Source organism: Prauserella isguenensis (assembly GCF_014191605.1).
In the GTDB taxonomy this organism is placed as follows: domain Bacteria; phylum Actinomycetota; class Actinomycetes; order Mycobacteriales; family Pseudonocardiaceae; genus Prauserella; species Prauserella isguenensis.
Genome location: NZ_JACHWU010000001.1, coordinates 1,032,193 through 1,088,343 on the forward strand (window position 1 = coordinate 1,032,193; position 56,151 = coordinate 1,088,343).

Annotated in this window: 58 protein-coding genes, 3 tRNA genes and 1 riboswitch (2 of these 62 cut by a window edge); of the genes, 38 read left to right on the plus strand and 23 right to left on the minus strand. The window is 69.5% G+C overall.

The genetic code is table 11. The features are described 5' to 3' along the window. From FHS23_RS04815 to FHS23_RS04830, 4 genes are all read right to left on the minus strand, one after another. Positions 1-26, minus strand: the beginning of a protein-coding gene (locus tag FHS23_RS04815) for a FecCD family ABC transporter permease (RefSeq protein ID WP_343053747.1). The gene continues 988 nt to the left of window position 1, outside the view; only the first 26 of its 1,014 coding nucleotides appear in the window; its start codon is at positions 24-26; its stop codon lies beyond the left edge, outside the window. 56 nt (positions 27-82) lie between these two features. After that, positions 83-1,126, minus strand: a complete 1,044-nt coding sequence (locus FHS23_RS04820) for an ABC transporter substrate-binding protein (protein ID WP_343053644.1) — start codon at positions 1,124-1,126, stop codon at positions 83-85. 59 nt (positions 1,127-1,185) lie between these two features. Further along, positions 1,186-1,395, minus strand: a riboswitch (cobalamin riboswitch). 39 nt (positions 1,396-1,434) lie between these two features. Next, positions 1,435-2,349 carry a mycothiol synthase gene (gene mshD / locus FHS23_RS04825; RefSeq protein ID WP_183648354.1) on the minus strand — a complete coding sequence of 305 codons (915 nt, stop codon included), beginning with the start codon at positions 2,347-2,349 and terminating at the stop codon, positions 1,435-1,437. 118 nt (positions 2,350-2,467) lie between these two features. Beyond that, positions 2,468-3,256: a winged helix-turn-helix transcriptional regulator gene (locus FHS23_RS04830; RefSeq protein WP_246381328.1), complete on the minus strand. Its 789-nt coding sequence runs from the start codon at positions 3,254-3,256 to the stop codon at positions 2,468-2,470. 292 nt (positions 3,257-3,548) lie between these two features. Between FHS23_RS04830 and FHS23_RS04835 the strand changes: the two genes are divergently transcribed. The 5 genes from FHS23_RS04835 (at position 3,549) to FHS23_RS04855 (ending at position 7,033) form a co-directional block, all read left to right on the plus strand. Beyond that, entirely contained in the window at positions 3,549-4,454 is a 906-nt protein-coding gene (locus tag FHS23_RS04835; protein WP_183650888.1) for an LmeA family phospholipid-binding protein, read from the plus strand. Positions 4,455-4,503: 49 nt separating this feature from the next. Further along, complete coding sequence (locus FHS23_RS04840; RefSeq protein WP_183648358.1) at positions 4,504-5,013, plus strand: thioredoxin family protein; 510 nt, start codon at positions 4,504-4,506, stop codon at positions 5,011-5,013. 327 nt (positions 5,014-5,340) lie between these two features. Further along, a complete protein-coding gene (locus tag FHS23_RS04845) occupies positions 5,341-5,778 on the plus strand; it encodes a DUF4395 domain-containing protein (RefSeq protein ID WP_183648361.1) in 438 nt (145 codons plus the stop codon). A 102-nt stretch (positions 5,779-5,880) separates the two neighbouring features. Further along, positions 5,881-6,726 (plus strand): sulfurtransferase, encoded by an 846-nt coding sequence (locus FHS23_RS04850; RefSeq protein WP_183648364.1) that lies wholly within the window; start codon positions 5,881-5,883, stop codon positions 6,724-6,726. A gap of 1 nt (position 6,727) precedes the next feature. Beyond that, positions 6,728-7,033 carry a DUF1416 domain-containing protein gene (locus FHS23_RS04855; protein ID WP_183648367.1) on the plus strand — a complete coding sequence of 102 codons (306 nt, stop codon included), beginning with the start codon at positions 6,728-6,730 and terminating at the stop codon, positions 7,031-7,033. A gap of 236 nt (positions 7,034-7,269) precedes the next feature. Here the strand turns inward: FHS23_RS04855 and FHS23_RS04860 are convergent, their stop codons facing one another. Then, positions 7,270-7,890 carry a pyridoxamine 5'-phosphate oxidase family protein gene (locus FHS23_RS04860; protein ID WP_183648370.1) on the minus strand — a complete coding sequence of 207 codons (621 nt, stop codon included), beginning with the start codon at positions 7,888-7,890 and terminating at the stop codon, positions 7,270-7,272. A 310-nt stretch (positions 7,891-8,200) separates the two neighbouring features. On the opposite strand from FHS23_RS04860, the gene FHS23_RS04865 reads away from it, so the two are divergent. After that, a complete protein-coding gene (locus tag FHS23_RS04865) occupies positions 8,201-9,181 on the plus strand; it encodes a hypothetical protein (protein WP_183648373.1) in 981 nt (326 codons plus the stop codon). Positions 9,182-9,194: 13 nt separating this feature from the next. Here FHS23_RS04865 and FHS23_RS04870 read toward each other — a convergent pair whose 3' ends face one another. Next, on the minus strand, positions 9,195-10,169 hold the full coding sequence (locus FHS23_RS04870; protein WP_183648376.1) for a sugar-binding transcriptional regulator: 975 nt from the start codon (positions 10,167-10,169) through the stop codon (positions 9,195-9,197). Positions 10,170-10,428: 259 nt separating this feature from the next. On the opposite strand from FHS23_RS04870, the gene FHS23_RS04875 reads away from it, so the two are divergent. The 6 genes from FHS23_RS04875 (at position 10,429) to xylB (ending at position 17,164) form a co-directional block, all read left to right on the plus strand. Continuing rightward, entirely contained in the window at positions 10,429-11,433 is a 1,005-nt protein-coding gene (locus FHS23_RS04875) for a zinc-dependent alcohol dehydrogenase family protein (protein ID WP_183648379.1), read from the plus strand. After that, on the plus strand, positions 11,426-12,796 hold the full coding sequence (locus FHS23_RS04880) for an ABC transporter substrate-binding protein (RefSeq protein WP_183648381.1): 1,371 nt from the start codon (positions 11,426-11,428) through the stop codon (positions 12,794-12,796). The genes FHS23_RS04875 and FHS23_RS04880 overlap by 8 nt, the downstream gene beginning before the upstream one ends. 34 nt (positions 12,797-12,830) lie before the next feature. Further along, positions 12,831-13,763 carry a carbohydrate ABC transporter permease gene (locus tag FHS23_RS04885; protein WP_183648384.1) on the plus strand — a complete coding sequence of 311 codons (933 nt, stop codon included), beginning with the start codon at positions 12,831-12,833 and terminating at the stop codon, positions 13,761-13,763. A 1-nt stretch (position 13,764) separates the two neighbouring features. Continuing rightward, complete coding sequence (locus FHS23_RS04890; protein ID WP_183648387.1) at positions 13,765-14,589, plus strand: carbohydrate ABC transporter permease; 825 nt, start codon at positions 13,765-13,767, stop codon at positions 14,587-14,589. Between the two features lie 11 nt (positions 14,590-14,600). After that, positions 14,601-15,677 (plus strand): ABC transporter ATP-binding protein, encoded by a 1,077-nt coding sequence (locus FHS23_RS04895; protein ID WP_183648390.1) that lies wholly within the window; start codon positions 14,601-14,603, stop codon positions 15,675-15,677. An 86-nt stretch (positions 15,678-15,763) separates the two neighbouring features. Beyond that, positions 15,764-17,164: a xylulokinase gene (gene xylB / locus FHS23_RS04900; RefSeq protein ID WP_183648393.1), complete on the plus strand. Its 1,401-nt coding sequence runs from the start codon at positions 15,764-15,766 to the stop codon at positions 17,162-17,164. A gap of 89 nt (positions 17,165-17,253) precedes the next feature. On the opposite strand, the gene FHS23_RS04905 is transcribed toward xylB, so the two are convergent. Then, a complete protein-coding gene (locus tag FHS23_RS04905; RefSeq protein WP_246381330.1) occupies positions 17,254-18,336 on the minus strand; it encodes a thermonuclease family protein in 1,083 nt (360 codons plus the stop codon). Between the two features lie 204 nt (positions 18,337-18,540). Here FHS23_RS04905 and FHS23_RS04910 point away from each other — a divergent pair, with 204 nt between their 5' ends. Beyond that, a complete protein-coding gene (locus tag FHS23_RS04910) occupies positions 18,541-19,710 on the plus strand; it encodes a low temperature requirement protein A (RefSeq protein ID WP_343053645.1) in 1,170 nt (389 codons plus the stop codon). 743 nt (positions 19,711-20,453) lie between these two features. Here the strand turns inward: FHS23_RS04910 and FHS23_RS04915 are convergent. Further along, positions 20,454-21,122, minus strand: coding sequence for an Abi family protein (locus FHS23_RS04915; RefSeq protein WP_221218953.1), 669 nt, complete (start codon positions 21,120-21,122; stop codon positions 20,454-20,456). Between the two features lie 223 nt (positions 21,123-21,345). Between FHS23_RS04915 and FHS23_RS04920 the strand changes: the two genes are divergently transcribed. Further along, positions 21,346-21,945, plus strand: coding sequence for a hypothetical protein (locus tag FHS23_RS04920; protein ID WP_183648400.1), 600 nt, complete (start codon positions 21,346-21,348; stop codon positions 21,943-21,945). Positions 21,946-22,150: 205 nt separating this feature from the next. On the opposite strand, the gene FHS23_RS04925 is transcribed toward FHS23_RS04920, so the two are convergent. Continuing rightward, a complete protein-coding gene (locus FHS23_RS04925) occupies positions 22,151-23,344 on the minus strand; it encodes a DUF6596 domain-containing protein (RefSeq protein ID WP_183650893.1) in 1,194 nt (397 codons plus the stop codon). 35 nt (positions 23,345-23,379) lie between these two features. Then, positions 23,380-23,799, minus strand: coding sequence for a YciI family protein (locus FHS23_RS04930; protein ID WP_183648402.1), 420 nt, complete (start codon positions 23,797-23,799; stop codon positions 23,380-23,382). Positions 23,800-24,012: 213 nt separating this feature from the next. Between FHS23_RS04930 and FHS23_RS04935 the strand changes: the two genes are divergently transcribed. The 5 genes from FHS23_RS04935 to FHS23_RS04955 are packed head-to-tail and all read left to right on the plus strand — an operon-like array spanning position 24,013 to position 28,340. Further along, positions 24,013-24,525, plus strand: a complete 513-nt coding sequence (locus FHS23_RS04935) for a cytidine deaminase (protein ID WP_183648405.1) — start codon at positions 24,013-24,015, stop codon at positions 24,523-24,525. A gap of 59 nt (positions 24,526-24,584) precedes the next feature. Beyond that, positions 24,585-25,037: a helix-turn-helix transcriptional regulator gene (locus tag FHS23_RS04940; protein WP_425501078.1), complete on the plus strand. Its 453-nt coding sequence runs from the start codon at positions 24,585-24,587 to the stop codon at positions 25,035-25,037. Positions 25,038-25,046: 9 nt separating this feature from the next. Then, on the plus strand, positions 25,047-25,466 hold the full coding sequence (locus FHS23_RS04945) for a VOC family protein (RefSeq protein ID WP_183648412.1): 420 nt from the start codon (positions 25,047-25,049) through the stop codon (positions 25,464-25,466). A 9-nt stretch (positions 25,467-25,475) separates the two neighbouring features. After that, positions 25,476-25,913: a nitroreductase family deazaflavin-dependent oxidoreductase gene (locus FHS23_RS04950; protein ID WP_343053748.1), complete on the plus strand. Its 438-nt coding sequence runs from the start codon at positions 25,476-25,478 to the stop codon at positions 25,911-25,913. Between the two features lie 42 nt (positions 25,914-25,955). Then, complete coding sequence (locus FHS23_RS04955; protein ID WP_183648415.1) at positions 25,956-28,340, plus strand: ATP-binding cassette domain-containing protein; 2,385 nt, start codon at positions 25,956-25,958, stop codon at positions 28,338-28,340. A 378-nt stretch (positions 28,341-28,718) separates the two neighbouring features. Here the strand turns inward: FHS23_RS04955 and FHS23_RS04960 are convergent, their stop codons facing one another. The 3 genes from FHS23_RS04960 to FHS23_RS04970 form a co-directional block, all read right to left on the minus strand. Continuing rightward, the gene (locus FHS23_RS04960; RefSeq protein ID WP_183648420.1) at positions 28,719-29,561 is read right to left on the minus strand and encodes a peptidoglycan-binding domain-containing protein; all 843 of its coding nucleotides are present in this window, start codon (positions 29,559-29,561) and stop codon (positions 28,719-28,721) included. 29 nt (positions 29,562-29,590) lie between these two features. After that, positions 29,591-30,451: a M23 family metallopeptidase gene (locus FHS23_RS04965; protein WP_183648422.1), complete on the minus strand. Its 861-nt coding sequence runs from the start codon at positions 30,449-30,451 to the stop codon at positions 29,591-29,593. A gap of 176 nt (positions 30,452-30,627) precedes the next feature. Continuing rightward, the gene (locus tag FHS23_RS04970; protein ID WP_246381334.1) at positions 30,628-31,503 is read right to left on the minus strand and encodes a peptidoglycan-binding protein; all 876 of its coding nucleotides are present in this window, start codon (positions 31,501-31,503) and stop codon (positions 30,628-30,630) included. Between the two features lie 310 nt (positions 31,504-31,813). On the opposite strand from FHS23_RS04970, the gene FHS23_RS04975 reads away from it, so the two are divergent. Then, positions 31,814-32,851: an NBR1-Ig-like domain-containing protein gene (locus tag FHS23_RS04975; protein WP_343053646.1), complete on the plus strand. Its 1,038-nt coding sequence runs from the start codon at positions 31,814-31,816 to the stop codon at positions 32,849-32,851. A 57-nt stretch (positions 32,852-32,908) separates the two neighbouring features. On the opposite strand, the gene FHS23_RS04980 is transcribed toward FHS23_RS04975, so the two are convergent. After that, entirely contained in the window at positions 32,909-33,796 is an 888-nt protein-coding gene (locus FHS23_RS04980; protein ID WP_183648426.1) for an SAM-dependent methyltransferase, read from the minus strand. A 323-nt stretch (positions 33,797-34,119) separates the two neighbouring features. Here FHS23_RS04980 and FHS23_RS04985 point away from each other — a divergent pair, with 323 nt between their 5' ends. The 6 genes from FHS23_RS04985 (at position 34,120) to FHS23_RS05010 (ending at position 37,883) form a co-directional block, all read left to right on the plus strand. Continuing rightward, a complete protein-coding gene (locus FHS23_RS04985) occupies positions 34,120-34,371 on the plus strand; it encodes a Prokaryotic metallothionein (protein ID WP_183648429.1) in 252 nt (83 codons plus the stop codon). Between the two features lie 207 nt (positions 34,372-34,578). Beyond that, positions 34,579-35,052 carry an HtaA domain-containing protein gene (locus tag FHS23_RS04990; protein ID WP_183648432.1) on the plus strand — a complete coding sequence of 158 codons (474 nt, stop codon included), beginning with the start codon at positions 34,579-34,581 and terminating at the stop codon, positions 35,050-35,052. Positions 35,053-35,173: 121 nt separating this feature from the next. Next, positions 35,174-35,536 (plus strand): BlaI/MecI/CopY family transcriptional regulator, encoded by a 363-nt coding sequence (locus FHS23_RS04995; RefSeq protein ID WP_343053647.1) that lies wholly within the window; start codon positions 35,174-35,176, stop codon positions 35,534-35,536. Then, positions 35,533-36,438 carry a M48 family metalloprotease gene (locus FHS23_RS05000; RefSeq protein ID WP_183648438.1) on the plus strand — a complete coding sequence of 302 codons (906 nt, stop codon included), beginning with the start codon at positions 35,533-35,535 and terminating at the stop codon, positions 36,436-36,438. The genes FHS23_RS04995 and FHS23_RS05000 overlap by 4 nt, the downstream gene beginning before the upstream one ends. Before the next feature lie 204 nt (positions 36,439-36,642). Then, a complete protein-coding gene (locus FHS23_RS05005) occupies positions 36,643-36,993 on the plus strand; it encodes a hypothetical protein (protein ID WP_183648441.1) in 351 nt (116 codons plus the stop codon). Between the two features lie 110 nt (positions 36,994-37,103). Beyond that, entirely contained in the window at positions 37,104-37,883 is a 780-nt protein-coding gene (locus FHS23_RS05010; protein ID WP_183648444.1) for a hypothetical protein, read from the plus strand. Positions 37,884-37,943: 60 nt separating this feature from the next. Here FHS23_RS05010 and FHS23_RS05015 read toward each other — a convergent pair whose 3' ends face one another. Together FHS23_RS05015 and FHS23_RS05020 are read right to left on the minus strand one after the other, a co-directional pair. Further along, the gene (locus FHS23_RS05015; protein WP_183648447.1) at positions 37,944-38,375 is read right to left on the minus strand and encodes a hypothetical protein; all 432 of its coding nucleotides are present in this window, start codon (positions 38,373-38,375) and stop codon (positions 37,944-37,946) included. Then, positions 38,368-38,733 (minus strand): hypothetical protein, encoded by a 366-nt coding sequence (locus FHS23_RS05020; protein ID WP_183648450.1) that lies wholly within the window; start codon positions 38,731-38,733, stop codon positions 38,368-38,370. Before FHS23_RS05020 ends, FHS23_RS05015 begins: the two co-directional genes overlap by 8 nt. A 403-nt stretch (positions 38,734-39,136) precedes the next feature. On the opposite strand from FHS23_RS05020, the gene FHS23_RS05025 reads away from it, so the two are divergent. The 4 genes from FHS23_RS05025 to FHS23_RS05040 all read left to right on the plus strand — a co-directional run bounded on the left by FHS23_RS05025 (position 39,137) and on the right by FHS23_RS05040 (position 45,480). Further along, entirely contained in the window at positions 39,137-40,138 is a 1,002-nt protein-coding gene (locus tag FHS23_RS05025; protein ID WP_183648453.1) for an acyl-CoA desaturase, read from the plus strand. 191 nt (positions 40,139-40,329) lie between these two features. Beyond that, the gene (locus FHS23_RS05030) at positions 40,330-41,742 is read left to right on the plus strand and encodes a hypothetical protein (protein WP_183648456.1); all 1,413 of its coding nucleotides are present in this window, start codon (positions 40,330-40,332) and stop codon (positions 41,740-41,742) included. Then, positions 41,742-42,704, plus strand: coding sequence for a glutamate ABC transporter substrate-binding protein (locus FHS23_RS05035; RefSeq protein WP_183648459.1), 963 nt, complete (start codon positions 41,742-41,744; stop codon positions 42,702-42,704). Before FHS23_RS05030 ends, FHS23_RS05035 begins: the two co-directional genes overlap by 1 nt. 22 nt (positions 42,705-42,726) lie before the next feature. Next, positions 42,727-45,480: a tetratricopeptide repeat protein gene (locus FHS23_RS05040; RefSeq protein ID WP_183648462.1), complete on the plus strand. Its 2,754-nt coding sequence runs from the start codon at positions 42,727-42,729 to the stop codon at positions 45,478-45,480. A gap of 36 nt (positions 45,481-45,516) precedes the next feature. Here FHS23_RS05040 and FHS23_RS05045 read toward each other — a convergent pair whose 3' ends face one another. From FHS23_RS05045 to FHS23_RS05060, 4 genes are all read right to left on the minus strand, one after another. After that, positions 45,517-46,668, minus strand: a complete 1,152-nt coding sequence (locus tag FHS23_RS05045) for a metallophosphoesterase (protein ID WP_183648465.1) — start codon at positions 46,666-46,668, stop codon at positions 45,517-45,519. Beyond that, complete coding sequence (locus tag FHS23_RS05050; protein ID WP_183648468.1) at positions 46,668-47,261, minus strand: hotdog domain-containing protein; 594 nt, start codon at positions 47,259-47,261, stop codon at positions 46,668-46,670. The genes FHS23_RS05045 and FHS23_RS05050 overlap by 1 nt, the downstream gene beginning before the upstream one ends. Before the next feature lie 132 nt (positions 47,262-47,393). Then, positions 47,394-47,858, minus strand: a complete 465-nt coding sequence (locus FHS23_RS05055) for a hypothetical protein (RefSeq protein WP_183648470.1) — start codon at positions 47,856-47,858, stop codon at positions 47,394-47,396. Further along, a complete protein-coding gene (locus FHS23_RS05060; RefSeq protein ID WP_183648473.1) occupies positions 47,851-49,002 on the minus strand; it encodes a hypothetical protein in 1,152 nt (383 codons plus the stop codon). The genes FHS23_RS05055 and FHS23_RS05060 overlap by 8 nt, the downstream gene beginning before the upstream one ends. A gap of 136 nt (positions 49,003-49,138) precedes the next feature. On the opposite strand from FHS23_RS05060, the gene FHS23_RS05065 reads away from it, so the two are divergent. Further along, positions 49,139-49,645, plus strand: a complete 507-nt coding sequence (locus FHS23_RS05065) for a DUF3558 family protein (protein WP_183648476.1) — start codon at positions 49,139-49,141, stop codon at positions 49,643-49,645. Positions 49,646-49,691: 46 nt separating this feature from the next. On the opposite strand, the gene FHS23_RS22910 is transcribed toward FHS23_RS05065, so the two are convergent. Continuing rightward, positions 49,692-49,862, minus strand: a complete 171-nt coding sequence (locus tag FHS23_RS22910; protein WP_343053648.1) for a L,D-transpeptidase family protein — start codon at positions 49,860-49,862, stop codon at positions 49,692-49,694. Between the two features lie 87 nt (positions 49,863-49,949). Here FHS23_RS22910 and FHS23_RS05075 point away from each other — a divergent pair, with 87 nt between their 5' ends. After that, the gene (locus FHS23_RS05075; RefSeq protein WP_183648482.1) at positions 49,950-50,441 is read left to right on the plus strand and encodes a DUF3558 family protein; all 492 of its coding nucleotides are present in this window, start codon (positions 49,950-49,952) and stop codon (positions 50,439-50,441) included. Between the two features lie 46 nt (positions 50,442-50,487). Here FHS23_RS05075 and FHS23_RS05080 read toward each other — a convergent pair whose 3' ends face one another. Beyond that, entirely contained in the window at positions 50,488-51,633 is a 1,146-nt protein-coding gene (locus FHS23_RS05080) for a L,D-transpeptidase (protein WP_343053649.1), read from the minus strand. 474 nt (positions 51,634-52,107) lie between these two features. Between FHS23_RS05080 and FHS23_RS05085 the strand changes: the two genes are divergently transcribed. Continuing rightward, positions 52,108-52,311 (plus strand): cold-shock protein, encoded by a 204-nt coding sequence (locus tag FHS23_RS05085; RefSeq protein WP_009156738.1) that lies wholly within the window; start codon positions 52,108-52,110, stop codon positions 52,309-52,311. Positions 52,312-52,431: 120 nt separating this feature from the next. Here the strand turns inward: FHS23_RS05085 and FHS23_RS23880 are convergent, their stop codons facing one another. Next, positions 52,432-53,073, minus strand: coding sequence for a hypothetical protein (locus tag FHS23_RS23880; protein ID WP_425501080.1), 642 nt, complete (start codon positions 53,071-53,073; stop codon positions 52,432-52,434). A 781-nt stretch (positions 53,074-53,854) separates the two neighbouring features. On the opposite strand from FHS23_RS23880, the gene FHS23_RS05095 reads away from it, so the two are divergent. The 5 genes from FHS23_RS05095 to FHS23_RS05115 form a co-directional block, all read left to right on the plus strand. Beyond that, positions 53,855-54,103, plus strand: a complete 249-nt coding sequence (locus FHS23_RS05095) for a hypothetical protein (RefSeq protein WP_183648488.1) — start codon at positions 53,855-53,857, stop codon at positions 54,101-54,103. A 581-nt stretch (positions 54,104-54,684) separates the two neighbouring features. Then, a tRNA-Glu gene (locus FHS23_RS05100) sits at positions 54,685-54,757 on the plus strand. Between the two features lie 77 nt (positions 54,758-54,834). After that, a tRNA-Asp gene (locus tag FHS23_RS05105) sits at positions 54,835-54,908 on the plus strand. 221 nt (positions 54,909-55,129) lie between these two features. Further along, positions 55,130-55,203 (plus strand) — tRNA-Phe (locus tag FHS23_RS05110). A 592-nt stretch (positions 55,204-55,795) separates the two neighbouring features. Next, a protein-coding gene (locus FHS23_RS05115; RefSeq protein WP_183648491.1) for a cytosine permease crosses the window boundary here: on the plus strand, positions 55,796-56,151 show its 5' portion. Its footprint extends 1,018 nt past the window's final position; 356 of the gene's 1,374 nt are visible here — the first part of the coding sequence; the start codon lies at positions 55,796-55,798; the stop codon falls past the right edge of the window.

Here is a 56,151-nt window from a genome sequence, read left to right on the forward strand (position 1 = left end):
AGCAGTGCCGGCAGTCGAGACCGCACCGTTCCGGCGGCGGTCGCCGCCGGAGAGCGCGTCGCGCGGCCGGTCGTCACGGTGATCACCGTGCCAGCCCGAACCGGCGGAGTTCGGCCGCGAGTTCCGCGGCACCGTCGACGGTACGGATCGTCGGGTTCAGCGCCTGGCCGGACACCGTCACGTACCGCTTCCGTTTGACGGCCGTCATGTCCTGGGTGACCGGGTGCGACTCGAGGAACTCGATCTTCGTCTCGGCCGATTCCGCGGTCTGCGAACGTCGGGTCAGGTCGCCGAGCACGAGGACGTCGGGGTCGCGTTCGGCGACGTTCTCCCAGCCCGTCTGCGGCCACTCGGCGTGCGTGTCGTCGAAGGCGTTGTCGGCGCCGACGGCGCGGGTCATGATCCCCGGCGCGCCGCAGCAGCCGGCCAGGTACGGCGAGTCGGAGTTCGCGAACCAGTACAGCACCGACGTTCCGGACGCGTCGACGTCGAGCCCGTCGAGCCGCCGCTTCAGGTCGCCGATGAGCTTCTCGCCGCGCTGCTCCACGTCGAAGACCCGTGCCAGATCGCGGATCTCGCCGTACAGCACGTCCATCGCCAGCGGTTCGGACCGACTGCCGTCGCCGGAGCCGCTGTTGTCCTTGGTTCCGCAGTCGGTGGGTGACAGGTACGTCGGCACGCCCAGCTCCTCGAACTGTGTGCGCGTGGCCACCCCGCCCTTGCCGAGTGTCGCGGCGAACGACCCGGTGACGAAGTCCGGCTCGGCGTTGAGCACCGATTCGAACGACGGCATGTTCTCGGCCAGCCGTGGGAGGCCGTCGGCGGCCTGTTTCAGTTCGGGCAGCACCGGATCGGTCCACATCGACGTGCCGACGATGCGGTCCTCGAGTCCGAGCGAGAGCAGGATCTCCGTGCTCGCCTGGTTGAGCGAGACGACACGTTCCGGAGGCCGCTGCACCTCGGTGGTGCGGCCACAGTTGTCGATCGTGCGCGGGAATCCCGGTGCCGCCTGTTCGCGGGGGGCCGCGGGTGCGCCGCAGGCGGCGAGGCCGACGGTGAGGCACGCCGAGAGCAGCAACGCCGCGGACGTGCGGATGGTGCGTGGGCGGGGCGGGAAGATCGGCACAGCGTTCCCTTGGTGTCGAGGGCTCATGCGCGGAGCCCGCAGTCGGACCTGTTGCCGGCTCGCAGGAGCCGGGGCCAGCAGGTCTTCGGACTCGGGATCATCCGACCGGAACGCCTTCCCGCCGCCCGTCCGGGCCGTAGTGGCGCATGTCGGGCCGCAGTGGCGTGTGTTCCGGCCGTCACCCTCACCGCTGCGCGTCAGTTCCGGATTCGCACCGGATTCCCTGACTCACGTCACCCGTGAGTACGACTGGCCTTCCGCGACGCTACCACCGTAGGGGGACTCCGGACGCCGTCACGTGCGCACACTCACCCGGCGTCGGACGTCGCGTACTGAACGTCCACTTCGTACGGTGTGAACCCGAGCCTGCGGTAGACGGCGACGGCGGGCGCGTTGTCGCCCTCGACGTAGAGGATCACCTGGCTCAGACCACGTTCGGCCAGGTGGCGTAGCCCCGCGATCGTGAGCGCGCGGCCGAGGCCGCCGCCCTGGGCGCTCGGGTCGACACCGACGACGTACACCTCGCCGGCAGGTCGGCCGCCGAACTTCGCCGGGTTCGGCGGGTGCACCTTCGTCCAGTGGAAGCCGATCACGGTCCCCGCCTTCTCGGCGAGGAAGAACCCCCGCGGGTCGAACCAGTCCTCGCGTTCGGTCGCGGCCAGGTCGTCGGCCGTCAGCGCGCCCTGCTCGGGGTGCCAGTGGAACGCGCGGGCGTTGACGTCGACGACGGCCTGCTCGTCGGAGCCGGGCGTGAACGTACGCAGCGTGACGCCCTCGGGCAGGTCCGGTTCCGGCCAGTCGGCGTCTGCCGTCTCGACATGCATGACCAACAGTTCGCGGCTGCGCAGCAGGCCGTGGTGCTGGGCGAGCCTGGCCGCGCCTGGCCAATCGCCGTGGGCCCAGACCCGCAGGTTCGACGGGTACTCCTCCAGTAGCGCCTCGGCCAGCGCGGCACCGTGACCGGACCGCCGGTGGTCGGGGTGTACGACGAGCTCGGCGACCCGCCTGCCGAACGCGTCGCCCGAGGCATCGACGTGGACGACACCGACGAGGTCGTCGCCCGTCGTGGCCAGCAGGTACCGGCCACCGGAGAACTCGCCCGGCAGCGGGCCGTCCGGGTCGACCTCGGGTTTGCCGTCGACACCGCGCGCCGCCGTCAGCAGCGCGCGCACCGCCGCGGTGCGTTCGTCGTCCAGGTTCTCGGCCCACTGCAGCTCCACCATGCCCGCCAGGCTATCGGGGTGGGCTGTTCCGGTGCCGTGATCGTCCGGCCCGTGGGACGGCGGCGCGAGGTCGCGTTCGTCGGAGTCCGGAGCATCAGGGCCGGGAGCGAGGCCGCCGTCAGCGTCCCGAGTACTCGCCGAAGCGCGCGGATTCGGGGGCCGCGGGTCCGGCAGCGGGCCCGGGGGCGTTCGCACCCCCGGGGCTACCCCCTTTTACCGGGCCGGTCGACTTCGCGGGCCGTTCGAACTTGTAACCGACGTTCCGGACGGTGCCGATCATCTGCTCGTGTTCGGGGCCCAGCTTCGCGCGCAGCCGCCGCACGTGGACGTCCACGGTGCGGGTGCCGCCGAAGAAGTCGTAACCCCACACCTCCTGCAGCAGCTGGGCGCGCGTGAACACGCGGCCCGCGTGCTGGGCGAGGTACTTGAGCAGCTCGAACTCCTTGTAGGTGAGTTCGAGGGTGCGTTTGCGCAGGCGCGCGGTGTAGGTGGCCTCGTCGATCACGAGGTCGCCGACGCGCAGTTCGGCCTCGACCTGCGGGGTGCCGCCGTCGCGGGTCGTCACCAACCGCAGCCGGGCGTCGACCTCGGCGGGGCCCGCGGTGGGCAGCAGGATGTCGTCGGTTCGCCACTCCGCGTTGACCGCGACGAGCCCGCCTTCGCCGACGACGGCGATCACCGGGGTTGTCACGTCCTCGTCGCCCGCACCCTTGAGCAGGCGGCTCAGGCTCTTGGCCGACGCCAGGTCCGACCGGGCGTCGAGCAGGATTACGTCGCGGTTGCCTGCGTCCAGCAGAGCGGTGACCTCGGGCGCCCGCACGCGTACGGTGTGCGGGAGCAGATCGAGGGCGGGCAGCACCGAGGTGGCGTCGGGTTCCGCAGTGAGTACCAGCAGGTCCAGGCTCATGGCCACCGCCTCACACGTTTTCGAGCGCCTCGAGTCGGGCTCGGGCGAGTCGTCAGTGACAATAGCTCCGGCACCCGCAAGGTGTCTGCAATCGTGAAACGGGCATCACACAACGGCGTGTTTACTGTTTGGTACGGCCCCGATCACGTTGCGTATCCCGGACGGGCCGGTCGCTGTTTCCTCCAGTGTCCGGCGCGACGTCCGGAAGGGCCCGACAGACGCCGATTGAGAGCAACTTGTGAGTGACACCGTGTCCCCGTCGAAGTCGTCGCAGCCGCGTTCGGGGCGGCGCGTGCGCAAGATCGTCACGATCGTGCTCATCGTGGTGGCCGTGCTGGTCGGCGTCGATTTCGCGGGCGCGGCGTTCGCTGAGCACACGGTGTCGCAGAAGGCGCGCGAGCAGCTGAACCTCGACAGCGACCCCGAGGTGGGCATCGGCGGCTTCCCGTTCCTGACACAGGCGATCTCCGGCGAGTACGGCCACATCACCGTCGAGGCGAAGTCGGTGCCGGTGCAGGACGTGCTGCGCGACGTCGACGTCAAAGCCGAGCTGTACGACGTCGACGCGCCGCTGTCGGACCTGACGCAGGGCAACGTCGACAACATCACGATCGGCCGGGTCGAGGGCGGGGTCACGCTCAAGGCCAGTGACATCAACCGGATCAGCCCGCTGGACAATATCCAGGACCTGCAGATCGCCGCGTCCAGCGAGTCCTACGTCCGCCACGGTGAGGGTTCCGGCGAGCAGTCGACCGGCACCGACGACAGCGCCAACACCGGCGGTGACTCCGACAACGCGCCCGGCGCGGGTTCCGGCGGCGATTCCGGTTCCGGCGGGGAGGCCGACCACGGCCCTGACGGTGCCGACAACGACGACAGTTCCGCGGGCATCCGCCTGTCGGGCAAGGTGCAGATCGCGGGCGTGGAGCAGGAGATCTTCGCGTTCGCCATGATCGAGCTCGACGGCACCACCGTGAAGATCACGCCGCACCGGTTGCAGTTCGGGAATGACCAGGAGACGACCGTTGTTCCGCAGGCGGTGCAGCAGCAGCTGCTGCCGAGTTTCGAGGCGGACATCAACACGGGTGATCTGCCCTTCACCGTGACGCCGACCGCCGTGGCCGCCTCGCCCGACGGCATCACGGTGCGTGGCGAGGCGAAGAACGTGACCTTCGCGGGCCAGGACACCTCGGGCTGAGGCGCCGGCCCACGGCACGGGCGGGTGGAACGGTACGACGGGAGGAACCATGACGGGCTTGATCGTCGTCGGGGTGACACTGGTCGCCGCGGTCGTCGTCGGTCTGGTCGTGCGCTCCCGCAACGGGCGGATCCGCCGTTCGGGAGGCAGCCCCTCCGACGACGCGGTGCCCGGCTCGTCGTCCGACGGGACTCCCGGCGGCGACCTCGCGCTGGCCGACCTGCCCGCCGAGGTGCGGGACGCGGTCACCGGCGAGGGCGCCGACGTGACGCTGGTGCAGCTGTCGACGACGTTCTGCGCGCCCTGCAGGCACGCGAGGGCACTGCTCACGCATGTCGCCGAGTGCACCGACGGCCTTCGCCACGTCGACCTCGACGTCACCGACAAGCCGGAAGTCGCCCGCGACCTCGGTGTGCTGCGCACGCCCACGACGATCGCCTACGCCCGATCGGGTGTGGAGTTGCTGCGCGTGTCCGGCGTGCCGAAGCGTGAGGAACTGCTCGCCGCACTGGCGCCCCGCCTGCCGGACGCCGAATCCGCGACCCAGCGCTCCGAATAGACCCAGTGCTCCGAATAGACCCAGCTGCCCCGAACAGACCCGGCTGCCCCGAACAGACCCGGCTGCCCCGAATAACGGCCTCTGCCTCCGGCGTCCCACAGAATGAACACGGTTCCCGCGCTGAGGGAGCCTGAGTAGGCTTGTCGCCGTGGACAGGCCGGGTTCTCACCTCCTCCAGCCGGGCGTCGAGTTGACCCGGCGGCGCGCGGTTGACTTCTGCCGTGTGCGTAGCAGCCTGTGTACACCGGTTCACGCACCGAGCCGGCAGTGCGCGCGCAGCTCGAGTCGCTGACTCCGCAGCAGGAGGCAGCCAGTCCAGGAGGTGTCATGTCCGCCCCGGAAGCGGTCGATCCACGCGGTCCACGATTCGCCGCGGTCGTCACGACGGTTGTGCTGGTGGTCGTGCTCGCGACCGGTTGGTGGCCGCTGCTGGCCGCGCAGACGGTGGTCTTCGCGATCGGCGCGTTCGTCGGACTGAAACCCGCGCCGTACTCGGTGCTGTACCGCCTGGCGGTGGCGCCGCGGCTGCAGCCGACCGACGAACGGGAGGACGTCCGGCCGCTGCGGTTCGCCCAGGCGGTGGGCTTTGCGTTCGCGCTGGTGGGCACGATCGGGTATGCCAGTGGTGTGACCGCGCTCGGCATCGTCGCCACGGCGCTCGCGCTGTTCGCGGCGTTCCTCAACGGCGCGTTCGGCTTCTGCCTCGGTTGCGAGATGTACCTGCTGCTCAAACGCCTCTCGCCGCGCGCGGGGAGCGCCTCGTGACAGGTGCCGCCACCTGCTCGCGCCCGGTTCGCCACACCTCCACCGGCAACACCGATAGTCGCATTCGTACGAAGACGAGTAACAGAAAGTGAGTTCCGCTCCATGAGCCGTGAAGACGTCCTGGTCACCACGCAGTGGGCCGAGGAGAACCTGAACACCCCGGGTGTCGTGTTCGCCGAGGTCGATGAAGACACGACCGCGTACGAAGGCGGTCACATCCCGGGCGCCGTCCGGATCGACTGGAAGACCGAGCTGCAGGACCCGGTCCGCCGGGACTTCGTCGACAAGGAGGGCTTCGAGAAGCTGCTGTCGGCCAAGGGCATCTCCAACGACGACCTGGTGATCCTCTACGGCGGTAACAACAACTGGTTCGCGGCGTACGCGTACTGGTACTTCAAGCTCTACGGCCACGACAAGGTCAAGCTGCTCGACGGCGGCCGCAAGAAGTGGGAGCTCGACGGCCGTGACCTCGTCAAGGAGGTTCCGGACCGGCCCGCCACGAACTACAAGGCGTCCGACCAGGACCTGTCGCTGCGCGCCTTCCGTGACGAGGTCGTCGACGCCATCAACACGAAGAACCTCGTCGACGTGCGTTCGCCCGACGAGTTCTCCGGCAAGCTGGTCGCCCCGGCTCACCTGCCGCAGGAGTCGGCGCAGCGTGGCGGCCACATCCCGTCGGCGCTGAACGTTCCGTGGGCGCAGACCGCCAACGAGGACGGCACGTTCAAGACCGCCGAGGAGCTCAAGGAGCTCTACGAGAATGCGGGTCTGGACACGTCCAAGGCGACGATCGCCTACTGCCGCATCGGCGAGCGCTCCAGCCACACCTGGTTCGCGCTGCACGAGCTGATGGACCTGAAGGACGTCAAGAACTACGACGGCTCGTGGACGGAGTACGGCTCGCTGGTCGGCGTGCCGGTCGAGACGGGTTCGAACGGAGGCAAGTGACGTGAGCGACGGATGCGGAGCTCCCGAGCAGACGGCGGTTGTCACCGGTGAGGACACCGGCGACCAGGTCGTCGTCGCGGGCAAGGTGACCGGCGGTGAGGGCGCGCTCGGCGGTGCGTACGTGCGCCTGCTCAACGCCGACGGCGAGTTCGCGGGCGAGGTGCAGGCCTCCCCCGAGGGCGACTTCCGGTTCTACGCCGCGCCGGGTGAGTGGAAGGTGCGCGCCCTCCACCGCAGCGGTAACGGCGAGGCCACGGTCGACGCCGCAGGCCCCGGTCTCCACCAGGTGACCATCGCGGTCGCCTGAGCCGAACCGGGAACGCCCCACCAGGCACAGCCCTGTGGGCGGGCGAACCCTGAAACCGAGGAGAGCCCCGCGGACCGCCGGTCCGCGGGGCTCTCCCATGCGCGTGTTCTGCACTCGGCACCGCGTGCACTGCGCCCCGTGTCGCAGGTTCGGGTGCCCGTGTTGCAGTTTCGGGGGAAGGGAAGCGCTGCCCCAGGTTGGGGACAACTTCCGAGGCTGGGGACAACCGCGCGCTGTCACTCCTGCGCAGGGCCACCGCGCCCGTCACCTGCCATGTGCCGCGAGTCGTGGCTGGCGACGACCTCGGTGGGCGTCAGTTCCAGGACGACGCGGTGCGGGCTCGACAGCAGCCGCAGGAAACGGTCGACGCCCGTGGGGGCGAGTCGCCGGGCGAGCACCGGCAGGAGCTCGGCGACCGCGGCCGGATCGCGGTGCACGGTGACCCGGCCGCGCACCGACAGCATCCGCCGTCCCGGCAGGTCGGTGCCCGCGTTCGACACGACCACGCACGCGCGCGGGTCACGGTCCACGCCCCGCACCTGGGCGCGACCCTCGACGCTCGTGAACCAGAATCGCCCGTCGTCGTGGGCGAAACTGAGCACGACGGCGGCGGGTGCACCGTCGTCGGCGGTGAACACGAAGGTGCACTCGGTCTGGGCGGTGAGCAGTTCCCCACGGGATTCGGAGGACAGCCGTGCGCCGCGGAGGTCTTCAAGGTCGCGGCTGCCGACGGGCCGCGGCGTTCCGCCGTTGTCGCTGCCGTCCCCGTTGCCTTCGCGCTGCTCGTCGTGGCCGCAGGACGTGGTGCTGCCGTGGTGCGTCGTACTGCCGTCGGGTTCCGTCTCGTCGCCGTGCACCGCGTGACCACCGCCCTCGTCGTCCGGCCTCGACCATCGAGACAGACACGAATATTGATTATCACAATTGATGTCGTGGTGTCACCGTTGATCCCGTGGTGTCACCGTGCGGAACACGGCGGCCCGCCCGGCACGCAGCACTGCCCAGCCCGCGGCCCGCCCGGTACGCAGCGCCGTCCGCTACGCAGCACTGCCCAGCCCGCGGCCCGCCACGCCGGGTGCCGGTCCTCCGTAAGTATCGAATCCGGCGGTCAACGGGCGTGGAGGCGTTAACGTCGTCGTGTGCCCGCTATCCCGGTTGGAGGGAACGATGACTCGTCTGCGGAACCGAGCCGTGCCGGCGCTGTCGGGTGCCGCACTGGTCGCAGGTCTGGTGGCGACGCCGACCACGGCGCTGGCCGCCGACTCCACAGGTGAGCACCGCGCCGACCTCGGCGCGGCCGCGATCGAGTGCGAGACCGCCACGGGCAGCGATCCGTTCTACCCCGGCCCGTCGGCGTCGCAGATCTACGACGACCGGTACAGCCGCGGAGCCGCCGTCCCGTACCTCGACGAGGGTTTCACCCCGCAGGGCCTCGGCCACTGGGAGAACTGGGACGGCAGTGGCAGCGACCTGTTGCTCGTCACCGCCTACAAGAGTGGCGAGCACTCGCGCATCTACGGCATCGAGGCGGGCAGCGGTGACCACATCGGATCGGTGGACATCGACGAGGCGCACGTCGGCGGGATCGCGGTGGTCGGCGGCTGGGCGTTCGTTCCGGGTGACGGTTCGGACCGCATCCGCAAGTACGACCTGGGTGAGCTGGGGACGGCGATGACGGAGGCGGGCATTCCCGACCTCCCGCAGGCGGGCACGTCTCAGGAGGTGCCGGCCGCGTCGTTCCTCGGCACGGACGGCGACACGCTGTACTCCGGCAAGTTCAACGAGACCGGCCGCGGCTACATGCACGGCTACGCGGTCGCGAGCGACGGGACGTTGACGCAGGGCACCAGGTACGAGGTTCCGAAGAAGACCCAGGGCATGACGGTCGCGGGCGGCGAGTTCATCTACAGCACCTCGTACGGCCGCACGAACCGGAGCAACATCTACACCGTCGACGAGGGCGCCACGGACATCGACCCGTCCGCGCGGTGCTACCGCGCACCGAGCATGAGCGAGGGCGTGGTCGACCACGACGGGCGCCTGTACGTGCTGTACGAATCAGGCTCGTCGAAGTTCACCGATCCCGAGCCGCGCAACGAGATCGCGCATCTCCACGAGGCCGACGTCGCCGACGCGATCGACTTCTGACGGATCGAAGTCGTCACGCCTGTTCGAGGAGGCGCTCCGCGGCGCTCGCGTCGGTGACGAGGGTGTCGACCATGCCGGAACGCAGCACGGCGGCGATGGCGTCGGCCTTCTCGGCGCCTCCGCTGAGGGCGATGACTTCGGGGACGCGTTTGAGCTCGGGCACGCTGACGCCGAACACGTGGTGGCCGAGGTCGCCGGTGAGCTCGTTGCCGTCGGCGTCGAAGAGTCGGGCCGCCACCTCGGCAACGGCCCCTCTGCGGGCCAGTTCCTCACGTTGCTGCTCTCCGAGCACGCTGTAGACGGTCGACTGTCCGCTGCGCCACGCGCCGATGCTGACGACCGCCGTGGTGATCCGCGCGAACCGTTCGAAGGCGTCGGCGATGCCCGGTTGTTGCCGCAGCGTCTGCGCGGTGCGCCGGTCGGGCAGGACCAGCGGGCCGAAGATGGGGAAGGCTTCGCCGCCGGACACCTGTGCCACCCTGCGGACCGTTTCGACCGAGCGGTCCGCCGAGTGTTCCCGGGTGTCGATCCGCGACGAGACGCCGCACAGCTGCACCACGGGGCAGCGGGCGAGTCGGCGCAGCGAGTCCGTCATCGCGTTGACGGTCCGCGCCCAGACGACGCCGAGTACGTCGTCCTCCGTGACCAGTTCGGTCAGTAGTTCGGCGGCCATCGCGCCGAGCTGCTTGCGCAATTCGATCTCGGTGCGTTCCGCTCGTTCGAGCACCAGCACGCGGCGGAGTCCGTAGGCGGTGGCGACCTCGTCGGACAGCGTCGGCTCGAGTGGCGCCGGCACGTCGAACTCCACCCTGATGAGGCCGTTGTCCCGTGCCTGATCGAGGATTCTGGCCACCTTGAACCGGCTGATGCCGAATTCCTCGGCGATCTCCAACTTCGACGCGCCCTGGACGTAGAACCGCCTGCCGATCGACGTGGCGAGCAACAACTCGGCCGGTCCAGGCTGCCAACGGCGCCCCTTCCTGCTCATATGAGCAACTTACCACGAACTTCCCCTGGAAGCGTTGACTCGGACTCACGCAAAGGCATTCAATACTCTCGTAAGTCAACGTTCAGGCAGTGGGCTCGTGCGCTCAAGTGAGCGTATTTGGCCCGGCTGGTCCTGATCGGCCGCTCCGATGCCGAAGCGGGTGCCACCGAGGTGACGACCCGGCCCGGACGCGGCGCGGTCCGGTCCGGGCCGGGTCGGGCGCGCACTGCCCGTGTGAGTATCAGGAGGGTGGCGCCTCATGCGGGCCGCGATCATCGATACGCCGGGCTCGGTACGCGTCGGCGAGGTCCCCGACCCCAAACCGGCCGACCACGACGTCGTCGTCGAGGTGGGTGCGTGCGGCATCTGCGGTACCGACCTGCACATCGCCGACGGGCACTTCCCCCCGACGCCGTATCCCATCGTCCCCGGTCACGAATTCGCGGGCCGGATCGTCGAGGTCGGGGCCGACGCCCCGGGCGGGTTCGCCGTCGGCGACCGTGTGGCCGTCGACCCGTCGCTGTTCTGTGGACACTGCGGTCCGTGCCGCGCGGGCCACGGCAACCTGTGCGCCAACTGGGGCGCGACCGGCGACACCGTCGACGGCGCGTTCGCCGAGTACGTCGCCGTTCCCGCAGCCACGTGCTACCGCATGCCCGACGAGATGACGTACCAGCAGGGCGCGCTCGTCGAACCGGTGTCGTGCGCGGTCCACGGCGTGCGGCGCATCGGCGTCGAAGCCGGTGAGCGGTTCCTCGTGCTCGGTGCGGGCACGATGGGCCTGATCATGCAGCAGTTGCTGCAGCGCGCGGGCGCCGTCGTCACGATGGTCGACCGCAACACCGAACGCCTCGGCAGGCCACGTGAACTCGGGGCCGCGGCCGTGGTGTCCGACGTCGCCGAGCTCGACGACGAGAAGTTCGACGCCGCGGTGGACTGCACCGGCGCCGTGCCCGCGATCGAGGCCGCGTTCGACTCGCTGCGCCGCGGCGGGAGGCTCCTCGTGTTCGGGGTCGCGCCCGAGGAGGCGCGCGTGTCGCTGTCGCCGTTCCGTATCTACAACGACGAGATCACGATCGTCGGCTCCATGGCGGTGCTGCACAGCTACGGCGCGGCGCTGAACCTCGTGGCCACCGGCGCGATCGACACGGCGTCGCTGCTCACCGAGAGCCTGCCGTTGGAGCGGTTCACGGACGCGATGCAGCTCATGCGCGGTGGGCGGGGCCTCAAGACCCAGGTGCTGCCGGGTGTCGCCGATGCGTAGGCCGAGGCCACGGCGACGCGGGTTCCTCGCCAGGCTGGGGATCCTGCTCACCGCGGTGCTGCCTGCGGCGGGGTGTGCGGGTGCGGGCGCGCTCGGCGCGGGAGACGAGACGCTCGTCATCGCGATCGTGTCGAACCCGCAGATGGAGGACGCCGTCGCGCTGTCGCACCGGTTCGAGGCCCAGCACCCCGGCGTGCGGTTGAAGTTCGTGCAGCTGCCGGAGAACCAGGCGCGCGCGAAGATCACCGCGTCGGTCGCCAACGAGGGCGGCGAGTTCGACGCCGTGATGATCAGCAACTACGAGACGCCGCAGTGGGCCGAGAACGGCTGGCTGGAGAACCTGCAGCCGCGCATCGACGCCGACCCGAGTTACGACCAGGACGACTTCATCCCGAGCATCAGGGACGCGCTGTCGTACCGCGGCGACATGTACGCGGTCCCGTTCTACGGCGAGTCGTCCTTTGTGGCGTATCGCAAGGACCTGTTCGAGCAGGCGGGCCTGGAGATGCCGCGGCATCCGACGTGGGAGCAGATCCAGGGGTTCGCGAAACGGCTGCACGATCCGGAGCGCGGCATCGCCGGCATCTGCCTGCGTGGCAAGCCGGGATGGGGAGAGAGCCTCGCGCCGTTCAACACGGTCGTGAACACCTTCGGCGGCCGCTGGTACGACGAGAACTGGAACGCGAGGCTCGACTCGCCGGAGTTCCGCAAGGCCTGGAACTTCTACATCGACCTGGTCCGCAAACACGGCGAGGTCGGTGCGTCGTCGGCCGGTTTCCAGGAGTGCGGCAACCGCTACGGCCGTGGTCAGGCGGCGATGTGGTACGACGCGACCGTCATGGCGGGCACCAACGAGGATCCGCAGAGCAGCGAGGTCGTCGGAAAGTCCGGGTACGCACCAGCGCCGCGGCAGCGCACCGAGGCGGGCGGCTGGTTGTACACGTGGTCGCTCGCGATCCCCCAGGTCACGGAGAACAAGGACGCCGCCTGGGACTTCCTCCGCTGGATGACGGGTAAGGAATTCGTGCAGACCGTCGGCAACGAGTTCGGCTGGAACCGCGTCCCCACCGGATCGCGGAACTCCACGTACGACATCCCGGAGTACCGGCAGGCCGCCGAGGCGTACGCGCAGCCCACATTGGACGCCATCAGCGTCGCCGACCAGGAGCACACGATGACGAAACCCGTGCCGTACGACGGACTGCAGTTCCTGAGCATCCCGGAGTTCCAGGACCTCGGCACGCGGGTGTCGCAGCAGCTCTCGGCCGCGATCGCGGGCCAGAAGTCGCCCGACGACGCCCTGACGCAGGCCCAGGAGTACGCCGAGACGGTCGGCAAGTCCTATCAGGAGAGCGGAGAATGACCCCGAAACAGACCGCAGCGACGGGAGGTGTGCGATGACGGCCGTCGTCGAGGCTCCGCCGTCGCCGGAGCCGCCGTCCACGCGGACCCGGGCCCAGCAGCGGTCGGCCGCCTGGAAACGCCGCGCGCCGTTGCTGCCCGCACTGTTGTTCACGATCGCGGTCACCCAGGTTCCGTTCCTGGTGACGGTGTTCTACTCGTTCCAGTCGTGGAACATGGTCCGCCCCGGCTCGCGGCATTTCGTCGGCTTCGACAACTACGTCGACGTGTTCACCGACTCGGTGTTCCTGAGTGCGCTGGGTAACACGGTGACGATCACCGTCGTGTGTGTGCTGGTGGCGATGCTGCTCGGGCTCGGCCTGGCGCTACTGCTCGACCGCCAGTTCCTCGGCCGCGGCATCGTGCGGACGCTGCTGATCACGCCGTTCCTGATCCTGCCCGCGGCAGGCGCGCTGCTGTGGAAGACGACGATGTTCGACCCGACCTACGGCCTGCTGAACTGGGCCTTCGGCATCGAGGTCGAATGGCTGTCGGACTATCCGCTGGCCGCGGTGATGACGCAGATCGTGTGGCAGTGGACGCCGTTCATGATGCTGCTGATCCTCGCGGGCCTGCAGGCGCAGTCGCGCGAGGTGCTCGAGGCGGCCCAGGTCGACGGCGCGGGCCGGTGGCGGACGTTCGTGTCCATCACGCTGCCGCAGCTGTCGCGGTACCTGCAGCTCGCAGTGTTGCTGGGCGCGATCTACATCGTCAACAGCTTCGACGCGATCTTCCTGATGACGCAGGGCGGTCCGGGTACGGCCAGCACCAACCTGCCCTACTACATCTATCAGCGCGCGTTCGAGGGGTTCGACGTCGGCCAGTCCTCGGCGATGGGCGTGGTCGTGGTCGCGATGACCCTGATCGTGGCGACCTTCGCGCTGCGGCTGATGTTCCGCGCCTTCGACGTCTCGCGGGGGGTGAAGTGACATGACCGCGAGGACGAACCGCCTCGGCGGCAGTGCGCTGACGGTGCTCACCTGGATCGTCGCGCTGCTGTTCGTGTTCCCCGTGATCTGGATGGTGGTGACGTCGTTCAAGCACGAGGTCGACGCCGCCACCGATCCGCCGACGTTCGCGTTCACCCCGACGCTGGAACAGTTCACCGCGATCCTCGACCGCGGATTCCTGCCGTACCTGGCGAACTCCGCGTTCGTGACGGTGCTGTCGACACTGTTGGTGCTGCTGCTCGGCGTGCCCGCCGCGTACGCACTGTCGCTCGCACCGGTCAAGCAGACGTCCAACGCGCTCGGCTTCTTCCTCTCGACGAAGATGCTGCCGATCGTCGCGGCGATCATCCCGCTGTATGTGATCTCGCAGAACCTGGGGATGCTCGACAACGTGTGGGCGCTGATCGTGCTGTACGCGGGCATGAACCTGCCCCTCGCGGTGTGGATGATGCGCTCGTTCTTCCTCGAGGTGCCGACGGAGATGATCGAGGCGGCCAGAGTGGACGGTGCGAAACTTCCCACGGTGCTGTACCGCGTCATACTTCCCGTCGTGGCGCCGGGCATCGCGGCGACGGCTCTGATCTGCGTGATCTTCTCGTGGACGGAGTTCTTCTACGCGGTCAACCTGACCGCGGCGCAGGCCGGCACGGTGCCGGTGTTCCTGGTCGGGTTCATCACCAGCGAGGGTCTGTTCTGGGCACAGCTGTCCGCCGCTGCGCTGCTCGCCTCGCTGCCGGTGATGATCGTCGGCTGGATCGCACAGAACCACCTGGTACGCGGCCTGTCCATGGGCGCGGTCAAGTAAAGGAGTCATCGATGGCGCAAGTGGCATATGCCGGTGCATCCCGCGTCTACCCGGGTACGAACTCCGTGCGGGCCGTCGACGGCCTGGATCTGTGCGTCGGAGACGGCGAGTTCCTCGTGCTGGTCGGTCCCTCGGGGTCAGGCAAGTCGACGGCGTTGCGCATGGCCGCGGGGCTGGAGGACGTCGACGAGGGGTCGATCTCCATCGGCGATCGCGACGTGACACACCTGCCTCCGAAGGACAGGGACATCGCGATGGTGTTCCAGTCGTACGCGCTGTACCCGCACATGAGCGTGCGGGAGAACATGGCGTTCTCGCTGAAGCTGCGCGGCATGCCGAAGTCGGAGATCGGCTCCAAGGTCGAGGAGGCCGCGAGCCTGCTCGACTTGACGCAGTACCTCGACAGGAAACCGAAGGCGTTGTCCGGTGGTCAGCGGCAGCGCGTCGCGATGGGCCGGGCGATCGTCCGCGAGCCCAGCGTCTTCCTCATGGACGAACCGTTGTCCAATCTGGATGCCAAGCTCCGGGTGGAGACGCGTGCCAACATCGCGGCGTTGCAACGGCGGCTCGCCACCACGACGATCTACGTGACGCACGACCAGGTCGAAGCCATGACGATGGGCGACAGGGTGGCGGTGCTGCGCGACGGCGTACTGCAGCAGTGCGCCTCGCCTCGCGAGCTGTACGACACGCCGCGGAACGTGTTCGTCGCCGGGTTCATCGGTTCGCCTGCGATGAACCTGTTGACACTGCCCGTCGACGGCGGTGCGGTGAAGCTCGGCGAACTCGAGGTGCGGCTTCCCGTGCCCGCCGGGTCCGGCGAGGTCACGATCGGTGTGCGGCCCGAGTCGCTGTCGCTGGTCGGTGTGGGCGAGGACGGCTTCGACCTGCAGGTGGAACTCGTCGAGGAGCTCGGCGCGGACGCCTACGTGCACGGCACCCTGGCGGGCCACGACGACAAGCTCGTCGTCCGCGCCGACGGTCGCACGCCGCCGCGGCTCGGTGAGGCGGTACGCGTGGCGTTGCGCGACACTGGCGAGGTACATGTCTTCGACCCGGAGTCCGGTCTGCGGATCGACGAGGACTGACAGGTTCCGGGTGGTGACGGCCGCGGGCCCGCGGTGCGGCCCGGTGGTCCGCACCGTGAGCAGGGAGCAAAGGGGCGCCTGACACTGTGAACGAGTTGGTAGCCGGGGTGGACTCGTCGACACAGTCCACCAAGGTCGTCGTCTGCGAGGCCGGGAGCGGAACGGTGGTGCGGACCGGGCAGGCCGCACACCCGGACGCCACCGAGGTCGACCCCGTCGAGTGGTGGCACGCACTGCGCACCGCGGGAGACGGTCTGCTCGACGACGTCGCCGCGATCGCCGTCGCGGGGCAGCAGCACGGCATGGTCACCGTGGACGACGACGGCGACGTGGTGCGGGACGCGCTGCTGTGGAACGACGTCCGTTCCGCGGGTGCCGCCGACGCCCTCGTGGCCGAACTGGGCGGCGGCCAGGCCTGGGCGGACGCCGTCGGGTCGGTGCCGCTGGCCAGCTTCACGGTGACGAAGCTGCGGTGGCTGGCCGAACACGAACCGGACGCCGCGAAGCGGGTCGGCCGCGTGCTACTGCCGCACGACTGGCTGACGTGGCGGCTGCTCGACCGGCGAGACGAGCCGACCACCGACCGCGGTGACGCCTCCGGGACGGGGTACTACTCGCCGATCGACGGTGCGTACCGGACGGACCTGCTGGTCAGGGCGTTCGGCAGGGAGGTCGGGCTGCCCACGGTGCTCGGGCCGGCCGATGCGGCGGGCCGCACCGCCGACGGCGTGCTCGTCGCCCCGGGAACGGGCGACAACATGGCCGCGGGCCTCGCCCTCGAACTCGCAGACGGGGACGTCGCCGTGTCGCTGGGCACGAGCGGGACGGTGTTCGGAGTGTCCGAGAAGCCGGTCGCCGACGGTTCCGGCGTGGTCGCCGGCTTCGCCGACGCCACGGGCCGGTACCTGCCACTGGCGTGCACGCTCAACGCCGCGCGGGTGCTCACGTCGACCGCGGCCATGCTCGGCACCGACCTCGAAGGCCTCGATACGCTCGCGTTGTCGGCACCGCCCGGCGCCGACGGCCTGACCCTGCTGCCCTACCTCGACGGGGAACGCACGCCCAACCTGCCCGACGCCTCCGGATCGCTCGTGGGCCTCCGTCGGGCCAACATGACGCCAGCCAACGTGGCGCGCGCCGCCGTCGAGGGCATGCTGTGCGGACTCGCCGCGGGTCTCGACGCGGTGCGCGACCACGGCGTGGCGGTGCGGCGGGTGCTGCTCACCGGCGGGGCGTCCCGGTCGGCGGCCGTGCAGGCCATCGCCCCCGGTGTGTTCGGCGTGCCCGTCGTCGTCCCGCCGGAGATGGAGCACGTCGCCGTCGGTGCGGCGCGCCAGGCCGCGTGGGCGTTGCACGGAGGTGCCGAACCGCCGAGCTGGCGCATCCACGACGACGGCGTCACCCTCACGCCCGCATCCGCCGATCTCGATGCCGGCACCCGTGTGGCCGAAGCCCATCGAACAGCGAGGCGCCACCTCCACCCCTGATCCGCGTCTCCTGCGCCCAGCACGACGTGATCTCCCATTCGGCGCCGCTGGTCGCAGCCGAGTTGCCGCCCGGTCGCCATTGGTTGACGTCAGCTGTCGCAGCCGATGCCGTCATCGTCGGCGTCGAACCCGTGCGGATCGCCCTCCTGGACCCGGAAGTTGCTTTCGTCGATCTCGCTGCAGTCCTTGTCGGGCGGGTGTGGGTAGCTGACGACGCCCTCCGGCGCCGCGCCCGGTTCGGAGCCGGGGACGGGCTGTTCGAGCTCCTGTCGCGGTTCCGGTGCGGTCGACGGTTCCGGTGCCGGCTCTGGTGCCGGTTGCGGTGTCGGCTCGGGTGTCGTGGACGTCGGCGGCGTGTCCTCCGGCGCGCCGGACGACTCGCATGCCGACCACAACCCGGAGGCGGCCGACTGTGCTCGGCTGCCGGCGTCCCTGATCGTCTTCCAGTGCCTGTCGTTGGGTTCGTACAGCTCCGGCCGCGCGAAGCCCTCGGTCACCATCGCCTTGTTGACGAACACGCCGGCGTGGTTCCACACGTACAGCAGGTACCGCCCGTACCGGTCGCGGAGCTCCTCGTCGCGCTGCACCCAGACCGTGCCACCCGGCGGCGCGAGTTCGCGCAGCTTCTCGGTGGCTTCCTGCCCGTAGCACTGCTCCGGTTCGGAAGGGTGCTTCGTCTCCGGGGCGTCGATCTCCAACAGGCGAACGTCGACCTGAGCCGTTCCGGACAGCACCGTGCCCGAGGAGACCGCGGCGGCTTCGAGGGTGTCACCGTCGACGATCTGTTCCACTCGAACCCGTTGCGCATCGCGTGGAACGCCGTCCGGGGTGGAGGCGTGCTGCTGCGTCGTGCGCTCGGTCGTTCCGGGGACGGTCGTGGGCGCGGTCGGCGACTCGGCCGGTGTCGTGGTCACGGGCGGGGTCGTGGCCTGCGGACGTGGAGCGGGCGTGGCGGAGGTCGACGGCGTGCCTGTCGTCGTGGCCGTGTCCACGGACGGCCCTTTCGGTGCCAGGGCAACGGCGGCGATCAGCCACAACACGAGCGTCACGACGACGGCCCTGCCGGGATGCTGCCGCGAGCCGTACCACCGGCGTACCGGGCTGCGCCGGAACAGCGCCATGACCGCGACCACGATCGACGCGAGCATGAAGAATCCGAACAGTACTTCCATCCCGACCACCCCCGGCATGCCACGTCGGCTGCACCCGTTCCCGTGCACCGACTCGGGGCCCGACCACCATGCCGCGGCGAGGCGCTGCGACGTGGTCGTTCGGCTCATGACAGGGACACGAGGCTCATCCGAACGGCCGAGCGGAGCAGCGACGCCTACAATCCGAGCGTCCGTGATCAGTGTCGGCTATCTGGAGGGTTCCCCGTGACACCGCAGGCGACACGACCGAAGTTGTTGCGGCCTGAGGGGAGGGAACGGTCCGAGGTCGCTCCGATCGAGCTGTTCTTCGACCTGGTGTACGTCTTCACGATCATCCAGGTTTCACACACGCTGCTCGACCACCTCACCTGGTTCGGGTTCGCCGAGGTCGCTGTGCTGTTCGGCGCGGTGTGGTGGGCGTGGAACTACTCCGCGTGGGCGATGAACTGGCTCGATCCGCGCAGCGGGCTCGTGCGTGTCCTCAACGGAGTGTTGATGCTCGCCGCGCTCGGCATGGCGCTCGCCCTGCCGCACGCGTTCGCGGAGGACGGGCTGCTGTTCGCGGGTTGCTACGTGTTCGCTCAGGTCGTCAGGCCCGCGTTCATGGCGGCGGCGATGCGAGGCCACGTGCTCGCCAAGAACTACACGAACCTACTCTCGTGGAGCTCGTCGGCGGGCGTGCTGTTTCTCGTCGGCGCTTTCCTCGACACCGTGCCGAGGCTGATCGTGTGGGCTGTCGCGCTGTTGATCGATGTCGCGGGCCCGCGGTTCGAGTTCCGTTTCCCCGGGCTCGGCTCGGCACCCATGCACACGTGGCCGACCGACGCCGAGCACCTCGCCGAGCGCAACCGGCTGGTGTTCATCATCGCGCTCGGCGAGTCGATCCTGATCATGGGCAACACGTTGTACGGCATGGACCCCATCACCACGCGTGCCGTCGTGGCGTCGTTGTTCGGTTTCGTCGGGCTGTTCGTCATGTGGTGGGCGTACTTCGCGCTGGCGGGCCACGACACGCAAGCCAGTCAGGGGGACGCGAGCACGAGCGCACTGAGGTCGGCGTTCGCCTACGCCCACGCGCTGATGGTCGCGGGCGCCATCGTCGTGGCCGTCTCCATCGAACTGCGGATCAGCCATGAGCACACGGACCCGGCCCTCGTGCTGACGACGGTCGGCGGGCCGCTCATCTACCTCGCGGGCAACATCCTGTTCCTGCGTTCCCGCACCGGCGCGGTCGCCCGCGAGCGGTACATGGCGGCCACGGCCCTGATGGTGATCGGCGTTCTCGGGCTCGTGCTGGGACATTCCGTCCCGCCCATCGCCGTCGGACTCGCCGTCGTCGTTGTCATGACCGCTCTGGCCGTGGCCACCCAGCTGCGCTCGAAACGAACGGCGTGACCACGTCGACAGGGGCTCGGCCCGGAACGACGAAATCGGCATGCCCAGGTGGGCATGCCGATCTTTCGACCCGAAAAGTTTAGGACGGTCCGGTGTTCGACCGCGGCGTGTGAACGCCGGACCGGAAACAAGCGACTGGGACTACCGGGTTGTCAGCGGCCGGCCCGCTCTCCCTTGTACGTGGAGAGGCCACGGCCAACGTCCTGCATCCGGTTCAGCTCGGCGACGTAGCGACGAATCGCGGTGTAGATCACTCGCATCTTTTGACACCTCCTTTCTGGACCGCGCTCGTCGTCCCATGTGGCGAGGACTCCTCCGTCGGCGCACAACGCTGCCGCACTCGCGAGTTCGGTTGCCGGGTGAGTTCCTCGGCGCTGGGGGACGTGGCCCAACGCACCCTCGAATGTGCCACGCACAGGTCGAGGTACGCCACTCTGCAGATGTGCAAAAAGTCGCAGGTCAAAGCTGTAATACGGGGCCGGGCCCGTGCGATTCTCAACCGAGAGTCTTCGCGACCTTCGGCCGGCTCGGTCCGTACCCGGCCGACCCCCGTCTCAAACGTACCGCCGGCAGCCCACTGCCTCGGGGCAGCGTACTGAGGCGTCGATCCGTCGCGTGAAGTCCGAGTGCGAACGGTCCGAGTGCCAGCGCGATGCCGACGTCGGCGCCGGTGTCCGACAGGCCGTCCGAGCCGTCGCCGTCCGTCCCGTGTGGACCGTCTCCGGCATCGACGCCCGGCCCGCTCACGGGTGGGGTCGCGTCACCGGGCAGATGAGGAGCAGCTCGGAGATGCGGCAGTTCTTGTCGACCCACGCGGCGAGCCCGGGGTCGATGTACCCGAGGACGTCGCAGGTGTCCTGATGATGCGCGGCGAGGGGTTTGTCCCAGACGGGTTCGTGGTGGGCGAGCCGGTTCCTGAACTCGTGCAGACTCTTCACCGGGTGCTCGACGGTGTGGCGCGCCTTGTCGGGCGCGTGCGGGAAGCCCCTCGCCAGATCGGGCCAGATGCCGGTGTTGTACTGCTTCGCCAGCAGGAAGCGCCAGAATCCGAAGGTCAGCTCCGCGATCGTCTGGCCGTCGCTGACGGGTTTGTGCTTCTTCCGTACCCGGTTGCGCGCCTTCCGGATGTCGTGCCGGGCCTTCGGGTCGAGCTCCTGGTGACGGTCGTCCAGCCACGACCCCGTGCGCCGCCGGTGCAGGTGCCGGAGCTGCAACCGCGCCGCGATCGCATTGCGCAGGGCGACCTCGACGTGCCCCAGCGTCTCCCAGAAAGCGGCGCTGACCTGCGAGTTCCAGGTGTAGAGTTCGAGTGCCGCGGTCTCGTCACCGTCGCATGCGGCGAGGTAGTTCGACATCCTGGCGCGGCTCATCGCCGCGAAGACGGCCTCGGTCGTTTGGTGGTCCGCCGACACGACGGCTATCCTATGGGGCGAAGACCGCGGAACGGTCCCTGGTGATCCGCAGAGGATGGGCTACACCGCCACGGTTACGGAAAACGTAGAACGGCACCGCTTCCTTCGGGGGCGGTGCCGTTCTTTCGTTCGGCCCGTCCGTGATTCGTGGCCGGGTGAGGTCGACGTGCGGCGACGGGTGCGGGCCGGGGCTGTCAACGACCGTCGTCGTTACCCTGATCGGGTGCATGACGGCTGGTTGATCGATACGAGGCCGCCCGCCGAGGAGATCAGGAGGGCCGCGGCGTGGGCCCTGGCGGCCGTCGGGTTCGGCGCACTCTTCGTCGGAGCAGGACTGTGGCCCACGTTCGAATGGACGATGCTGCGGCTCATCCCGATCGTCGTCGGTCTGCTGACGTTCATGGGCGGAAAACCGTCGATGCGCAGGCTGATGCGCGCGCTGAAACCGCCCAGGCTGGCGCTGACGCCGACGGGCGTCGAATACTCCGGCGGTCCCGGACGGCAGCTGCAGGTCAGTTGGGCCGATGTCCGATCGGCCGAGCTCCGCACCGCGCAGCTCGTGTACAGCCGGCGCGCTCAACGTCGCGAAGGCGCCGTGCTCACGGCCCTCCAACTGAACCTCGCCCCGCATGCGGACCCCGAAGGAGTGGCCGACGCGCAACGTCTGAAGCGCGACGACGGCGTGTACCAGGTGCGGGTAGGCGGGCGGTCCGGGTCGGCTCTGCAGGCCCACGACGCGCTGCTCCGGTACCTCCCCGGCAGGTACTCGGGCTCGCAGCACGTCGGGGACGTCAGCGAACACGCCGAGTACGCGCCGTTCTGACCCGCCGGGCGGTTCCGGACACAGCCGCGAGGCCGGACGTCGGTCGGCGGCCGCTGGTCGGGCGACGGGTGACGCTGGGCGCAGGACACGTGCGAGGGTGCAGCCGCGCGCGTGTCGCGGCGAGGACAGCCGCGGTCAACGCAACACGGGCCCCGGGACTCGCAACACGGGCCCCGGAGAACGCACACGGGCGCGGGATCGCGGGTCAGGGGAGGTCGGCGAGTTTGCGGTGCAGGATGGTGCGTTCGCGGTCGTTGCCGCACAGCGACACGGCGCGCCTCAGTTCGGTGCGTGCCTCGGTGGTGCGGCCGAGGCGCAGCAGCAGTTCTCCGCGTACGCCGGCGACCTGGTGGGAATCGCACAGGTCGTCGGCGACCGCGTCGACCAGAGGCAGCGCCTCGGCCGGGCCGTGCGCCATCGACACCGCCACGGCCCGGTTCAGCTCCACCACCGGTGACGGCGCCAGCGTCGCCAAGGCCTCGTACAGCGCGACGATCCGTTCCCAGTCCGTGTCCGCCACGGACCGCGCGACGGCGTGGCGTTCCGCGATCGCCGCCTGCAGCCCGTAGTAGCCCAGCCCGCGGCCGACCCCTTCTGCGGACCGCAACGTCGCCCTGCCCCGGCGGATCGACGAGTCGTCCCACAGGCGCCGGTCCTGGTCCTCGAGCAGCACCGGTTCGCCGTCGGCGTCGGTCCGCGCCGGGAACCGTGCCGACGTCAGTTCCAGGAGCGCCAGCAGACCGTGCACCTCGTTCTCGCCCGGCATCAGCCGTGCCAGCACCCTGGCGAGCCGCCGGGCCTCGCCCGCCAGGTCGAAGCGGATCAGCGCGTCGCCCGAGCTGGCCGACGACCCCTCGGTGAAGATCACGTAGACGACGCTCAACACGGCCGCGAGCCGCGTACCGAGCTCGTCCGCCTGCGGCGCCCGGAAACCCGCTGCGGCCGCACCGAGCGACTTCTTCGCGCGCGTGATGCGCGCTTGCACGGTGGCCGTCGACACGAGGAACGCCCGCGCGATCTCGTCGCTCGTCAACCCGCCCACGACGCGCAGCGTCAGCGCCACCTGCGCCTCGCGTGACAACACGGGGTGGCACGCGGTGAACATCAGCGTGAGGACGTCGTCATCGGTGTCGTCGGGCCGTTCGGGGGCAGGGCCGGTGTCGAGCTGCGGCAGGCGGTCGTCCAACGCCGACCGCCTGCGGAACGCGTCGATCGCCCGGCGCCTGCCCGTCGTCAGCAGCCACGCCACCGGATCACGCGGGACGCCCTCGCGGGGCCAGTTGACCAGCGCCTCCGCGAGGGCTTCCTGCGCGACGTCCTCGGCCAGCGCGAGCTCGCCGGTGTACCGCGCGAGCCCGGCGACGATCCGCGCCGACTCGATCCGCCACAACGCCTCGATCCGGCGGCGGGCCGCGACGGCGGCGGTCGCGTCACTCAGGCCGTGCCGAGCTGCTCCCGCCAACCCTTCTCCTTCTGGACCCACTCGTTGTCCTGCGGGAACTCGTCGATCTCGGACACCCGGCGGATCTCCATCTTGCTGCCGGGACCCTGCATCGGGGCACGCTTGGCCCATTCGACCGCCTCTTCCTTGGACGTCACCTCGAGCATCCAGAAGCCGTTGAACAGTTCCTTCGTCTCGCCGTACGGGCCGTCGGTGACGACGGGCGTCTCGGAGGAGTAGTCCACGACCACGCCGGGGTCCTGCGGGTCGAGTCCCTCGCCGCCGATCATCACGCCGGCGTTGATCATCTCCTCGTTGAACTTGCCCATGACCGCGATGATCTCGTTGAAGTCGACGTTCTCGTAAGCCGCGAGCGTCTCGTCGGTGGCCCGCATGATCAGCATGAACTTCATCGTCTGCTCCTTTGCCGGTGAAGCCCCCTCGTGGAGCTTCTCACCACTAGGTCGAGTGGGCACCTTTCGAAATCGACACGTCGCCGAATCCTCTCCGAGAAATTTCTGCGGTTTCGTCCGCGGCGCCGCCTCTGCGGGTGTTTCCTCAGTTCAGCGGGGTTATCGGTGGCGTGTGCCCGTGCGGTCGTTCCGTGCCGACGTAGGGTCCGGTGGGTGACCTCGACTCCGCAACCGGCCCCGGAGCCGACCCCGCAACCGCAATCGTCGGCCGCACCGGGAGGATTCGCCACCCCGGACCGGCTCGCTGCGACGGTCTCCGCCTGCCGCGCGCTCATCGAGAACCGCTTCCCCGGCGAGGCTGCCGACGACGTCGAGCGCGGCGCCGCGGCCATGCTCCTCGACGACGGCACGATCCTCACCGGCACGGCTCCCGACGTCGTGAATCCCGGTGTGGAGATCTGCCACGAGACCGAGCCGTTCGCCGCCGCGTTCCGGTTGGGTCGTGCGATCGCCGCGTCGGTGTGCCTGGCGCGCGAGGCGCCGGGCCGGTTCGTCGTCCTCAGCCCCTGCGGGGTGTGCCGGGAACGCCTCGCGGTGCACGGGCCGGACGTCCGCGTCGCCGTGCCGCAGCCCGGCGCCGAGCGTGGCGATCCGGCGTGGGTCGCGCTCGGCGAGGCGCTGCCGTACTACTGGGCGGCGGCCTTCGACGACGTCCCGTGGGACTGAGCGGCAACTCCTCGCCGGATGCTCCCGGAATGTCGGGTCCGCGTGGCAGGCTTACGGGCGTGACCACCACCGACGCGGCCCGCTCCCGTGAATTGGCGCTCCGTGAACTGACGCTGTTGCGCAGGGTGCGGGACCGGATCGACAGGGAGTACGCGCAGCCGCTCGACGTCGAGGCCCTCGCACGGGGCGTGCACATGTCGGCGGGACACCTGAGCAGGCGGTTCCGCGAGGCCTACGGCGAGTCGCCCTACTCGTACCTGATGACCCGGCGGATCGAACGTGCCATGACGTTGCTGCGCCGCGGGGATCTGAGCGTGACGGAGGTGTGCTTCGAGGTCGGCGGCTCGTCGCTGGGTACGTTCAGCACGCGGTTCCGCGAACTCGTCGGCATGTCGCCGAGCCGGTACCGGGCGGAGCAGGCGGGCGCGACCGACGGCATGCCCGCGTGCGTGGCGAAGCAGGTCACCAGACCGATCAGGAATCGAGAAGCGCCCGCGCCGCGTGGGGCCTAGCGTGAAGCCATGACCAGCACAGATCTCACCATTGCCCAGGCCATGCTTCCGCTGTCGGACCCGGACGCCTCGCTCGCCTTCTACCGCGACGTCCTCGGTTTCGAGGTCCGCAACCACGTCGAGTACGGCGACATGCACTGGATCACCGTCGGCCCGCCCGGCCAGCCGGAGACGTCGGTCGTGCTGTATCCGCCGGAGGCCACGCCCGGCCTCACGGACGCCGAGCGCGGCCTCATCGAGGAGATGATGGCCAAGGGCACCTACGCCATGATCAACCTGTCGACCCCCGACGTCGACGCGGCGTTCGCCAAGGTCCAGCAGGGTGACGTCGAAGTCGTCCAGGAGCCGATCGACCAGCCGTACGGCATTCGTGACTGCGCACTCCGCGATCCCGCGGGCAACATGATCCGCATCCAGCAGGTGGGGTGAGCGGCCTTGGTGACGAAGACCGCGGGCCCGAACGCGCTGTCCCGGTGGATCCAGCACCGGGCCAACGCCTCCACGGCGAAACGCATCCGACGCAAGGGCGGCCGGTCGATGGGGATGGACCTGTTGATCCTCCACACCGTCGGCAAGCGCAGTGGTGAGCCACGGGAGACGCCGCTCACCTGGTTCGGCGAGGACGACTCCTGGCTGATCATCGCCTCGGGCGGCGGTGAACGGCATCCGGACTGGTACGTCAACCTGATGGCCCGCCCCGAGCAGGCGACCGCCGAATGGCACGGGCAGGAGCCCGTCGCCGTGACCCCGCACGTCCTTGCCGGTGCCGAGCGCGAGCGGGCGTGGCGGCGCATCGTCGAAGAGCAGCCACGTATCGCGAAGTACCAGCGCAAACACAGCAGGCAGTACCCGGTCGTGCGACTGACGCGCCGTTGACCGGGTCCCGCCGACGAACCGAACCGACCCACTGGAGAACCGATGAGCACGGACACGCCGGCGGTGCCCGCCGCCGACAGTCACGATCTGATCCGCGTCCAAGGCGCGAGGGAGAACAACCTCGCCGACATCAGTATCGAACTGCCGAAGCGGCGGCTGACGGTGTTCACCGGCGTGTCCGGGTCGGGCAAGAGCTCGCTCGTGTTCGCGACGATCGCCGCGGAGTCGCAACGCCTCATCAACGAGACCTACAGCACCTTCGTGCAGGGGTTCATGCCGACGCTGGCGCGGCCCGACGTCGACGTGCTCGACGGTCTGACCACGGCGATCATCGTCGACCAGGAACGCATGGCGGCCGACCCGCGGTCGACCGTGGGCACGGCGACCGACACCGGTGCGATGCTGCGGATCCTGTTCAGCAAGCTGGGTGAGCCGCACATCGGGTCGCCGAAGGCGTTCTCGTTCAACGTCGCGTCCATCAGCGGGGCAGGCGCGGTCACGACGGAACGCGGCGGTAAGAAGGTGAAGGAGCGGCGCAGTTTCAACGTTCTCGGCGGCATGTGCTCGGAGTGCGAGGGCACCGGCCGGGTCACCGACTTCGACCTCTCAGCCATGTACGACGACAGCAAGTCGCTGCGCGACGGCCCGTTCACGATTCCCGGCTGGAGCGCCGACGGCTGGTACGGGCGCATCTACATCGGCTGCGGCTTCTTCGACCCGGACAAGCCGCTGCGCGAGTTCAGCAAGTCCGAACTGGACGACCTGCTGTACAAGGAACCCACCAAGATCAAGGTCGACGGGATCAACCTCACCTACGAGGGCATCATCCCGAAGCTGCAGAAGTCGATGCTGTCGAAGGACCGCGAGGCGATGCAGCCGCACATCCGCGCGTTCGTCGACAAAGCGATCACGTTCACGACCTGTCCCGAATGCGACGGCACGCGGCTGAACGAGACGGCGCGCTCGTCGAAGATCGACGGTGTGAGCATCGCCGACGTGTGTGCGATGCAGATCAGTGACCTCGCCGAATGGGTGCGCGGCATCAGCGTGCCCCAAGTGCGGCCACTGCTCGAGATGCTGCAGTCCACACTGGACTCTTTCGTCGAGATCGGACTCGGCTACCTGTCGCTGGACCGGCCGTCCGGCACGCTGTCGGGCGGCGAGGCGCAACGCACCAAGCTGATCCGGCACCTCGGCTCGTCGCTGACCGACGTCACGTACGTCTTCGACGAGCCCACGATCGGCCTGCACCCGCACGACATCGCGCGCATGAACGACCTGCTGCTTCGGCTGCGGGACAAGGGCAACACGGTGCTGGTCGTCGAGCACAAGCCGGAGACGATCGCGATCGCCGACCATGTCGTCGACCTCGGCCCCGGCGCGGGCACCGACGGTGGGACGGTGTGCTTCGAAGGCACCGTCGACGACCTGCGCGGCAGCGACACGCTGACCGGTAAACACCTCGACGACCGTGCCGCGCTCAAGCCGTCGGTACGCACCGGCGAGGGAGCGTTGGAGATCCGCGGCGCCGACCTGCACAACCTCACCGGTGTCGACGTCGACATCCCACTCGGCGTGCTCACCGTCGTCACAGGAGTCGCGGGGTCCGGAAAGAGCTCACTGATCCACGGTTCACTGGGCGGACGTGACGACGTCGCGATCGTCGACCAGTCCGCGATCAAGGGCTCGCGCCGGTCGAACCCGGCCACGTACACGGGCGCGCTCGACCCGATCCGCAAGGCGTTCGCGAAAGCGGGCGGTGTCAAACCGGGACTGTTCAGCGCGAACTCCGACGGCGCGTGCCCGAACTGCAACGGCGCGGGCGTCATCTACCTCGACCTGGCGATCACGGCGGGAGTGCCGACGCCGTGCGAAGTGTGCGAGGGCAAGCGGTTCCAGGCCGAGGTGCTGGAGTACACGCTGGGCGGCAAAGACATCAGCGAGGTCCTCGCGATGTCGGTGGCCCACGCCGAGGAGTTCTTCTCCGGCGGCGGGGCCAGTCCTTCGGAAGCACGCATCCCCGCCGCACACAAGATCCTCAAGCGCCTCGACGACGTCGGACTCGGCTACCTGACGCTCGGCCAGCCGTTGACCACGCTGTCCGGCGGTGAGCGGCAACGCCTCAAGCTCGCCACCAGGATGACCGAGTCCGCGGGCGTGTACGTGTTGGACGAGCCGACCACCGGCCTGCACCTCGCCGACGTGGACCAGCTCCTGGCCCTGCTCGACAAGCTCGTCGACTCCGGCAAGTCCGTCGTCGTCATCGAGCACCACCAGGCCGTCATGGCCCACGCCGACTGGATCATCGACCTCGGGCCCGGCGCAGGCCACGACGGTGGGCGGATCGTCTACGAAGGCACGCCCGCCGACCTGGTCGCCGCCCGGCCGACCCTGACCGGACAACACCTCGCGGACTACGTCGCCTGACGTCCGCGCCGTGTTGCGCTTTCCAGGGACCGTGTTGCGTATTCCGGAGGCCGTGTTGCGCTTCCCGGGGGCCGTGTTGCGCCCGGCCACTCGACCGACACCCGCGGGGCGCACACGGAACCCGCCCCGGTTCGTCCTTCGGGGGATGACGAACCGGGGCGGTCTCGGCCGGCCTCCAGGCCGGGCCATGTATGCACGGACGACCGATACGGAACGGATCTTCGTCTGTGCATACCCCCAGTGGCCCGCGTGGGACCGGTGGTTGGACCACCACCCCGAGCGGGAGGGCTCCGGAAGCTCGTGCCACCCGCCCGCGCGGCGGAGCAACGATCCCGCGGGCCGAGCGGTTCACACCGCGACGATCGGCCCGCGAGGCGATCACTTACCGCGCTTGTACTGCTCCCACGTGACCTTCTCGACCTTCGGGCCGTCGTCCGGAGCACCGGAGGCCAAGCCGTTCTTGCCGAGGAAGTAGGCGCCTACCTGCTTCTGCGCGGCCGGTGACACGTCGGTGTCACTGATCGCGATCGCGTGGATGTGCGGCGCCCAGTCACCCTGCTCGGCGGTGCGGTGCCACGCCGCGAACCCGACCTGACGCAGTGCCTTGACGGCCTTGCGTGCGTTGATGCCGCGCACCGAGATGTCGATCGCGCCGCCGCCGTCGTGGGTGCCGGCCGAACCCGGGTTCGACCCGGTGTACGAGCCCTGCGTGACGGTCATGTCGATGCCGGAGATCTTCTCCGCCTCTTCGTACATGTTCAGCGTGCGCCGGTTCAGTACGTCGCCCGAACCGAGCCGGACCTTGCCACCCACCTCGATCTTCCGCGTGACGTCGAATCCGGCGTCGCCGCCGAGCTTCGTCAGCGAGCCCTTGCCGGGCAGGCCGCTGGCGGCCAGCCCGGAGTAGCCGAGCGAACGCTGGTACTTCGCGTACGCGTCGACCGTGCTCGTGCCGAAGTGCCCGTCGACGTACTTGCCCGCCAACAACCCCTTCGAGGCGAGCGCCTTCTCGACCTTCGTCACCGACGTGCCCGCTCCGGGGACGATCGACTGGTTCGGCTTGTACGGGTCCCACATGGCGGCCTTGACGACCTTCTCCATGTTCACCGAACCGGCCGTGGCCGCCGGCCCCGTGGCGTTCGGGTCGGCGCCGGCCGATGCGGGTGCGATCCCCGCCGCGGCCACCGCCGTCAGCAGTGCCGTCGCTGCGATCTTGCGCATGAGTTCCTCCTCCGCGTCGAATTCGGCGATCAGGAACCGCAGTGGCCGAACTTGCTGGTGAAGGACTTGTCACCGACCGAGCCGCCCCACTTGACGCACTTGTCCGCGGCCTGCGCCTTCACCGGACCCGCGTAGTAGCTGAACTGACCCTTGTCCGTCTTGCGGTCCTGGCCCTTGACCTCGAGGAACGCCGACGCCGCGCTGGCCTTGCCGATCTTGGTGTTCTTGATCGTGGTGACGCAGTTCTTGCCGGTGCCGGAGTTGTACATCAGGTACACGCGGCCGTTGCCGCTCAGACCCTTCTTGTTGATCACCTTGAAGCCGGAGCCGCACGCCTCGCCCGGCGTGTACGGGTTGGCGCCGCCACCGCCGCAGTTCTTGCTCGTGAAGTTGGTCTTGGTGAAATACGGGACGTTCTTGCCGTCGATGACGATGCGCTTGTCCGCGCCGTTCAGCAGCTGTTCGAAGTGCAGGTGCGGACCGGACGAGCCGCCGGTGTTGCCGACGCGGCCGATCCGGGTACCGGCGTCGACCTTCTGGCCCACGCTGACGCCTTGCGAGTACAGGTGCGCGTACCGGGTTTTCCAGCCGCCGCCGTGGTCGATCTCGATCCACTTGCCGTAGCTGGTGTTGCCCTCGTTGGCCACCCGCGAGACGGTGCCCGGCGCGGACGAGACCACCGGCGTCTTCCAGATGCCGGAGCCCTGGAAGTCGACGGAGTTCTCGGGGCTGTGGCCCTGCCAGGTGGCCGCGGTCGCGGTGTAACCGCACGTGAACGGCATCTTGAACGCGGGCGCCGCGGCCGCTTGGCCGGCGCCGATCGACACCAGCGCCGCGCTCGCTGCGACGGCGACGGCACCGATGGCCGCCGAGATCTTACGGAACTTCATGACTCTCCTCGCTGCAGAAGTTGGTGGGGCGTGAATCGGTGGCAACGGGTTCGAACGAGTAGGTGCCGGTTCCGGTCGGGAGAGACTCGCGCCGGGTCTCACCGGTTCCCACCGTCAGAAGTCGAAATCGATGCGCACTCCCTGTGCGGCCGATGCTGTGGGCGCAGTCGGCGTGGTCACTGCGTTCGTTGGTATCCCTCCCAGGTGCGGATCGGCTTGACCTCGGGCCCGTCGTCGGGCCGGTCGTTGGCGAGGCCGTTCTTGCCGAGGTAGTAGTCCCCGGTCTGTGCGCGGGCGGGTTCGGACTGATCCGGGTCGGCCAGCGCGACCGCGTGGATGTGCGGCCCCCAGTCGCCCTGCGCGGGCGTGCGGTGCCAGGCGGCGAATCCGACCTTCCGCATCGCACGCACGACCTCGGTGCGCTTGCCGGGGCTCATCCCGTCCACGTACAGATCGACCGCCCCGCCGCCGTCGTGGGTGCCTGCCGACGTCGGATCGCCGCCGGGGTTGTACGAACCCTGCTCGACGTCGAACGTGACGTCGGTCAGCCGCTGGGCTTCGAGCAGCATGGCCTTGGTGCGCTGGTTGAACGTCGCACCGTCCAGCTTCACCCGCTTGCCGGGCCGCACGACGTCGGTGACGTCGAAGGCGCCGTCCCCGAGCGCGGTCAGCGACCGCTCCCCGGGTATGCCGTTGGCGGCCAGCCCTTCGTAGCCGAGCGAACGCTGGAACGCGGAGTAGGCGTCCAGCGTCGCCGTGCCGTAGTGGCCGTCGACGTACCGCTGTTCGAGCACGCCGCGCTCGGCCAGTTCCCGCTCGACCTTCCTGACGTGCTTCGCGGCCCCGTCGGTGAGGGTCTGGTCCGGTCGCTGCGGGTCGATCTGCGCAGCCTTCAGCACCGCCGCCATGTTCACTTTCGCCGCAGCTGCGGCGCCGGAGGCCGCGCCGGAACCGACCGTGGTGTCGGCGGCCGCGCACATCGGCAGGGCCGCCACCATGGCCGCTGCGGCGAGGCCCGTCAGCGCCGTCGATGCGGGGCGCTTCGCTGTCATCGCTTCCTCTTCCAGCCGTGGTCTGTTGCTGCCACGAACAGTGGCGAAACCCCGGGGCGTCCGGAACGTGTTCGGCGATCCTTCTGACGCCGTATGACGCCGCTTGACGGTCCGGAAACCCGCCTGTCGAACGGTGAACACGCAGGTCAGCGACGTATGGCGGTCGTCAGGCGGAGAGCGGGAAACGATCACTTTCTGTGACGCGCCGGGTTGTCGGGGTGAACTTCGGCGGGGCATTTTTGACGGATCCGCAACCGCCGCGGCGCAGCCGGCGTCACACTCGCGACGTCCGGAAAGGAGGGCCGAGGCCGTGTCCGACGCCGAAGGTGAACAGAGACCGCCCGCGCTCGAAGAGTTCATGGCGGAGTTGAAACGGCTCAGGAGCGAGGCGGGGAATCCGTCCTTCCGCAAGATGGCCGAGTTGTCGGGCGCGGTGTCGCACGCGACGCTTCATCTGACCGTGACGGGGCGCCGGTTGCAGCCGTGGGAGACGGTGCGGGAGTTCGTGCGCGCCTGCGGTGGCGACGAGGCGGAGTGGTGTTCGCGCTACCGGCGCACCAAGGCCCTGCTGTCGGGCGCACTGCCCGAGCCGGCCGACAGCGCGGGCCGCGCCGACGGCGCAACGGCCGGAGACGAGACCGCTGGTGCCGACGAGGATGCGACGACAGCCGAGTCAGCGACGACAGCGAAGGCAGCGAAGGCAGCTGAATCGGCGGAGTGCACCGACGGCGTCGGCGGTTACGGCGCTGGTGAGGTGAGTGCCGGTGATGCCGCAGGGTCGTCACCGGCGCGTGGCGGTTTCTCCCGGCGCTGGCTGTTGGTGCCGTCGGCCGTGCTTGCGATCGTCGCGGTCGTGATCGGACTGCGGGTGTTCGACGGCGAGGAGCGACAGGCCGAAGCGGGCGGGCAGCAGGCCTCGGGTGGTGCGAGCGGATCCGCCGAGGCGGGCGGGTTGACCGAGGCGATGTATCCCGGTGACGACAGCGCGCTCTCCCGCGACCTCGGGATTCAGGACGGCGACGTCGTCGCACCCGGCCAACAGTTCACCAGGACCTTCGAACTCCTGAACGCGGGCAGCGTGCACTGGAAGGACCGCTACCTCGAGCGCATGGAGAACGCCACGGGACCGCGCTACTGCGAAACGCCGGTGCGCGTCGAGATTCCCGACACCGCGCCCGGCGAGACGGTGCGGGTTCCGGTCACCGCACGGGCGGCGGACGAGCCGACGACCTGCAAGGTGCGATGGAAGATGGTCGACGACGAAGGAAGGCAACTGCTGCCGCAGAAGCGGCCGGTCTACTTCCTCGTGCACGTCCGCACCGGCCCATCGGAGGCCCCGTCCCGGTAGACCGCCGGCGATGCGCCCGACCCGGTCCGCGAACGTGGGTTCGCAGACCCCGGTGTGTCACGGTTTGCGGGCGACCCCGCCGAACATGACGTCGTCGAGCTCGGTCAGTCGCGGCGGTCCGGACGGCCACCACTCGGCGGTACGGACCAGTCCCGGCGGCACCATCTCCATGCCGTCGAAGTACGACAGCACGCGGTCGTAGTCGCGCCAGTAGCCGGAGTCCATGCCGAGCGAGCGGATGCGGCCGCGGATCTCGTCGCAGATCTCGGCGGCGCGGCCCGTCGGGTCGTTCTCGGGGCGCGGGTACGTGATGTGGGTGAGCGCGAGGTAGCTGCCGCTGGGGAACGCGGCCATGTACTCGTCGAGGAGGTCCTTCACCGCGCGGGGCTCGTCCGGGAAGTGGTGCAGCGAGAAGCAGTGGATCATCGCGACCGGCTCGTCGAAGTCGATCAGCTGATGCACCTCCGGCGAGTCCAGCACCTTCTGCGGATCGCGGAAGTCCTCTCCGACGAACGCGGTGTGCTCGTTCTCGGCCAGCAGTGCGCGGCCGTAGGCGAGCACGGTCGGGTCGTTGTCGTTGTAGACGACCCTGGCCTGCGGGTTGTACCGCTGCGCGACCTCGTGCACGTTCTCGGCCTCGGGTAGTCCGGAACCGCAGTCGAGGAACTGGTTGACGCCCTGCGTCGAGCTCAGCCAGCGCACCACTCGGATGAGCCACTGCCGGTTCGTCCGTGCCGCCGCCTGCGGGTCACCGAAGGCGTGCTCGAGCGCGGCGACGATCTTGCGGTCGCTCTCGTAGACGTCCTTGCCGCCGAGCAGCGCGCTGTAGGCTCTGGCCGTACTCGGCACGTCCGGGTCGATGATCGCACTCGCCTGGTCGATGCCGCGGTCGCCGCGCACCCTTCCAGCGGCCGGTGCGGCTCCGGTGTCGGAGTCGGACGACATGGGACCCCCACTGTGATTCCGTACGGTGTTCGGCTTGTCACGCCGGCGTCGGTCACGATACCGAGGCCGTAGGAGCGGTGTCACCGGCCAGGGTGACCACTGCGAGTACCGACTTGGTCGGCTTGCTCCGGCCCCTGTGCTGGAGCAGGCCGACCAGGTTCGTGCCGGTCGGGGTGAGCGGCTTCGGACGTCGTGCTCGCCGAGGCCGTCGAGTTGCCGCAGCAGGCCGTGGCGCGCCCGCTGCAGGTACCGCCGCCGGGTTTTCCCACGACGTATGCGGGAACGCCTATGCGTGCCTGCACGATCCGATGGAAGGAGCGGCCATGGCCTCCTGCGAGGTATGCGGCAACGACTACGAGCTGGCGTTCGAGGTCCGCACCCAGGGCGGCGGCGAGCACGTCTTCGATTCGTTCGAATGCGCGATCCACCGGCTGGCGCCCGTGTGCGAGCACTGTGGGTGCCGGGTGATCGGCCACGGGGTGTCGGTCGACGGCCGGTTCTTCTGCTGTGCCCACTGCGCCCGCACGGCGACCGGTGTCGGAGAGGAACTGCAGGACGCGGTCGGAACCTCGTGAGCAGTACTGGACCCGGGTGAGCCCCGCCGTAGCGGGGAGGGCACCGGCGGGCTCACCCGGCCGCCGGACGCGGCGGCCGGACGGACCCCGGCCGCCGGGCCTTCCCGTGTGTCCGACGTGAACGAGCTTGCGAACGCTGGTCACTCCACGGTGTGATCCCGTACCGTCACGCCCGATTCGGCCGTGCCGCAGTGACGAGGAGGTCGCGTGGGTGTCCCGGAGCAGGGGCTGACCTGGGGTCTGAAACGCAGCTTCGTGGCCTACGTGTCGCGCCTTCGTGACGGTGGGTGCGGCGCCAAGGACGGCGGATCCGTCGTCGACGGCAGCTTCTTCCACTTCGAGCCCGCCGGCCCGGCCGAAGCCTCCGTGCTGCGGTTCCAGGGCGACGTGCGGCTCGTGGGTCACGCCGGGCTGCTGTTCGTGATGCTGAAGGACCCGTGGGTCGAGTTCACCTCCGACGGCGCCGTGCTCTCGGTCGTCGACGTCGAGCACTGGCCGGACACCTCGAAGCGCATGCCACTCGCCACCCTCGAACCCACCGAACCCGTCGCGGCGGAGGGGAGCCGGGTGTGGTCCGACGTCCCCGCGAGGCTCACCCAGCAGGGCGTCGAGCTGTTCAACGAGCAGTACGCGGCGGGCCAGCCGCTCGACCCCGTCACCTTCGCCGTGCCCGTGGAATGAACCGCCCATGACCTGCATCGACACGCCCACCCCCCGATCGTCTCCGCGCCGAACGGGTCACAAGCCGGCCCCGCGGCCGCACGGGGCATGGTTGAATTTCCGGTGGACTCACGGAGAAAGGGTGGACGTGGCGAAGCTGGGTGAACTGGAGCGCGCGGTGATGGAGGTGCTCTGGGCGCGGGCCGAACCCGCCACCGTACGTGCCGTCCACGAGGAACTGGCCGACCGCGGCCTGGCGTACACCACCGTCATGACCGTGCTGACCCGGCTGGCGGCGAAGGGCGTCGTGCGCAGGAAGCGCTCCGGCCGCGCGTGGCTGTACGCGCCGGCGGCGAGCCGCGAGGAGCACGTCGCGGAACTGATGCTCGAGGCGCTGGAGATGACCGGCGACCGGGACTCCGCGCTCGTGCGGTTCGCCCAATCGGTGACCAACGACGAGGCCGACGCGCTGCGCAAGGCGCTAGAACGGGGCGAGTCGCCGTGACTCTCGCCGTGCATCACGTCGCAGCGGGCACCGCGGCCGTGCTCGTGTCGCTCTGGCTGCTGCGCGGACGTTGGACCCACTCGCACCCGCGGGCCGCGCTGGTGTTGTGGCAGCTCAGTTCGCTGGCGCTGATCGTGTCGGTGGTCGGCGCGCTGCTCTCCTTCGGTCTCGAACCGTTCGGCCGTGGGCTGCTGCCCGCGCTGGTCGACCTGCCGTGGCGCTTTCAGGAGCTCGACCTCTGGCATCTCGGCGCGGTCGGCCTCGGCCTGGCCGTCGGCGGTTGGCTGGTCGTCAACCAACTGTTGTGCCTGCGCAGCACGGCTCGCGCGCGGGCGCGGCATCGGCTGTTGCTGCAGCTCGTCGCGACGCAGGAGTCCGAGGAACAGGGCCGGGACGCGCTCGTCGTCGACCACCCCGTCGCCGTGGCGTACTGCCTGCCCGGCCGCACCCCGCACATCGTCGTCAGCGCGGGCGCTCGCCGGCTGCTCACCGACGACGAACTCGACGCCGTGCTCGCCCACGAGCGGGCGCACGCGCGGGAGCGGCATCACCTGGTGGTCGCGCCGTTCCAGGCGTTGCGGCGGCTGCTGCCCGCCAGTTCGTTGCTGACGCGGGTGTGCTCGACGATCGAGCTGCTCGTCGAGATGTGCGCCGACGACCGTGCGGCACGTTCTCGCGGCCGCGAGCCACTGGCGAGCGCGCTGGAGCGATTCCGTGCCAACGGCAGCGGCGGCGGTACTCCCGCGGGCGCCCTGGCCGTGGCCGATGCACCGGTGTCGGCCCGGATCCGCAGGTTGCGCAACCCCGACGGCGGCAGGTTGCCGCTCGCGTGGCCGCTGGCGTGCGCGGTCGCGGTGGCGGCGCTGGCGACGTCGTTGTCCCTGTTCGCCGTCCCCCTCTAGGCCGCCACGGTTCCCCCAGGGCACGTCGGTGGCGTTCAACGCCATCGATCCTCCTTTCGCGGCCCGCCACGTGCGTCCGCTCCGGGGCGGCGGGTGACGGAAGGGAGCGGCGAACCCTTCGTGGCACGGCTTCGTACCCGGCTGTCCGGAGTCTCTTGTCCGTACCCCCGTCATTAATACGACGGGATGTAGTAAGTTCCGCGCATGGACATCGTCTACAACCTTCTCGTCGTGACGCACCTGCTGGGCATGGCGTATCTCGTGAGTGGCATCGTCGTGCGCTGGGTCGGCCCCGCCGAGCGGGCGGGCAAGATCATGTTGTGGGGTGCGAGCGCCCAGGTCGTCACGGGTCTCGTGCTCGCCGGAATCGCCTCGGCGGGCCTCGTGGGCGGCGAGGTCAACCACATGAAGATCGGCGTCAAGCTCGTCGTCGCCGTGGCGGTGCTCGTGCTGGCGCACATCGTCTGGCGTCGCCCCGACATCGGCAAGAACGTCTTCTACGGCCTGACCGCCGCCACGCTGCTCAACGTCGTGATCGCCGCGATGTGGGTGTGAGCCACTCCCGCTGCCGCTAGGCTGCCCTCGATCCTGCGATCACCACGCCGCCCGCGTCCGCCGCGGAGCCGGTGATCACGGGGAACGGACGTGCGGCACGAGGGGTGAACGTGCGACAGCGGGCAGCTGCCCTCGTCGGCCGGTTGCGGCCCGAGCTCACGCCGGCCGACCAGCTGCGGGCCGCCGCCTCGACGACGATTCCGGGCCGTTGGGTCGGCGGTGCCTGCGCGGTGCTGGCGCCGCTGCTGCTGCTCGCCGGCATGGTGCTGCGGGCCCGGTTCGACTTCTTCTACCCAGGGCAGCTGCGTGGTTACGAGCAGCATCCGGTGCTGATGACCTGGTCGTCGAGCCTGCTCACGCTCGGCGTGCTGTTGCTGATCCCGGCGGTGATCGCGGTCGCGAGCGGCATCGGTGTGCACGCTGCGGGGTGGGCGCTGTGGGGCGGGATCCTGACGGTCCTGGGACTCGGCGCCCGGCTGTTCTTCGCCGGTGTCGACCATCTGGCGTTCCAGCTCGTCGAACTGGAGGGATACGGCACGGCCCATGACGTCGTCGACGGCGCGTACCCGGCGTTCTACGTGCTGGCGACCGTGAACCCGGCGAATCTCGCCGGTTGGCTCGTGCTGGCCGTCGGTGCGTGGCGGGCGAGGACGTTCGGTGGTCTGCAGTGCGCAGCGCTGGGCGCGATGGCGTTCCTGGTGGTGGGCATCCTGAAGGGGACGAGCGACACGTCGATCCCGATCGGTGTCGCGCTGTGTGCCGTGCTCGTGCCCTACGGCGTGCAGTTGCTGCGCACGGGGCCGTTCCCGGGCGGCGGACGCATCGCGGTCGGCGTGGGTGCGGTCGGCGCGGCCACGGCGGCGCTGGTGCTGTTGGGCCGGGCGGGCTGAAGGCGGCCACCGGCGCGGCGATGGCCGGGGTCGGGCGGGAACCGACGTGCGGGGCGCGTGTCAGGCGGGCCGGGTCCGGCGCAGCCAGAGCAGGCCGATCACGGGCAGCACCAGTGGGATGAACAGGTAGCCCATGCCGAAGTTCGACCACACCGTGGCGTCGGGGAAAGCGGCGCGGTCGAACACGCTCAGAGTCCCGACGACCAGCACGCCCGTCATCTCCACCGAGCACGAGACGAGCGCCACGCGCCACCACGTCGTGCCGGTGCGGGCGAGCGCGAACGTCGCGAGCACGTAGACCACCGCCGCGAACGCCGACAGCGCGTACGGCACCGGTGCCTCGTCGAACCGGGTGGCGATCTGCACGGCGGCACGGGACGTCGCACCCACGGCGAAGATCGCGTACACGACGATCAGCACGCGGCCGGGGCCGCTGGCGGTCGCGGGCCGGTCGACGCCGGAGGCCTGTGGGCGGGCGGTTTCGTCAGGCACTGGCCCCGCCCCACACCTCGACCATGCGCAGCAGCAACACCGGGACCGTCAGGCACAGCACACCGAGGATCGCGGTGCTCGAACGGGTGCGTTCGGCGAGCGCCCACACCGTGCCCAGTGGCAGCACGAGCAGTGAGCCGACCAGGTACGCCAGGAACGTGAGCATGCTGCCGGGTTGGCCACCGCCGATCAGCATGACGACCGAGATCACGACCTGGACGACGAGCAGCGCCTCGATCGCACCGACGCCCATGAGCAGCGGTTTCTCCGGCTCGCGGTTCAGCATGACGAGAACGAACGCCCAGATCGCGACACCCGCCGCGCAGGCGGACACCGCGATCGCATAGCCAGTGATCACCGGACCTCCACGGTTACTACCGCCCGTAGTCTACGACCCGTGTGCGGACGGCGGTTCCGCGGCCGGTCCGAGGGGACGGGCCTGCCGGAAGGCCCGGACTCCTCGCGGCCCCGTTTCGACGACATGGTCACGGGCCCGTTCCTCCGGTAGCGTCGGTGGCAGACGGCCGGGCACCTTGCCCATGCGACCCCGATAGATCGGAGCCCCCAGCCCGGCGCTCAGCCCGCGATCGCGGGCCTGTCATCGCAGCCGAGTGGGGGTCGGCTCATCGACGCAATGCTCATCGACGTAACCCTGTTCCGCCACGCACGTCCGACCGCGGCCGCCGGCCGCCGGATCGACGCGTCGCCCGCGGGCCGGCACAGCCACGCCACCCGCCGGTCGAAACCAACACGAGGTGTCAATGTCCTCTGCTTCCACGTCGTCCTCTGCTTCCACGTCCCCTACGTCCACGTCCTCCGCCGCCACCGATGCGGAAACCCACGGATCCGCCGGCGGCCGGCGCCCGAAACCGATCACGTCCGGTCGCACGTCCCTGCCCGAGCACGTCACCGTGAAGGTGTTTGTCATCGCCCCGCTGGTGGCGATCGCCGCGGCGGTGCCGTTCGCGTGGGGGTGGGGACTGAGCTGGATCGACATCGCGATCGGCGCGGCGTTCTTCGTCGTCAGCGGGCTCGGCGTGACGGCCGGATACCACCGGTTGTTCACGCACGGTTCCTACAAGGCCGCCCGGCCGCTGCGGATCGCACTGGCGATCGCGGGCAGCATGTCGGCACAGGGTCAGGTGACGACGTGGGTGGCGGACCACCGCAGACACCACGCGTTCTCCGACCGGGCGGGTGACCCGCATTCGCCGTGGCGGTACGGCACGTCGCCCGCCGCGCTGGCGAGGGGCTTCTGGCATGCGCACATGGGCTGGCTGTTCGACCGCGAGATCACGAACGTCGAGCGGTTCGCCCCCGACCTCGCAGGCGACCGTGACATCCGTACCGTCGACCGGCTCTTCCCGGTGTGGGTGCTGGCGAGCTTCCTGTTGCCCGCGCTGCTCGGCGGGCTCATCACGTGGTCGGTGTGGGGCGGCGTGACGGCGCTGTTCTGGGCCGGTCTCGTGCGGATCGGGCTGCTGCACCACGTGACGTGGTCGGTGAACTCGATCTGCCACATGATCGGCGAGCGCCCGTTCGGCAGCAGGGACAAGGCCGCGAACTTCTGGCCGCTGGCGATCTTCTCGTTCGGCGAGTCCTGGCACAACCTGCACCACGCCGACCCGACCTGTGCCCGGCACGGTGTGCTGCGCGGTCAGCTCGACATCTCCGCGCGGGTGATCTGGCTCTTCGAGAAGTTCGGCTGGGCCACGAAGGTCCGCTGGCCGAGCGCGTCCCGCCTCACCCGGCTGGCTCAGTAGCAGCCCCGCCCGTCCGCCTGCCCGTCCCGCCCGTCACGGCCTGATCCTCGTTTCGGGTGGGACGGGTGGGACGTCGTCGCCGCTCGTGATACGACATCTCCACGATCTTCGTTTGTTGCACCGGTCCGTGACCTGCGGGAGGGGCGGCTCGGCTACGGTCGTGCGCGGCAGGCGAACTGGGTGGAGGGACGATGACGAGCACCGTGACGCGTCACGGTCCGGACGGGCGGCAAACGGCGTCCGGACCGGAACCCGCGGGTGAGCCGCGCGGGGGACGCTCCGGGTTCGCGTGGTTGGTGCGGCTCCCGAGCGCGGCGGTGCACGGGCTGCGTCGGTCGGCGGGTACGACACCGGGACGCCTGACCCTGATCGGCGTCGGCCTCGTGCTGCTCGCGCTGCTGGCGGGCACGGTGGCGGGCATCCAACTCGGCGAGCGCAAGTCGACGATCGACGGGCTCGTCGACCACCGAGAGCCGCTGACGGCGGCCGCGCAGGAGGTCTACCGCTCCCTCTCGGACGCCGACGCCACGGCTGCGGGCACGTTGCTCGACGCCGCCTCAGAGGGCATCGCGTTGCGGGACCGCTACGACGTCGACATCGCCCGTGCGGGCGCCGCGCTCGCGAAGGCGGCCAGCGCCTCGGCGGGCAACCCCCAGGCTGTGGCTCAGGTCGACGTGCTGTCCCGGCAGTTGCCGGTTTACACCGGGCTGGTCGAGACCGCGCGCACGAACAGCAGGCAGGGCAACCCCGTCGGAGCGGCGTACCTCGCCGAGGCGTCGCAGCTCATGCGGGCGGAGATCCTGCCCGCGGCGAAGGCGTTGTACGAGATCGAGGTCGAACGCCTCTCGGAGGAGCAGGACGACGCCGCGTCCGTGCCCTGGCTGACGGGGTTGCTGGCGCTGGCGCTGCTGGGGGCGCTGATCGTCACGCAGGTGTATCTCAAGCGCCGCACGAACCGCGTGCTCAACGTCGGCCTGCTCGTGGCGACGATCGCCGTCGGGCTGGCGGTGTTGTGGGCGGCCGTGGCGGTCACGTTCCAGAGCGTGCTCGTCGGCAGCGGCCGGTCGTCCGGTTCCGAGCAGACCGACGTCATAGTGCGGGCTCGGATCGCGGCGTTGCAGGCCCGCGCCGACGAGACGTTGACGCTGCTGGCCCGCGGCAACGGCACGGCCTACGAGCAGGAGTACCAGTCCTCCATCCGGCGGTTGTCCGGTCCGAACGGTGACGGCGGTCTCCTCGGCGAGGCCAGGGACGGCACCGAGGGGCTGCCCGCCGCGGACCATGTCGAGGCGGCCGTGCGGAGCGCAGGGGCGTGGCGCGAGGTCCACGGCCAGGTACGCAACTTCGACAACGGTGGCCGCTACAAGGATGCGGTCGAGCTCGCCATCCAGACCGAGGGCGACGAGGGTGCGACGGCCGCGTTCACCCGGCTCGACGGTGACCTGGCCAGGGGCATCGCCGACAGCAGGCAGCTGTTCCTCGACGACACGACCAACGCCTCACGGGCGCTGACGTTGCTCTCGCCCGGGTTCGCCGTGCTGTCGCTGGTGGCCATGCTGGGCTCGATCCTCGGTATCCGTGAACGTCTCCGGGAGTACCGCTGATGAAACGCTGGACATGGCTCGCCGGGGTGCTGGTGGCGACGTTGCTGGCCGGGTGCGGTTCGGCGGGTACACCGGTCGACCCCGCGCCGGTCGGGTCGGCGGACCGTCCGATGCCCGCGGACACCGACGTGTCGGGGAAGCTCGAGCAGGGCGGGTCGAGTGCACCGAGTTGCAACCCACGCCAGAGTCTGCGACCGAACGGATCGATCCCGCCAGAGTCCACAATGGACGCTATCAAGAAGCGCGGCTATCTCATCGCGGGCGTCGACCAGGCCACGAACCTGTGGGGTTTCCGTAACCCGCACACCGGTGAGCTCGAAGGATTCGACATCGATGTCGTGAAGGCGATCGCCCACGACATCTTCGGCACCTACGATCCCAACACGATCCGCTTCAAGGCGATCAACTCGGCGGAGCGCGAGACCGTACTTGCCGGCGGCGACGTCGACGTGGTCGTGCGGACGTACTCGGTGACGTGCGAGCGGCTGCAGAAGGTCGCGTTCTCGTCGGTGTACTTCGAGGCGGCGCAACGCGTGCTGGTCACGGAGAAGTCCGGGATCGAGAACATCTCCCAGCTGGGCGGCAAGAAGGTGTGCGCGGCGGGCAGTTCGACGTCGGTGAACCGGCTCGCCGAGGCGAAACCGAAGCCGAAGCCCGTGGTGACCAACAACTGGACGGACTGCCTCGTGCTGCTGCAGCAGGGTCAGGTCTCGGCGGTGTCCACCGACGACACCATTCTGGCGGGCATGGCCGAGGAGGACCCGTCGACGCGCGTCGTCGGGCCGCCGCTGTCGGAGGAGCTCTACGGCGTCGGCATCCCGAAGGGGAACGAGGACATGGTCCGCTTCGTCAACGCGACGCTCGAGGACTTCCGGCAGAACGAGTGGCGCGACCGGTTCCGGCATTGGGGGCTGCAGCGGGTGCTCGGCAACCAGAACCCGCCGAAGCCGCAGTACCGGTGACCGCGAACCGAGGAGGCAACCTGTGACCGACGAGCCACGCCGCCCTCGCCATGCGGCGCCGGACGGAGACGACGAGCAGCACACGCAGTACGTCGCGCCGGCGCCGCCGAACGGCGGCACGCCCCGGCACGCCGCTCCCGACGGGAGCGGGTCCGAAGGCCATGACCAGGTGCAACCGGCCGGCCCGCAGGCACAGCAGCCGGCGCAGCTCCAGCAGCCGCAGCCGTCGCCGCAGGCGCAGCAGTCATCCCAGGCGCAGCAGTCACCCCAAACGCAGCAGTCCTCGCAGCCCCCTCGTGTGGTGCCCGGTTCGCAGGCGGCACAGGGACCGCAGGTGGCCCAGGGGCGCGGCGGACCGAACGAGCCGATGCCGACGAGCGTGCTCGACCAGGCACCGGGAACCGAACTCGTCATGCCGCCCGCTCCGCCGTCCGAATCGGACGATCCGAGCGAGGGGATGGGCCCGCCCAGCGGATACACGAGTGGACCCGGCAGTGCGCCCGGCAGCGGCCCCGGGAGCGGCCCGGCCAGTGGCCCGGGGAGTGGCCCGGCCAGCGGTAGCGGTCCCGGCTCGGGTGGCGGTACCGGGCGTGGCAGCGGCAGTGGAACGGGCACCGGCAGTGGAACGGGTAGCGGCAGCGGTCCGTGGACCGGATCGGGTGCGGGCACGGCCGGTGGCGCGTTCCCGCGGACGTCGCGGCGGTCCTCGTCACGCACGTCGACGCGCGGCCGACTGGGCGCCGGCATGGTCGAGGTGCCCCCGGTGCCCTACCGGGACCCGGCGGAGGCGGTGCTGTCCGACCCGATGGTGTCGGAGTCGAAGCGGTTCTGCAGCAGCTGCAACGCCAAGGTCGGACGGGGTTCGGACGGCGAGGTGGGCGTGCCGCAGGGCACGTGCGACAAGTGCGGCACGCGCTTCTCGTTCGTGCCGAAGCTGCAGCCCGGCGAGCTGGTCGGCGGGCAGTACGAGGTGCTCGGCGCGCTCGCCTACGGCGGGCTGGGCTGGATCTACCTCGCGCGCGACCTCAACGTCGACGGCCGCTGGGTCGTCCTCAAAGGACTGATCAACACCGGTGACGCGACCGCCATGGCGGCCGCGGTCAACGAGAAGCGGTTTCTCGCCGAGGTCGAGCACCCGCACATCGTCAAGATCTACAACTTCGTGCAGCATCCCGACCCGGACACCGGCGGGGCCGTCGACTACATCGTGATGGAGTACGTCGGCGGGCAGTCGCTGCGCCAGCTCGCGCTCGACCACCACCGCCAGAGCGGGCGCGCCGAGCCGTTGCCGATCGGCCAGGTCATCGCCTACGGCCTGGAGATCCTGCCTGCGCTGGGATATCTGCACAACCAGGGCCTGCTGTACTGCGATTTGAAGCCCGACAACGTGATCCAGACCGGCGACCAGCTCAAGCTCATCGACCTGGGCGCCGTGCGGCGGATGGACGACTACAGCAGTCCGCTGTTCTTCACGAGCGGGTACAGCGCGCCGGAGCTGGCGAGCGACGGTGCGTCCGTGGCCTCGGACCTGTTCACCGTCGGCCGTACGCTCGCGGTGCTGAGCTTCGAGTTCACCGGCTACACCACGAAGTTCAAGACGACGCTGCCGAGCCAGGACGACGTTCCACTGTTCAAGCTGTTCGGTTCGTACTACCGGTTCCTGCGCCGTGCCACGCACGTCGACCCGGCGCGCCGGTTCGTCTCCGCCGAGGAGATGGCCGACCAGTTGACGGGCGTGCTGCGCGAGATCATGGCGTTGGGGACCGGGAAGCAGCGACCCGGCCAGTCCACCGTGTTCGGTCCGGAGACGAACACGTTCGGCGTGGACATGGTGGTGCCCGACCGTGGGCAGGACGTCCCGCTGCCCGACCCGGTCGAGGTGGTGTCGGGGCTGCCGGTGCCGCAGGTGGACACCGACGACGTCGGCGCGGGTGTGCTCGCCGCGACACTGGGTGCGGATCCGCGGGCGGCGATCGAGGCCCTCGCAGGCGCTCCGCGGGAGTCCATCGAGGTGCGGTTGCGGGTGGTGCGCGCGCGGATCGAACTGGGCGAGCTGGCCGAGGCGAACCGGCAGTTGCAGGCGGCGCAGTACCTCGCCATCAAGGCGGGATTCCCGCACGACTGGCGGATCGACTGGTACCGCGGGCTGATCGAGCTCGCGGGCGGGCGTGCGCGCGTGGCGCACGTCGCGTTCGACACGGTGTACGACGAACTGCCGGGTGAGACGGCGCCGAAGCTGGCGATGGCGTTCAGCGCGGAGGCGACCGGGGAGTACTTCGCCGCGTCGCGGCTGTACGAGCTGGTGTGGCGTACCGACCGGTCGTACGTGAGCGCGGCGTTCGGGCTGGCGCGCGTGTACCTGGCGCAGGGTGCGCGGGCGAGCGCCATCGAGGTGCTCGAATCGGTGCCCTCGTCCTCGACGCACCACGTGCCCGCACAGCTGGCGGCGATCAAGGTGAAGATCACGCCCTTCGCGGGGAAGCAGGTGACCGAGGCCGACCTCGTCGACGCGGGCGGGCGCCTGGAGCGGCTGAACCTGGACGCCGAGCGGCGGACACGGCTGGCCATCGAGGTGCTGTCGGCGGCGCTGGAGTGGCTGCGCGGCAACGCCGAGTCCGAGCACACGCAGGTGCTGGGCTGCGCGCTGCGGGAGCGGGACGTCCGGTTCGGACTCGAAACGCACCACCGGTCGTTGGCACGCCTGGTGTCGACGACCGCCGAACGCATCGAGCTCGTCGACAGGGCGAACGCGCTGCGGCCGCGCACCCTGACGTGAGCGGGTCCGGGTCGTGGCCGTGCGCCGTGCGGGCCGCTACGCCGGGTGCAGCTCGACCAGCGAGATGTCCGGCGGCGCGCCGACCCGCACGGGCGGTCCCCAGAAACCCGCGCCGCGCGTGACGTACATGCGGGTGCCGCCGACGTCGTAGGCGCCCGCGACGGCGCCCTGCTGCAGGCTCACCGCCATCTCGAACGGCGAGAGCTGCCCACCGTGGGTGTGGCCCGCGAGCAGCAGGTCGACCCCGTGCTCGGCGGCGGCGCGGGCGTCGCGCGGCTGGTGCGCCAGCATGACCAGCGCCCGCTCCGGGTCGCGACCGCGGACCGCCGCGGGGATGTCGCCCGGGTCCTGGAACCGGTAGGCCGTGTGGTCGTTGATGCCCGCCAGGTGGAACACGCCGCCGCCGTGGCGGATGTCGACGTGCTCGTTGCGCAGTGGGCGCACGCCGAGCCGCGGCAGGTGATCGAGCCACTCCCGGTATCCCGAGTAGTACTCGTGGTTGCCGGTGACGAAGTAGGTGCCGTGGGTGCTGCGCAGCCCGGCCAGTGGCGCGGCGGCGTCGGCGAGGTGCTCGACGGTGCCGTCGACGAGGTCACCGGCGATGGCCACCAGGTCCGGCTGCTCGGCGTTGACCAGGTCGACGATGCGGCGGGTGTGGTCGCGCCCGAGGATCGGCCCGAGGTGGACGTCGCTGATCAGCGCGATGCGGAAGCCGCCGATGCGCGGGTCGAGGCGCCGCACGCGCAGGGGTACGTGGGTGACCGTCGGCGGTCCGAGCGCGACGGACACGCCGTACCCGGTGACGCCGACCGCGACGGCACCCGCCGCCACTGCAGAGCCGCGGGTGAGCAGGGTGCGGCGGGAGAGGCCGTCGCGGGGCCGGCCCGCGTCGCGGCGCGTCCACGGCCGCAGGGCGAGCCGCGGGATCTCCAGTACCAGCAGGGCCAGCGTCAGGTAGAAGAACACCGCCAGCCACAGGTAGCCGGGCCAGGCGAACCACTGCGCCACCTCCGGGTCGACGCTCGTTCCGGTGGCGAGTGCGGTGATCATCACGAGCAGCAGCGTCAGGAACGCCGCGTTGCCGATCCGTCGCCCGCGCGTGCCGCGGGTGGTGTTGTCGAGGACGATCCGTTTCCACGGGTACAGGTGCAGCGTCCCCACCACGAGGGAGACGACGAGGGCGAACATCAGGGGTTGACGTCCCAGCCCCGCTGTTCGGCGGCCGCGGCCTCGGCCTCGGCGGTCTGCCGGAACTTCTCGATCGCGTCGGGGTCGCCGTGCGTGGTGAAGTGGTCGACGCCGACGGTGACGAACAGTGCGCGGGCGCGCAGCGCGACCGGGCCGTCGTCGGCGTCGAGGCGGCCCTCGGCGCTGACGTATGTCTTCCGGCCGGAGCGGCCGTCGAGCCTGGCGGCGATGTGCAGTGTCGAGCCGACCGGCACGGGCCGGACGAAGTCGGTCTCGAGGCGGGCGGTCACGGTCGGCGTGCGGAGCAGGTTGCCGACCGTCGAGCCGAGCGCTTCGTCGAACGCGCACGCCAGCAGGCCGCCGTGGGCCAGACCGGGAGCTCCCTGGTGGTCCTTCCGCACGGTGAACGTCGACACGACGGACATGTCGTCGGCGACCGCGGACCGCAGGTGCAGGCCCAACTCGACCTCGTGGCCGCAGCCGAAGCACTCGGCGTAGTGCTCGGACAGTTCGGTGCCGGGGGCAGGGGCGTCGGGGTGCGGGCCGACCGGCTCGGCGTCGGCGGGCGGCCAGTTCTCGGTACGTGAGCTCACCGGGTCAAGCTATCCGGCCGGGGCCGACGATCACTCCCGCCGACCCCGATCTGTGGCGAACACCGCCGCTGCGCGGCCGGCCTCGTGCTGGCACGGCGCGAGGCAGGAACGGCCTGACATGCGCAGCGGGCCCTACCAGCCACCGCTGAGGAAGTCGCGTTCGCTGAAGTCCTCGTCCTCTTCGTCTTCGTCCCGAACGCGTCGCCGCGTGGGCTGCTGCTCATGTTCGGGTCCTGCCGCATGCGGACGTGCTGCGTCAGCAGTCTCGCTCTCCTCGTGCTCGGCCTGTTCAAGGCCGTGGACGATCCCAGGGCCGCTCGCCGCGAGTAGCTCACGGACCTCCGGCGCCGTGTGCGACCGCGCGTTCACTACGTCGTCCCAGGTTGCGCGGCCCTCGTCCACTGCGCGGGCCACGGCCTTGAGCTTCTCAGGGGCATCGGGCCGCTGGGCCGCTTGTTCCAACTCCTCAGGGTCGACCGGAGGCGTCTCGGGCACCTCCAGCTGTTCGACACGTAGGCGTTGCGTGCGAAACTCCGCCAACGACGCCTCGAACGTTTTCAGCGCCGCTTGCATCTGCGGCGGAATGTACTCAGCCACCGGGCCTCCTCGGGTTCTCGCCGACGCTGTAGTCCTTGTTCTCAGGCAGGTCCGTGAGGGCGTCCGCGTCCTTCAGCGCTGCGATGTCCTGAGCAATGTTCACGCCCTTCTCGGCCTGCTGCACCTTCTCCTTGATCGGAGCGAGTTGCTCTTCGACCTTGCCCTCGATGAATTCGACCGGGTTCTGCGCAGCGTCGACCACGGTCTGAACCGTGTCGATCACGTTCTTTAGCTGGCGGATTAGTTCGTATGCTTCTTGAATGATGTCTATAGCGGACCGCACCGCGTCGGCGATCCTGTACCAGCCGTAGCCGGGAATCCACGATGACGCCGCTGCCTGCGCGACCTTGTCCACGGCGGTCTTCAACGTACTGACCATGAACTGGGCGACCTTCTCGATCTCGCCCGCCACTGCCTTGTACACCTGCCCGACGAGCCGGTTGATCGGCCCTTCCATCTCGAGCGCCTGCGCGATCTTGCCCGCGTAGTCCTGGAAGGCAATGGCCGCGCCGCCGTTCCAATACGCGTCCAACGTGCCGAGCTGCGAGGTCAGATTGCCCGCCACGAGCTCGGCCCCGTCGCCGACCTGGGTCAGCACATCGCCAGCGCGCGACAGCTCGGTCCAGTTGCCGGACATCGGTTCGACCAGTTCGGTCACCGGGCTCCACGTGGTCAAGGCCGCGATCGCGTCGTCCACACCGTTGATCAGGCCGCCGACCTCGTCGACGAGTGCACGGATGTCGGCCTCCCCGTGTGGCGGCGGCTTCAGCTTGGGTTCGTCGCCCGGCGGATAGCTCGCGGGGTTCGGGAAGTCCTTGTACCCCGTGGCCGTACCCGGCAGTCTCGGGTCGTCGAACTTCTCGTACGCGGACTTGTCGGCGCCGCTGTACATCCAGGCGGCGCGATTGAGTTCCGTGGAGATGCTGGTCAATCGGTCGACTCGGTTGGCGAGCCTTACCCCGGTTGCCTGCGCGTATTGTTCTACCGGCGGTTTCAGTAACTCCATCAACCCGGTGAAGCCCTGGGTGGGCCTGGCTTCGTAGTTGATGTGCCCCATGAGCGAAGCCGCCTGGGTGGAGAGCTCGTCGGCCAGGACCGAGAACCCGGCGAGGTGCGCTTCGTCGACGGTAAAGTTCTCTGACACACATCCCCCTCAGTTGATACGTGATCGACCGCCTGGCAACCTACCTACGGCGAGATCGTCGATAGCGGCGAATGGCGATAACTACTCATTTCGAGGTAAGTACACGGTGACTACCAAGCCATCAGGCCTCGTTCTCATGACGACGGCGATTGCGGCGGCGCTGAGTCTGACGGCATGCGGTTCGGAAAGTGGAAGCCCTGAGTCTTCCCCGGACAGCGGACAGGTGTCGGCGTCCGGTGAGCAGGCCGCGTGGCAGCAGAAGGATCCGTGTTCGCTGCTCTCCGAGCAGGATCTGAGGCCGTACCTCGGTGACGAGGCGGGTTCGGTCTCACCGAAGCGCACGAGCAAGTTCGACAGGCCGACCTGTGAGTGGAGGAGCGGCAAGTACGACGGTGTGCGCCTCGCCCTCTGGCAGCCGCCCGCGCCGGACATCGTGACCGACACCGACAAGACGGTCGAGGTCGGCGAGCGCACCGGCTACATCACCTCGGAGACGTCGACGAATTGCCTCATGGACGTCAAGGCCGAGCCCGCGTATCTGCAGATCGACGTCAATGCCGCCGACGTCGACGGTGGGCGTGAGCACTACTGCGAGGTCGCCGCCGAGACGGCCCGGGCCGCGTTGACGAAGCTCGGCTGGTGAGCCGGGCGCCGCAGGTCGACCGGACGGCGCGGGCCGCGCCGGCCCGTCAGTCCTGGATCGCGGACGTCGACACGCTGCTGCCCCGCACCTCGAACGGATCGTCAATCTGCGCGAGCTTGTAGTACTCGAGGGCGTCGGCGGGCGAGAGGTTGACGCACCCGTGGCTGACGTTCCTGTAGCTCTGACCGCCGCTGCGCGGCCGGCCTCGTGCTGGCACCCTGTTCCGGCCGGAACGTCCGGCAGGCCTCACTCTTTCGGGGGCGCGAACATCGTGACGAGAGCAGTTCGACGTGTCGTGGCGGTGGTGGCAGCGGTGTCAGTGGTCGGGCTCGCCGCGTGTGGCACGGGTGGTGGCGACTCCGCGGCAGGCGCACCGGCGTCGGCGCCGGCCGACCGGGCCGCGTGGCAGCAGGAGGATCCGTGTTCGCTGCTCTCCGAGCAGGATCTGAGGCCGTACCTGGGTGACGAGGCGGGTTCGGTCTCACCGAAGCGCAGCAGCGAGTCCGACAGGCCGACCTGTGAGTGGAAGAGCGGTGACTTCGGCGAAGTCACGCTTGGGCTCTGGCAGCCGCCCGCGCCGGACATCGTGACCGACACCGACAAGACGGTCGAGGTCGGCGAGCGCACCGGCTACATCACCTCGGAAACCGAACTGAGCTGCGCCATGGACGTCAAGGCCGCCCCGGCGTACGTGCAGCTGCACGTACGCAGCGCCGACGTCGACGGCGGGCGTGAGCACTACTGCGAGGTCGCCGCCGAGACGGCCCAGGCCGCGTTGACGAAGCTCGGCTGGTGAGCCGAGCGTCGCAGGTCGACCGGACGGCGCGGGCCACGCCGGCCCGTCAGTCCTGGAGGGCGGACATCGACGTCCATTCGGGCCAGGGGTACGACCAGTCGTGGTAGTTGCCGTCCCGCGGGCCGAGGGGCACGCTGCTGCCCCGCACCTCGAACGGATCGCCGGTCTGCGCCAGCTTGTAGTACTCGAGGGCGTCGGCAGGTGCGAGATTGACGCAGCCGTGGCTGACGTTCGTGTAGCCCTGGCTTCCCACCGACCACGGGGCCGCGTGGGTGAACTCGCCGTTGTTGGAGATCCGCACGGCCCATTCGACCCGGAAGTCCTCGTAGTCGTAGGCGGGATTGTTCATGTAGTACTCGGAGTGCTTGGTCATCACGACGTGTGTGCCGCTGCGGGTGACGCGCCCGGGGTCGGAGTCGAGGCCGAAGCTCGCCGGGTAGTCGGCCGTTTGCTTGCCGTCGACGAACACCTTCATCCGGTGCGTCTGCGTGTTGGCGCGGACGAGCTGCCTGCGGCCGATCGTGAACGTCGACGACAGGTCCTCCTCGGCGTAGGCGCCGTCGCCCAGCGGGAGTCCGTACAGGTCCGCGTCGACCGACACCTCGGTGCCGGGCTTCCAGTACTCCTTGGGACGCCAGTGCACGGCCGTGTCGAGTTCCAGCCAGGCCCACGAACCCTCGGTGGCGTTCGACGTCTCGACCGACAGCGCTCGTTCGACCGCCGCCTTGTTCTTGACGGGCTCGTCGAACGTGATGGAGATCGGCATGGCGACGCCGTAGGTCTCCCCGTCGCCGACGTTCAGCCGCGCACCGTGGATCGCGGCCGGTTTCACGGTGGTGAACGAACCGCCGACCTCGGTCTCCTTGCCGTCCTCGTTCGTGGCGGTGCCTGCCCAGCGGTAGATCTTGTCGTAGCCGAGCCGTTCGGTGGCCTGCCACGAGCGCTCGTCCTCGGCGAGCTCGCCCTCGACCCGCTCGCCCATGCCGTTGGTCAGGGTGACGTCGCTGAGCGTGCCGTTCTCGACGCTCACCGCCACCTCCTCGCGCGGCCGGACGTCCTTGGCGCCGTCACCGGGCCGGAGGTTGACCTCGGCCGCGGGTGCGGGCTCCGGCGTGGCGCCCTGTGCGCCCGCGCTGCCCTGCTGCGGTGCGCCGCCGGTGCATGCCGTCAGCCAGAGCAGGATCGTCAGCACCAACGCGAGGGCCGGCGCGAATCCGCGACCGGGCCCGCTCGATTGTCTCCCCGTCACGTGGATCCGCCCCCTCCGACATCCCCGGCATCCGCGGTCACGCACGCGTCGTCGCCACGAATTCGAGAATAGTGATGGCAATCACAGTCCGCTTGTTGGTTCGAACGTGCAGCTCGCCGCCGGCCGTGACCACGCGGCTACCCAGGTGACATGGCCGGTGTGGACCGCCTCGAAACCGGTTCGGGAGCCGATCCGCCCGGTCGGACCAACATCCGTGCGGGGCTGTCCAAACGGCCGAGGCAGGGTAGGCTGCGAAGTGGCCGTTGTTTTGCGTGTTCGTGGCTTCACACTCGCGGAACTTCTAACGCGGGGCGTGAGACGGACATGCGCTCTTTCGCAGAACCTCGTTGGAACCGTCCGGATCGGCCGGGACCCCACTGCGGTGGGGTCCAGCTCAACAGCAACGAGGAGTAAACGGTGGCGCAAGGCACTGTGAAGTGGTTCAACGCCGAAAAGGGCTTCGGCTTCATCGCCCAGGACGGCGGAGAGGGCGACGTGTTCGTCCACTACTCGGAGATCGAGGGCCGCGGCTTCCGCACCCTCGAGGAGAACCAGCGAGTGGAGTTCGAGGTCGGCCAGGGTCAGAAGGGCCCTCAGGCTCAGAAGGTTCGCGCCCTCTGAGGGCGTGCGTCACCTACTGACTTTCACTGACTGACGAGTAAGCCCCCGGCGACGAGGTCGCCGGGGGCTTACTTGCGTTCGAGAGAAGTCGGCTCGAGTGGGCCGGGCGTGGTCGACCGCTCAGCGGTGCGGCGCGTCCCAGCCCGTGCGGTCGAAGAAGTGCTCGTCGGTGCGGGCCTCCGGCTCGACATGGCCGGGCCCTGCCGCGTGCCGCGGGTTCGACGTCGCACCGATCGGCGGCACGGCGTGCCCGCGTGGGTCCGTGTGCTCGTCGGGATTCGCGACGGGGGCGTCGGGCGGCGCAGGGCGGTCGCCCGGGGGGACCGCCTGCTCGGCGTGCGGGGCCGGGAAGCCGGAGTTCGCGTCCTGTCGGCCGGGGGCGGCCGGTTCGGCGTTGCCGGACGGTACGGAACCCGCCTCCCAGGCGAGGCGTTCGAGTACCCATTCCAGTGCGAGCGCCTGCGGCGAGGTGCCGCGGGCTTCGGCGAGCTCGGTCAGCTGCTCGCCCGCGGCGTGGGTCATGCGCAGCTGGTGGACCTGCGCCTCGCCGAACTTCCTGCCGGAGCCGGTGCTCTCGACGTCGTTGTCCGGGGCGAGGGCTTTGAGGTAACTCGAGAGCTCCTGGTCCTCGCCGGCGTGGTCGTCGGTGTCGTCGCGGCCTGCCGGTGCGGCGGTGCGCGGCGTGGCGGTGTCCGCGTCGTCCCGGCGTCTCGAGCCGGATTTGCCGCGGCCGGACAGCCGTCCGAATGAAGGTTTAGGCACGGCCGCCACGATAACGGTTGTGTCTCAGCGACGCGGGAGGACGTGGGTTCCGACACGTCGTGTAACAGTCGACCACTGCCCGGATTCTTCCGTTCAGAGTAGCGGTGACCCGTCTGTGTGGGCACAACGTCGGCACGTTGTGGATTCTTGTACGGATCGTGATTTCGGGCATCGCGAGGATTGCACATTGCGCCGCTGAAGAATGCCGCCGGTGCTGGTCGGGGCGGGCGTATCGCGCGCCGAATCGTTCGGAAAAAGCGTCGTGACCAGCGACGATGTGTGGTCGACGGTCGGTCTCGGAAATGGAGAAGCCCCCGCGCCAGGGGGAGGAACGCGGGGGCCGGAGGGGATCTCCACAGGCGCTGACCGGGGGTGTGTCAGCACGTCGATTGTTACACGATCCGGCCGCGAGTGGCGAGGTTTGTGGATGAAAAAAGCCCGCGGATCGCCATTCGTGGCTCGCCGCCGGTTGCCGTTCCGCGCGGGTGTACACGAATGATGTCGACATTTTTCCTGTGGCTGGGCGGCGCGCCCGCGAGATCTTGCGTGGATGCGTCGAACATATGGAGATCGCACGACGGGCGCCGTCGCTGCCCATCCGTGCCAACGGTGAGTGCACTCGGTGGGTGATCGGGAGTTCACTCTGCGGGGGGCTGGGGTTGTGTTCGCGGCGTGGCTAGCCTCGGCGCCGAGGCCGGTGTTCTCGATCACCGCCTCGATCCGGCGGAAGCCCGTGCGCGGGTGACCGTCCGCGATCCGGCGCAGCCCCTTTGGAGGAGCAATGAGCGGATCTGTGGAAGTGCGGCAGTTTCTCCTCCGGCAGGAAGGAGGAGGGCAACTTTCCGGTGTCGGCGGGTTGCCGGGGCAGCGCTCGGGGCCTGCGGACGCGCCGCGGGTTTCCGACGACCAGGTGCGCAGGGCGAGAATCGCCGTCGCCTCGGGGGCTCTCGACGCTGAGGACTGTGCCGAGTTGCTCGACATGCTCGGACTGACCGCCGACGACGACGGCACCACGCCGGTCCAGCGTTAGCCCCACCCGGCGGCGGGTCGGTGCTTGTGTGTCCAGGTGCACACCCCCTGGTCGTGCACCTGGACAACACTTGGTCACGCTAATTGCAGGTGGTGGCGGGGGCAAACGGTTGCGGCACGGCCCGCGGGCGCCGTTACCTGGTTGGCAGTTGCTGGTAGATCGCTGTTAACCCGATTGCGCTCGAAGTCGCGTGAATGTCGCGGACAGTGATGGCAGCGTGGCCCGAAGTGAGCGAGCCTGCCTCAGGAATTTCACCCGCACGGGGGTCCGACGTTACGAGCTCGCGGAGCACGTCAGCGCGCCTCCGGGCTGCCGCCGGCGGGGTCGACGGCAGCGCTCTCCGGAAGGCCGGGGCGCCGAGTGTCCCCGAGCGGAAGGTGAGCTCGGCGGGGTGTCGGTGCTTCGACGGGACGGCGGGTCGCAGGGCGAGCACCGCTCGCACGATGCCGAGGCGTTTCCGCAGGTCAGGGTAAAAGTGACCCCCGGTGTTTCGGTGATTCCCTGGGTGCCGTAAAGTAGTCATCGCTCCCGGGGAGACGACCTGGAGAGCGTGGTCGGGTCGGTTATCCGAAACCGGCCGGGCTCCCATCGTCCAGCGGCCTAGGACTCCGCCCTTTCAAGGCGGCAACGCGGGTTCGAATCCCGTTGGGAGTACGCAGTACACTGCAGGTGACGACAATAGAATACCGGCTCGGATGGCCGACATTGCATCCGAAGTCGGAACACAGCAAGGCCCTGTGGCGCAGTTGGTCAGCGCGCCGCCCTGTCACGGCGGAGGTCGCGGGTTCAAGTCCCGTCAGGGTCGCTCCGAGGAAGCGGGCTCGTCGTATGACGAGTCCGCTTCTTTCGTATCGGGCGGGTGTGTGCCTTCGCAGCGGGGTGGCGGCTGCTCGGCGGTGTCACCGGAGTGTCCCTCGTGGCTGTCCGCCCTTGCTGCACGCCGCGCCACGGCCCCTCGGCGCGGCCCCTCGCAACCGGACCCGCCGCGCAGCCCGTTGCGCGTATGCGCTAGTGTGTACAGCCAACGGCCAGGTAGCTCAGTTGGTACGAGCGTCCGCCTGAAAAGCGGAAGGTCGCCGGTTCGACCCCGGCCCTGGCCACAACGCGGAACAGCGAAAACGGCCCCTGCGAGAGTGCTCGCAGGGGCCGTTTTCGCGTGGGGCGGACAGTTCGCACCCTGTGGCAGCCGGCTGAATCATCACGCACGGCGCGTGTGGCCATGGCCGATATCGAACGGAGCGGTTTGGTGGGCCCGGACGGCGGTCGGCCGGTGGGACTCTGATCGCGCTCACGCACAGCAGCGCTGTATTTCGCTGCGCGGTTGGATGCCGAGCGTCCATGCGGCGCGTGCGCGAGTTGCCAACGGCAGCGATGAAGGTCGATGCGCGTTCTCTATAGAGAAACTCGGTTGCATCTAGCGCAACGGCCTCGATTGCATCGAGGTCATGCCGCGCCGGCGAAGGAAGCCGATGTTGTCGTAGACATCCGGAGTGTGCGCAGATAAAGCACCCATTGCGCCGATCGCAGCGGCAGTCACTGCGCGCTCGACAGTTGACAGCGCAACGCAGTCTTGCCTACGTTCACACAACTGATTTGCATAAGGAGCAACACGGCTGCGCGTCACTGTCTTTGATTTCGACTGTGCCCGCCCCGAAGACGGCGCGGTTTCCCGGGACGGACGAGGAGAAGCTCATGATTTTCGGCCGCACCACACGTGGTGAACGGCAGCAGGATCCCGACTATCCGCTCGAAGTGGTTCCGCAGTCAGCGCGGCGGTCGCCTGCAGGCTTGTTCGTGCTGCTCGTGAGCTTCTTCTTCTTCACGCCCACGATGCTCGCCGGTGGTCAGACGTCCGTGGGCTTCCGGTTCTCGGACTATCTCGGTCTCGCGCTGATCGCCGCCGCAGTCCTGGCGGTCTACGCGGCGCTGATGGGTGTGATCAGTTCTCGGTCAGGCTTGAGCACGGTACTGATCACGAAGGTCTGCCTGGGGCGTGCCGGTGGCAAGTGGTCGGCCCTGCTGCTCGGGGGGACGCAGGTGGGCTGGTT

What these genes read in the sequence shown, in the direction of transcription:
- mshD (WP_183648354.1), bottom strand. Translation starts at nt 2,349, where the DNA reads ATGGTGGAGCTGCAGTGGGCCGAGAACCTGGACGACGAACGCACCGCG.
- FHS23_RS04830 (WP_246381328.1), bottom strand. Translation starts at nt 3,256, where the DNA reads ATGAGCCTGGACCTGCTGGTACTCACTGCGGAACCCGACGCCACCTCG.
- FHS23_RS04840 (WP_183648358.1), top strand. Translation starts at nt 4,504, where the DNA reads ATGACGGGCTTGATCGTCGTCGGGGTGACACTGGTCGCCGCGGTCGTC.
- FHS23_RS04845 (WP_183648361.1), top strand. Translation starts at nt 5,341, where the DNA reads ATGTCCGCCCCGGAAGCGGTCGATCCACGCGGTCCACGATTCGCCGCG.
- FHS23_RS04850 (WP_183648364.1), top strand. Translation starts at nt 5,881, where the DNA reads ATGAGCCGTGAAGACGTCCTGGTCACCACGCAGTGGGCCGAGGAGAAC.
- FHS23_RS04865 (WP_183648373.1), top strand. Translation starts at nt 8,201, where the DNA reads ATGACTCGTCTGCGGAACCGAGCCGTGCCGGCGCTGTCGGGTGCCGCA.
- FHS23_RS04870 (WP_183648376.1), bottom strand. Translation starts at nt 10,169, where the DNA reads ATGAGCAGGAAGGGGCGCCGTTGGCAGCCTGGACCGGCCGAGTTGTTG.
- FHS23_RS04875 (WP_183648379.1), top strand. Translation starts at nt 10,429, where the DNA reads ATGCGGGCCGCGATCATCGATACGCCGGGCTCGGTACGCGTCGGCGAG.
- FHS23_RS04880 (WP_183648381.1), top strand. Translation starts at nt 11,426, where the DNA reads ATGCGTAGGCCGAGGCCACGGCGACGCGGGTTCCTCGCCAGGCTGGGG.
- FHS23_RS04885 (WP_183648384.1), top strand. Translation starts at nt 12,831, where the DNA reads ATGACGGCCGTCGTCGAGGCTCCGCCGTCGCCGGAGCCGCCGTCCACG.
- FHS23_RS04890 (WP_183648387.1), top strand. Translation starts at nt 13,765, where the DNA reads ATGACCGCGAGGACGAACCGCCTCGGCGGCAGTGCGCTGACGGTGCTC.
- FHS23_RS04895 (WP_183648390.1), top strand. Translation starts at nt 14,601, where the DNA reads ATGGCGCAAGTGGCATATGCCGGTGCATCCCGCGTCTACCCGGGTACG.
- FHS23_RS04905 (WP_246381330.1), bottom strand. Translation starts at nt 18,336, where the DNA reads ATGGAAGTACTGTTCGGATTCTTCATGCTCGCGTCGATCGTGGTCGCG.
- FHS23_RS04930 (WP_183648402.1), bottom strand. Translation starts at nt 23,799, where the DNA reads ATGAAGTTCATGCTGATCATGCGGGCCACCGACGAGACGCTCGCGGCT.
- FHS23_RS04945 (WP_183648412.1), top strand. Translation starts at nt 25,047, where the DNA reads ATGACCAGCACAGATCTCACCATTGCCCAGGCCATGCTTCCGCTGTCG.
- FHS23_RS04955 (WP_183648415.1), top strand. Translation starts at nt 25,956, where the DNA reads ATGAGCACGGACACGCCGGCGGTGCCCGCCGCCGACAGTCACGATCTG.
- FHS23_RS04960 (WP_183648420.1), bottom strand. Translation starts at nt 29,561, where the DNA reads ATGCGCAAGATCGCAGCGACGGCACTGCTGACGGCGGTGGCCGCGGCG.
- FHS23_RS04965 (WP_183648422.1), bottom strand. Translation starts at nt 30,451, where the DNA reads ATGAAGTTCCGTAAGATCTCGGCGGCCATCGGTGCCGTCGCCGTCGCA.
- FHS23_RS04970 (WP_246381334.1), bottom strand. Translation starts at nt 31,503, where the DNA reads ATGACAGCGAAGCGCCCCGCATCGACGGCGCTGACGGGCCTCGCCGCA.
- FHS23_RS04980 (WP_183648426.1), bottom strand. Translation starts at nt 33,796, where the DNA reads ATGTCGTCCGACTCCGACACCGGAGCCGCACCGGCCGCTGGAAGGGTG.
- FHS23_RS04985 (WP_183648429.1), top strand. Translation starts at nt 34,120, where the DNA reads ATGGCCTCCTGCGAGGTATGCGGCAACGACTACGAGCTGGCGTTCGAG.
- FHS23_RS05005 (WP_183648441.1), top strand. Translation starts at nt 36,643, where the DNA reads ATGGACATCGTCTACAACCTTCTCGTCGTGACGCACCTGCTGGGCATG.
- FHS23_RS05025 (WP_183648453.1), top strand. Translation starts at nt 39,137, where the DNA reads ATGTCCTCTGCTTCCACGTCGTCCTCTGCTTCCACGTCCCCTACGTCC.
- FHS23_RS05030 (WP_183648456.1), top strand. Translation starts at nt 40,330, where the DNA reads ATGACGAGCACCGTGACGCGTCACGGTCCGGACGGGCGGCAAACGGCG.
- FHS23_RS05035 (WP_183648459.1), top strand. Translation starts at nt 41,742, where the DNA reads ATGAAACGCTGGACATGGCTCGCCGGGGTGCTGGTGGCGACGTTGCTG.
- FHS23_RS05045 (WP_183648465.1), bottom strand. Translation starts at nt 46,668, where the DNA reads ATGTTCGCCCTCGTCGTCTCCCTCGTGGTGGGGACGCTGCACCTGTAC.
- FHS23_RS05065 (WP_183648476.1), top strand. Translation starts at nt 49,139, where the DNA reads ATGACGACGGCGATTGCGGCGGCGCTGAGTCTGACGGCATGCGGTTCG.
- FHS23_RS05095 (WP_183648488.1), top strand. Translation starts at nt 53,855, where the DNA reads ATGAGCGGATCTGTGGAAGTGCGGCAGTTTCTCCTCCGGCAGGAAGGA.